Here is a 57,671-nt window from a genome sequence, read left to right on the forward strand (position 1 = left end):
CCAACTAGAAATCAACTAGTTGGGATTATCGCCTAACTGCAGGATCGTTCAAGTTAGCTTAAACGATCGGCATTACTTCATCAAAGCGGCTTTTTCGTTTTAATTAGCGGCGGTGATCATTCCCTGCCGCTTAGGCATTTTCGTGCTCGAATTTTTTCATAAAATCGACCAGTGCTTGCACGCCTTCAAGCGGCATCGCATTATAAATAGATGCACGCATACCACCAACAGCGCGGTGACCTTTGAGCGCTTTCAAGCCTGCTGCATCAGCTTGCTCTAGGAACAACCCATCTAGCTCAGGTTTTTTAAGCTGGAAAGGGACATTCATCAAAGAGCGGTTGTCGGCATGAACCTCATTGCGGTAGAAGTCGGATTGGTCAATGTAGTCATACAGCACATTGGCTTTGGCGACATTACGTTGCTCCATCACCTTCACACCACCAAGCTCCTTCAGCCATTTGAAGACTTCGCCAGCAAGATACCAAGCGAACGTTGGCGGGGTATTGAACATCGACTCTTTGTCTACCTGCACGCTGTAATCAAGAATACTCGGTAGAATAGACTGGGCCTTGCCCAGCAAGTCGTCACGAACAATGACAATAGTCAGGCCGGCAGGGCCGATATTTTTCTGGGCACCGGCGTAAATCACACCGTACTTCGATACGTCAATCGGGCGCGAGAGGATAGTTGATGACAGATCCGCCACAATCGGCTTATCCGTCACTGGCAAATCACGGATTTCCAGCCCATCAATGGTTTCATTCGGGCAGAAATGGACAAATGCCGCATCATCAGACAAAGGCCACTCTGCCGCAGGCAGAATCGCTTTTTTACCATCGCGATCACAAGTGATATCCACCACATTCGGTTGACAGTACTTCGCGGCTTCCTGGGCGGCGCTGTGAGCCCAATAGCCCCCATCCATATAATCGGCACTGTCAGCAACTCCCAACAAATTCATCGGTACTGCGGCAAATTGGGCACGCGCACCACCGTGGCAGAACAGAACATGGTAGTTATCAGGAATGGAAAGCAGGTCACGTAAGTCTTGTTCGGACTGTTTGGCCACAGCAATGAATTCTTTGCCTCGGTGGCTGACTTCCATCACCGACGTACCTAATCCATTCCAATTGATCAGTTCTTGTTGGGCCTTTTTCAATACGTCTGCCGGGACCATCGCTGGACCGGCACAAAAGTTATAAACGTTGTCCATGGTGAAAGACTTGCTCCTGCTGGAAAAACATAGGGTTGTGGTCATGTATGTGACCCATGTCTTTTTTTACACCTTTATGACGATGCTGAAAAGGGGCTATCGGAAAATACTGATACTTTGTCTTCGCTATTATGTTTAGACATAAAAAAACGCAGCCTAAAGGCTGCGCTTTTATCAGATTAACTAACTAGCTAGTTATTCTTGTTCAGAAGAGTCGTCTGCAGGAGTGTCCGCAGCTGGCGTTTCACCCTCTGCCGGAGCTTCTCCTTCGACCAGTTCCGCGTCTTCGATAAACTCGTCTTCTTCCGGCTCATCGATACGCTGCAGGCCAACAACCAGCTCGCCTTCAGCGGTACGGATCAAGGTAACACCCTGGGTATTACGACCGACACGGCTCACTTCTGCCACACGAGTACGAACCAGCGTACCACCGTTGGTGATCATCATGAACTCATCGCCGTCTTCAACCTGAACAGCACCGACTACGCTACCATTACGGTCTGAAACCTTGATCGACACAACACCTTGAGTCGCACGGCTCTTCGCTGGGTATTCCTCAAGCTCTGTACGCTTACCGTAACCATTTTCGGTTACTGTTAGCACATCGCCATCGTTATGAGGAACGATCAAAGAGACAACCTTATCGCTATCAGCCAACTTGATACCACGAACACCGGCAGCCGTTCGGCCCATGCCACGTACCTGCTCTTCCGAGAAGCGAACCACTTTACCCGCTTTCGAGAACAACATGATGTCATCGCTACCTTTGGTGATATCAACACCAATCAGCGAGTCACCGTCACGTAGGTTCACCGCAATGATACCCGCGCTACGAGGACGGCTGAAGTCAGTCAGCGGCGTCTTCTTAACGGTACCGTCTGCGGTAGCCATAAAGACAAACTTGTCTTGCTCGTATTCTTTCACCGGAAGGATCGCAGTAATACGCTCACCTTCTTCCAGCGGAAGGATGTTCACAATTGGCTTACCACGGGCGGTACGGCTAGCCAGTGGCAACTGGTACACTTTCAGCCAGTACATACGGCCACGGCTTGAGAAACACAGGATAGTATCGTGGGTATTGGCCACCAGCAGACGCTCGATGAAGTCTTCATCCTTCATGCGCGTTGCAGCCTTACCTTTACCACCACGACGCTGTGCTTCGTAATCGCTCAGAACCTGGTATTTCACGTAACCTTCGTGAGAAAGAGTCACAACAACATCTTCTTGGTTGATCAGATCTTCCAAGTCGATATCGTGGCTAGCTGCTGTGATTTCAGTACGACGGACATCGTTGAACTGCTCTTTCACCGCTTCTAGCTCTTCGCGGATCACTTCCATCAGGCGTTCAGAGCTACCAAGGATATGCAGCAGCTCTGCAATTTCTTCAAGAAGTGTCTTGTATTCGCCAAGGATCTTCTCGTGCTCTAGACCGGTCAACTTGTGTAGACGAAGGTCAAGAATTGCTTGTGCTTGCTGATCAGTCAGGTAGTACAGACCATCACGGATACCGTACTGCTCTTCCAACCATTCTGGACGAGCTGCATCGGTTCCTGCGCGCTCAAGCATTGCAGCAACATTACCAAGTTCCCAACCACGCGCAACCAGGCCGGCTTTCGCTTCGGCTGGTGTTGTCGCGTTTTTGATCAGTTCGATAATCTCATCGATGTTGGCCAGTGCCAGTGCCAAACCTTCAAGAAGGTGAGCACGTTCACGGGCTTTGCGTAGCTCATAGATAGTACGGCGAGTCACCACTTCACGGCGGTGGTTAACGAAGCACTTCAACATGTCTTTGAGGTTGAATGTCTTCGGCTGGCCGTTGTCCAGTGCCACCATGTTGATACCGAATGTGGTTTGCAGCTGAGTTTGCGCGTAGAGGTTATTTAGAACCACTTCGCCCACAGCATCACGCCGACATTCGATAACAATGCGCATACCGTCTTTGTCAGACTCGTCACGCAGGGCACTGATACCTTCAATCTTTTTGTCTTTAACCAACTCGGCGATTTTTTCGATCAGACGAGCTTTGTTAACCTGGTAAGGGATCTCGGTGACAATAATGGTTTCTTTACCATTCTTCTCAACTTCGATATTCGCTTTTGAGCGCAGGTAAATTTTACCACGACCTGTCTTATAGGCGTCGATAATACCTTTACGGCCACTGATCATCGCTGCAGTCGGGAAATCCGGACCTGGGATATACTCCATCAGCTGATCAATGGTGAGACTCTCATCATTGATATAAGCCAAACAGCCATCAATGACCTCACCAAGGTTATGAGGCGGAATATTCGTCGCCATACCAACCGCGATACCCGATGAGCCGTTAACCAGCAAATTCGGGACCCTAGTTGGCAGTACCGCAGGGATCTGCTCGGTACCATCATAGTTAGGAACGTAATCTACCGTCTCTTTGTCAAGATCCGCCAACAATTCATGGGCGATCTTGGACATACGCACTTCGGTATAACGCATTGCAGCGGCAGAGTCACCGTCAATCGAACCGAAGTTACCCTGACCATCTACCAGCATGTAGCGTAGAGAGAAAGGTTGCGCCATACGTACAATCGTGTCGTAAACCGCGCTATCACCGTGCGGGTGATATTTACCGATTACGTCACCGACCACACGGGCAGATTTTTTATATGCTTTATTCCAGTCATTGCCCAGCACGTTCATCGCGAATAAAACGCGACGGTGTACCGGCTTAAGGCCATCACGCACATCAGGAAGAGCACGACCCACGATAACTGACATCGCGTAGTCGAGATACGAGCCTTTCAGCTCCTCTTCAATGTTTACGGGCGTGATCTCTTTTGCAAGATCGCTCATGGAGCCAATATCCCTCAGGTAATTTCTGTCGTATACGTATACCAAACGGCATAGTTAGCGCTAAAACGGGCTGAGAGCCAATTTAAGGCGATATCTATAACGTCTGGTACCATACGTGCAAGGTGCGAGAATATAGCATATTTCAGCCCAGATAGGCACACCTTTCACTATTATGTTGTGAGTAATTTAGCTGATTGAAAAAAAATCGAAAGCACTAATCTAACTATTACCTTTCCGATAGCCTGTTTTTTACTCAAAGCTTGTTTTTTATTACTTTTCTTGGTTTTGATTCTGGCACGCTTATTTTGCAACCAATTGTAAATTATTGACCAAGATCGTAATTACACCAGTTCTTCAAAAACCTGACCAAAAGCTGAACGGAAAACTGATCATTATCAATTTTGTGTCCAAGCAATTAGGTACAATTGAACCCGCAAGAACAAAAACTAAGATTTCAAAAATAACCAGTTAAGCGAGGTCAATTATGTTAGGCAGAGTAATCACAACACTAGGTATGTGTATCATTGGTGGCAAATATCTTCTCATGCTCATTATCGCAGGTATTGCAATGACATCAGGTGGCGTACAGCCTGATATGATGCAGTTAGCCATGCTAGAACCAGCTGAGTAAAACCTATGCAAACACGGATTGTTTATCAGGCTTAGAAGTCGTAATGCAACACAATGCATCATTGCTTTTGAGCCTGAATTGTTTATAAGGGCAGCGAAACACATTTTACTCCTCCTTTTTCAAAACTGTTCGCCTCTCTTATTACTGCATATGGCTAATTCTGTCGCTCTACCTCCTTTCAGAGCGACAGCCACTCCCCTAGACATCATTTTCTTTACATGCCAATAATTTCCCTCTAACACCTGCATCTTCAATAAGCTTGGGTATATAATGCCGCTATCAAAAAGGAATATGGCAAAGATTCATGACCAAGCAGTTGAATGTAGACCCAGCAGAAATTAGCAAATTCGAGGAAATGGCGTCCCGTTGGTGGGATTTGGAAGGTGAATTCAAGCCCTTGCATCAAATCAACCCTCTACGCCTCAACTACGTGATTGATCGTGCCGAAGGGATCTTTGGCAAAAAGATACTCGACGTCGGGTGCGGCGGTGGTATTTTGGCCGAGAGTATGGCCGTTGAAGGCGCTGAAGTGACGGGGTTGGATATGGGTAAGGAGCCGTTGACCGTGGCTCGCCTCCACGCACTGGAAACGGGCACCAAACTTGAGTATGTCCAGCGTACGGCGGAAGAGCATGCCGAGCTTTATCCAGAAACCTACGATGTGGTGACCTGCATGGAAATGCTGGAACACGTACCGGATCCGGCATCAGTCATCGCCTCTTGTGCCAAAATGGTAAAACCTGGCGGCCACGTGTTTTTCTCGACACTCAACCGTAACTTCAAATCATACCTGTTTGCCATTGTCGGCGCCGAACAGCTACTGAAGCTGGTTCCCAAAGGGACCCATGACCACGAGAAATTTATCCGCCCGTCAGAATTATTAGACATGATTGACGCCACACCGTTGCAAGACCGCCATATTACCGGCCTGCACTACAACCCGCTGACCGACCGCTACTGGCTAGGCAACAATGTCGATGTAAACTACATCGTTCATACCACGATGTTGTAGCTTCTTTTCGCTAGGGTGGTTCCACCCTAGCGACTGCGATTTCCCGCACTCTTTATTCATTACGCACTAACCTCAGTGCCCGCCTTACGCCGCTTGGCTATCGACAGAACAGAAATTTATTGCAATAGATCGCACTGATCGCTTTTTCCTCTATCGCCACGTATATACTTATTGAAGCCCCTTTTTCGATACAAGGACATGTACATGGCGATGACAAAAAAAGCGATATTGTTCGATCTGGATGGCACCTTACTCGATACGGCTCCGGACATGGCGGATGCGGCTAACCGAGTACTTGCCGATCACAACCAACCACCGCTGACCCATAAACAAATCCAGGCCAACACCAGCATGGGCGCCAAGGGGTTGCTGACAGCCGGGTTTGGAACCATTCCTGCACACCTTGATATCATGGCGTTAAGAGAAGATTTTTTGCGCTATTACCAAGACAACATTTGTGTCAATACATCCCTCTACCAAGGCGTGGTCGCCCTGTTAGATCAACTGGATGAGAAAGAGATAAATTGGGGGATCATGACCAACAAACCCGGCTTTTTGACCGACATGCTGCTCCCCTTTTTTCCCGAACTGCTCCGCGCCAAAACGGTTGTCTGTGGTGATACTCTTGCTGTCGCCAAACCTCACCCCGAACCATTACTCCATGCCAGCAAGCAAATGGGCGTGGATCATCGCGACTGCATTTACATTGGTGATATTGAAAAAGACATGATTGCCGCCAAAGCAGCCAACATGGCAGGCTATGTTGCGGGTTGGGGATATATTGGCGATGAGCACACGCCCTCAGACTGGCACGCGCTTGGTGTACTGACCCACCCAAGTGAGATATTAACGGTCGTCAGCAGCTAGAACGACGAGGTCAAACCACTAACAACGTGCCACTAACTAACCAATAAATAACCAAAAGATATGAACCTTGTCAGTACGTATAATGCCTGCAAGAAATCAAGAATTTTTTTTTTGCAGGCGCTTTTTTTGACCTCAAAAAATTTTGATTTTTCTTATGATATTGTCACAACTGCGCAAATCAGTTAGTAGGTACTAACTTAAATTTATGAATCCCCATGTTATCCACAGCCGGTTAAAAATTACCGCCTTGCATTAGCCCGCTCCCACCACTATCTTGTAACACCATAAGCTCAACACCCCAATATATAGTGTTTTAACAGGCAATCAGAAATCCAACAAAGATCACAATCTTTGCTAGCCTTATTGCTAAAAGATACAAAAAAACACTGCTATTGATGGAAATCCGGGAAAACGACCAAAAATGAATCAACAGCTCACTGTTACCAAGCGTGATGGACGCACAGAAAATATCGACCTCGACAAAATCCACCGAGTCATTACTTGGGCCGCCGAAGGCTTAGAGAATGTCTCGGTTTCGCAGGTCGAACTCAAATCTCATATTCAGTTTTATGAAGGGATCAAGACTGAAGACATTCACGAGACCATCATTAAAGCTGCAGCTGATCTGATCTCTGAAGAAACACCAGATTACCAATATCTGTCTGCTCGCCTAGCTATCTTCCACCTACGTAAGAAAGCCTATGGCCAATTCGAGCCACCAAAGCTGTTTGACCATGTAACGAACCTTGTCAGTAAAGGTAAGTACGACAAGCATTTGCTTGAAGACTACAGCCGCGAAGAATTTGATTTGATGGAAGACTACATCGATCACTGGCGTGATATGAACTTCTCTTACGCTGCCGTGAAGCAGCTGGAAGGTAAGTATCTGGTTCAGAACCGTGTTAGCGGTGAAATTTTCGAAAGCGCCCAGTTCCTATACATGATGATCGCCGCTTGCCTGTTCGGCAAATACCCGCGCGAAACCCGTATGGGCTATATCAAGCGCTTCTACGATGCTGTGTCTCAATTCAAGATTTCACTGCCGACACCAATTATGTCAGGTGTGCGTACACCAACTCGCCAGTTCAGCTCATGTGTACTGATTGAGTGTGATGACAGCCTAGATTCAATCAATGCCACAGCAAGTGCGATTGTCCGTTACGTATCCCAGCGTGCCGGTATCGGTATCAACGCTGGCCGTATCCGTGCGCTAGGTTCAGAAATCCGTGGCGGTGAAGCTTTCCACACAGGCTGTATCCCATTCTACAAATACTTCCAAACAGCCGTTAAGTGTTGCTCGCAAGGTGGTGTTCGTGGTGGTGCTGCCACCTTGTTCTACCCAATGTGGCATGGTGAAGTAGAGTCACTGCTGGTACTTAAGAACAACCGCGGCGTTGAAGAAAACCGTGTTCGCCACATGGACTACGGCGTACAGCTCAACAAATTAATGTACACCCGCCTGATCAAAGGCGAAAACATCAGCTTGTTCTCACCGTCTGATGTACCAGGGCTGTACGACGCATTCTTTGCCGATCAAGTCGAATTCGAGCGCCTGTACGTGAAATACGAACAGGACAAAAGCATCAAACGTAAGACAATTAAAGCCATCGAGCTATTCTCGCTACTGATGCAAGAACGTGCATCAACTGGCCGTATCTACATTCAAAACGTCGACCACTGTAATACCCACAGCCCGTTCGACCCAAGTGTAGCGCCAATCCGCCAGTCTAACCTGTGTCTGGAAATCGCACTGCCAACCAAACCACTGAACAACGTGGAAGACGAAAACGGTGAGATCGCCCTGTGTACGCTATCAGCGTTCAACCTTGGCGCCATTGATACACTGGACGATCTGGAAGAACTGGCTGACCTAACGGTACGTGCTCTCGATGCGCTTCTGGATTACCAAGACTATCCATTACCAGCGGCTTATCGTTCAACCATGAACCGCCGTACTCTGGGTGTGGGTGTGATTAACTTCGCTTACTACTTAGCGAAGCACGGCGTACGCTACTCTGACGGCAGCGCAAACAACCTGACACACGAAGCGTTCGAAGCGATTCAGTACTACTTGCTCAAAGCCTCTGTTGGTTTGGCAAAAGAGCAAGGTGCTTGCCCGCTATTCAACGAAACCACTTACGCACAGGGCATTCTACCTATCGATACTTACAAGAAAGACATCGATAAAGTGTGCACCACCGAGCTACGTTACGACTGGGAAGCGCTGCGTGAAGAAATCAAGACCCACGGTCTGCGCAACTCAACCTTGTCAGCCCTGATGCCATCAGAAACCTCATCGCAGATTTCAAACGCGACCAACGGTATTGAGCCACCTCGTGGTTTTGTCTCTGTTAAAGCGTCGAAAGACGGTATTTTGAAGCAGGTTGTACCGGAGTACAGCAAATACAAAGACAACTACGAGCTGCTTTGGAACATTGGCAACAACGACGGTTACCTACAACTCGTTGGTATTATGCAGAAATTCATCGATCAGGCGATTTCAGCAAACACCAATTACGACCCGAGCCGACAGCAAGGCGGGAAAGTGCCGATGAAACTGTTGCTAAAAGATCTGCTAACAGCGTATAAACTCGGTGTGAAAACCTTGTACTACCACAACACCCGTGACGGCGCATCTGATAGCCAGGGCGATGTAGGCGCAGACGACTGCACAAGCTGCAAGATTTAATGACTTTAAACGGTGGGAGCTTCGGCTCCTATCGATGTTGAGGATAAGATGGCATATAGCACTTTCTGTCAAACAAATAACGACCAACTTAAAGAGCCAATGTTCTTTGGCCAGCCTGTCAACGTTGCGCGTTATGACCAACAAAAATTTGAGATTTTCGAAAAGCTGATTGAAAAACAACTTTCTTTCTTCTGGCGACCAGAAGAAGTGGATGTCTCTGGCGACCGTATTGATTACAACAACCTGCCAGATCACGAACGCCACATTTTCATCAGCAACCTTAAGTACCAGACGCTGCTTGATTCAATCCAAGGCCGTAGCCCTAACGTTGCCCTGCTTCCGATCGTATCGATCCCTGAGCTGGAAACTTGGATTGAGACGTGGTCGTTTTCCGAAACGATCCACTCCCGCTCGTACACCCACATTATCCGTAATATCACCAATGATCCTGCTGTTGTGTTTGATGATATCGTCGGTAACGAACAGATCATCAAACGTGCTGGTGACATCTCCAAGTACTACGATGATCTGATCGCTGCGACCAACGATTACCACCGACTAGGTGAAGGCGCTCACACTATCAACGGCAGCACTATTACGGTGAACCTGCGTAACATCAAGAAAAAGCTCTATCTGTGCATGATGTCAGTGAACGCACTGGAAGCGATCCGTTTCTACGTCAGCTTCGCTTGTTCATTTGCCTTTGCAGAGCGTGAATTGATGGAAGGCAACGCCAAAATCATCAAGCTGATCGCCCGTGATGAAGCCTTGCACTTAACCGGAACCCAGCACATCCTGAACCTGCTGCGCACCGGACAGGACGATCCTGAAATGGCTGAAATTGCTGAAGAGTGCAAAGAAGAATGCTTTGCGATTTTCCGTGATGCCGCCGAGCAAGAGAAAGAGTGGGCAGAGTACTTGTTCAAGGACGGTTCAATGATCGGCCTGAACAAAGATATCCTGTGCCAATACGTCGAGTACATTACCAACCTACGCATGGCTGCTGTGGGTCTTGAGCATGCCTACCCGGGCGCGACTCAGAATCCAATCCCATGGATCAACTCTTGGTTGTCATCTGACAATGTTCAGGTTGCTCCTCAGGAGGCTGAGATTAGCTCCTACTTAGTCGGCCAAATCGATAACGATGTCAGTGCCGATGACCTGGGTGACTTCGAGCTATGAGTCGAGTCGCCATTTGCGTCAATGGTATCGAGGTTCACGGCAATAGCCGTGAGCCTCTGCTCGACCAACTAGAAAAAGCAGGCTTTCAACCCGAGTACCAATGCCGCAACGGTATGTGTGGCGCTTGTCGCTGCAAGCTAAAATCGGGTGCAGTCGACCAACAAGACGCCATGGCATTTATCGCCCCAAGCGAAATCTTGGCGTGTTGCTCAACCCCTAAAAGTAATGTTGATATCGAGTTTGAATACCAACTCCAGCTGCAAGATCAGCACGTTAGCATCTAATACCAATCTGGATAGATAGTTGATCAAGTATTTATGTAGGTTGGTATTACTCCATATCCATGTCGGAATACCTAATATTAATTCCCCACCTGGGCGATACGCTGAAGCGACTCCGAATGACCAAAGATCGGTTTGTCTTCCAACCAGCGGCGAAGCATATCTAGTCCTAACGTTGCCAGTACATAACGATAATCACGTGAGCTATAACGGCGTTTAGTCGCCACTTGCTGCGCCCATTCCCCTTCGGGTGTCACCAGCGCCACGACCACGTACCCGTCTTGTTCAGCCCCTATTGCCAGCCCAATATCCGCCCGGTTTTTATCCCGCGCGACCTGAGCCATCGACAACGAGGCCTCAATGGGTGCCTTTGCATCACCTTCGATAACACTGTCACTCCCCAGTATCCAAGATTGGGAAATAAACCCAGCTAAGCGTTCGTCATCATAGAGCCAACTGGTCAGGAAGCCACCGGTATACTGCTCAGCAATGGCGATTTTATGCCCTTTTCCTTCAACAAGTTCACCAACAGCCGCGAGCAAAGGCTGATTGTGACCGACCAGGTTGTCCCCAAGTTCACTGGCAATTGCTTCGACCAAAACAGGTGTTTGCTGATGGCCTTGCGGACAAAAGACTTTCACTTCTATAAAAGGGATCTCCGAACGATAGCCGAGCTCGAAGCCGTCCGGCAGACAAATGGATTGCAGTGACTGCCCAATCCCTGACTCCGATAGACCAAACGTATAAAGGCGGATACATTCTTGAGCACTGTCATTGGCATAGCTACTTTCCAAGCGCGGCAATATTTGCTCATGGGTCATTTTCTTGAATTCACTTGGCACACCCGGCGTGAAGAAAATCCAAGCCCGATTAATCTGCATCGCAAACCCACAGGCTGTCCCTACCGGGTTATCCAACACTTCTGCGCCTTCCGGCAGCATCGCTTGTTTAAGATTGGTTTCAGGCATCACACGGCCGAGCTGAGCATATTTTTCTTCCATTGCCACGACCCACTCATCAACCAACTCCAACCCTACGTCGGCAGCTACGGCTGCCGCCTGCGCAGTCAGATCATCGGTTGTCGGCCCTAGACCGCCGTTAACGATCACCACATCGGCAGTTAGGCTACAGTGCTCAATTTCTTTGGCTAACATATCGAGCTGATCGCCGACTGTCGTCCGCCGAGACAGGGGAAACCCCCGCTGAAAGAACAGTGCCGACATCCACGCTGCATTAGTGTCGGTAATGTCTCCGTGAAGGACTTCTTCACCCGTACTTATCATTGCTACTTTCAGCATATCTTTTCCCCATTATGCCGACCTGCGACACCCTTTTTCTATACCAAGTCTCTATCTGCACATTCAAGCATATCTCTATCTATTTCAGCACGTTATTTTTTACTTAATCAATCATCATCAACCAGATATCACTCTATGACATATCAACCCGCAACGAGTGTAAGATTAAGTTTACACCAAAAAACACAAAAGTTGACAGTCAAATGCAATACCTATATTGTTCACAACCAGAAGCAAGCGTTAGCAAACACGTAAAAGCCACCATTTATCACTAAAAAAAATGGATCAAACCATGAATAATCACCAAGCAAGCACTTTCTATCGATAGCCACAGTGGCTACATAAAGTGTAAACAATTACTGACACTTCATTGCCATTGTGGCCCTCTTTAAAAAAGAAAGGGAGTAACCACAGGTGCAAACACCACCTCCCGAGCACCAACACATTGAATACTCGGAGCAATTGACCCCATGTCTATGAACAAGACTTTCGGCAGTATGCTGATCATCGCCGGTACAACCATTGGCGCTGGCATGCTCGCCCTTCCACTGGCCTCTGCCGGACTCGGCTTTACCACGGCGACTTTAATTATGATTGCGAGCTGGTCATTGATGACCTACACCGCATTCTTGATGCTTGAAGTTCACCAGCATGCCGATCACCAAGCGACGCTTAACTCATTGGCCCGTGATTTGCTGGGCAAAAAAGGTCAGTACTTAGCCAATTTTGCAGTGTGTTTTCTGATGTACTCGCTGTGTGCAGCCTACATTGCAGGCGGGGGCGGCCAACTCAATGATAAGTTGACTAACTGGATCGGTTTGGACATCTCAGCACAAACCAGCACGGTACTGTTTACGCTCTGCATTGCCAGTGTCGTCGCCATTGGTACCCACTCGGTAGACATGGTTAACCGGGTGCTGTTTACCCTAAAAACCATTGCCCTGATCGTCATGCTCGGCTTGCTGGCACCAAACGTTGAAGGAGGCTACCTGGTCAACATGCCGGTAGAAAAAGGTCTGATCATTTCAGCCTTGCCAGTCATCTTCACGTCATTTGGCTTCCACGGCAGTATCCCATCCATCGTTCGCTATATCGGGTTGGATATCAAAGCGCTGAAGAAAGTCATGATCATTGGCTCTTCCCTGCCACTCGTGATCTACATTTTCTGGCAATTGACAAGCCAGGGCGTACTCAGTCAGCACGATCTGATGGCAAGCAACAGCCTTGGCTCATTTATTGGCTCGCTGAGTGAATTGCTACATAACCCAATGGTTAGCCAGTCCGTTTCTATTTTTGCTGACTTGGCATTGGCAACCTCATTCTTGGGTGTCAGCCTCGGCCTGTTCGACTTTGTTGCCGATAGCTTCAAACAGCATGATAAGAAGTATGGTCGACTGCAGACAGCGGCGATAACATTCGTTCCACCGCTGGCCTTTGCTTTGTTCTACCCGCAGGGCTTTATCATGGCATTGGGTTTTGCTGCTATTGCTCTGGTTATCCTCGCTATTTTCCTGCCAGTCGCCATGGTAAGTGCACAGCGCAAGCAGTTTGAAAAAAACAGCAGTCAGCAAAACATTGGCTATCAAGTCGCAGGTGGCAAACCCGCGATGCTCGCCGCAACGGGTGCCGGTGTGCTGATCATCACCGCCCAATTTCTGCAAATGGCGGGGGTGATCCCTGCTGTAGGCTAACGAAAACCTGAGCGGCAAGCACGCGAGTCTTGCCGCTCGTCCTACAACCGAATGCACCACTAACACTACAAAAGTTTGAACAATGTTGTTAATACCAACAATCATTCATAAAAATTGCTAATCTTTACAAAAATTTTGCACAAAACTGCCTAGTAATGGTGAATGAATACTAGGAATTTTTTTTCATTTCAGTGATACTTCCCGCACTTTTTTATCCTATCCACCTTGATCTATTGCGGAGCGTATCTTGCGCACTTCACTTCTGTCACCACTTGTTCTGGGGATTGCCGTCAGCACCCCTGCATTCGCATGGAATGAGAATGCCAATGTTGGTTCATACCAACAGTCAACGTTTCTGAACAACTATGCTTCTCAGCCTAGCCAACAGCTTGCTTTCACCAGCGAAGATCAGTATACAGCCATGGATCAAGGCTTTTCGCTGCAACCGGTTAGCACCGAGCCAACCAACAATACGCTACCCAAGCACTTGTCCGTCGCACCGGAAAAAGACTGGGAGTACCTGCTTGAGCAGTCATATACCATTTTGGGGCTAAGTGTGGCAACGGTTGGTCTCATGACATTGCTACCGGAAAGTGTTACCAACTGGGACCCAGAGGATACAAACCTAAAAGGTCTGGGACAAAAATGGTGGGACAATGTTAAAGAAGGCCCTGTTTGGGACAAGGACGATCACTACCTTAACTATATAATGCACCCATACTTCGGTGGTGTTTACTACACCGCAGCCCGACATTCAGGGTTTAACGAATGGGAGTCATTTCTGTACTCTGCGACGATGTCGACATTCTTCTGGGAATACGGTGTAGAAGCCTTCGCTGAAGTGCCGTCGATTCAAGATATTATCGTTACCCCACTGTTTGGTGCCGCTGTCGGGGAATGGATGTTCCAGACAGAAATGGAAATCACCGCCAACCGCGGTAAGGTCATGGGATCGCAAACAATGGGGGATGTCAGCCTGTTCCTGCTCAACCCTGTTGGGCATATCCACTACTGGATAACGGACTGGTGGCATGACGATGCCGATGTTAGCTTCACTTACACACCATGGTTCGGTAATGCCGACGCGGCTAGCTTTGCACTCGATGCAGGTGCCGCCTATGATCCCGTTTTCGTTGGCTTAGAAGTCAAACTAGCTCTGCAATAAAGCCAGTAATAGTAGCAATAAAAGCGCGATTCACCGATCGCGTTTTTTCATAATTTCAAGATATTATACGTTTTATTTCAGTTTTCATGAATAAAGCTCACGATTTTATCCTATATGCGTATTTAAAACGCCGTTTTTGTTATAGCATCTGACAACTATCACAATAGATAACAAAGCCTTGGTGATGAACCAAAATTTTTCTCTCTTTGAGTTCCTGCAGACCCCTGTTTGGATTTTCGATATTCACCAAAAACGTATTCTTTGGGCCAACGCTGCCTCCCTTTCCCTATGGGAAGCGGAAACGACCAGTGAGCTTACCGCTCGTGATCTCAGCCTTGACATGTCAGAGGCTGTCGATGCCATTCTGGACGGCTATCTCAGCCGATTCCATCAAGGTGAAAAAATCAAAACTTGGTGGTACTTCTCCCCCAATGACATGATCAAAAAAGCATTATGTTACTTTTCGGGCATGCCAGGTCCTGACGGCTCGACCGTCATGCTCGTTGAAGTGATCGCTGAAGAAGCAAGCCTGCGCCGTGAGCTGGCTTTCTCTGGCAGCTCTAACCTCGCGTTGCTGTTTGAAGAAGACGGTCACCTGATCAGCGCCAACAACTCTTTTACCCACTCTTTTGGAGAAGATCTTAACGATCTTGCTAGCTTTCTCGGTGATGCCCAATTAGCTGAAAAATGGCTAGCCACCGCCAGATCTGAAGGGGTATTGAAATCCAAGCGGCTATGTTGGACCGGAAAAAGCCACAACTGGCTCAACATCGACGGTAAGTGGCTGTCTGATAAACATCAGCTGTTACTGAGCCTCATCAATATCAGCCAAGAAAAAGAGCAGCTTCACAAAGCCAAATACAATGCCGAGCATGATTTCCTCACCGGGTTGCTAAACCGACGCGGCATCACCAATGCCATTATCGAAAACCAGCACAGCCAGCATCCTTATAGCTTGTTGTTCCTCGATATCGACGGCTTCAAGCTAGTCAATGACACCTATGGCCATGCAATTGGTGATAAGTTGCTGCGCGCTATCGCTATTCGTCTGCAAGAAGAAGTTAAGTTCAAAGGACTTTTAGCACGCTTTGGCGGCGATGAATTCATTGTCCAAGCCGAACACCGAAACATTGATAATTCGGCTCTGTTTGCCAAGCAACTTATCAAAGCCCTAAACCGCCCCTTCCACCTAAAGGAAGTGGGGGAACTGTCGATTGGTTGCAGTATCGGTACATCGGATTACCCAACCGATGCAAAAGATATCGAAACCTTAGTGACCCAAGCTGATATGGCGATGCACCGCGCCAAATTACGCGGCCGCAATCGCAGCCATCACTTTTCACCAGATATGGCCGATGCGCTATATCGAAAAATGACGCTGCGTCATCACCTGACGCTGGCCTTGGAAGCAGAAGCATTCGAGCTTTACTACCAACCGATTGTTGACATGAACTCGAAGTCTCTCAAAGGCTTTGAAGCGCTGATCCGCTGGCATGATGAAGAGCTGGGACAAGTTTCCCCGGGCGAGTTCATCCCACTGGCTGAAGAAACCGGTCAGATCGTACCGCTAGGTAAATGGATCCTAAAAACGGCCTGTAAGCAGCTTGCACTGTGGGAGAAAAAGTACGGCAAGTCGTTCATCATGAGTGTCAACCTGTCGCGTGCCCAGCTGCAGTCAAGCTTGGCACCGACCATCGAGGGGCTTCTGAACCAATATCAGATCCCATCATCACAACTTGCGCTTGAGCTCACCGAGTCCACTATGCTGCAAGAGTACGATGAAGCAAAACAGTGTCTCGATGATCTTGCCTCGTTAGGCCTTGAACTTTACCTAGACGATTTTGGTACCGGTTACTCATCCTTATCACAGCTACAGGACCTGCCTATCAGTACCGTCAAGCTTGATCAAAGCTTTGTTCAGGGTGAACACAAAGGGAGCCAGGCTATTATCGAAGCAACTCAGGCTATCTGTGAGAAACTGGCGCTTAAAGTCGTGGCTGAAGGCGTCGAAACCAAGGCGCAACTGCGGTATTTACAGCAATGCGGTTTCGACTTCTGCCAAGGGTATTATCTCGGCCGGCCGCTGCCCGCCCACGAGCATGAGGAACGTAATTTCTCCCTGCTCAACGAGATCCCGGAACTCAGCCCCGAAATCGTCTAACCGCTCTCTCAGGGATAACTCGCGCTAGAAAACAAAAAAGGCCAGTCACGGCAAATGACTGGCCTTTATATTAAGCCTGAGATGTAACACCAACCTGGATAATACCAATCTGGATAAGTCGTTGATCAAGTATTTGCACTGGAAAAATCGTTGTTATCAAGGCAGAGATTGCAGTAACTAGTGGCTCTAATTACAAAGTCTCTAACGCAGAGAACAGCGATTTTAACCTGCAAGACTGATCAAATATTTATGTAGGTTGGTATAAGTCGTTGATCAAATATTTATCTAGGTTGGTATAAATACACGCTTCTAGATTAACTTCGGTGCTGATTTCACTTTAATCCTTTAACTGCGCATGAATCATAATATTGCGAGGAGTGATCGGCTTATCGCAAAATGTCCCAACGGTGACATCATAGCCGGACTCTTCCATAAAACAGGCCCGGTCATAAACCAGCCACATCTCCAACGGTCGACGGAATAACTGACGCAACAATTCTAGCCGCTCCACCCAATCAAACCGCTGCTCACCGACATGCTGCCAATGGAAAAAATCGATATTGTCCGGTAATGCCAATCCCTTTTGCTTCGCCGCCCATCGGCTGAAAGCCGCAAAACCCTCGTTGAGCAAAGCCTTTTGAACATTAGGCACTGGCAAGTACACATTCTCTCCGGTCACACTGCGCTGCAGGCTGTCAAAACCCAGCCGGAAGCTCACCTCCACAAAACGCAGGTTGCGTACCCGATTACCTGCCGTTACCGTCTCCTGCAAAGGCAAACGGAGATCGTGCTTGCTGAGCCTTAACCCGCTGTGCTTCGCGAGGGTAGACATCGGCTGATACACCTTGTCCCTGATCAGGTGATAGCAGCACGGTGAAACACTCACCGCTTGTCCCTTCCGTTCGGCAACCCGTTGCAACAGCGAGACATGAAGATCACCACATGCATGCAAAGCAACTGCATGCTGCTGCGATAGAATAAATTTACCGCTATCTGGTGAAAACGCATCACCATGGACAAATGTCATCGGTAAAGCCGACTTACGGGCGGCAGTTTCGCCACTTTCACACAACGCCTGCTGCCATTCCAAACTCGTTACCGGCGTCTTGTGGGTTGCCGCTAGCACTCGGCCAAGGAAACCTTTCCCGGCACACCACTCCAGCCATGGTAACGACAATGCCGGCAGCACACCGTTAAAAGCTTGCAGCTGCTGCCACTTACGACCGGGAATACCGGTATCTAAACCACGAGGCGTAATGCGCTTTACCTGCGGCAAAGCGTCTAAGGCTGACAATGCCTGCATCGCTCCGGCCTGCGGAATCCAATGACTCAATGCAGTGGCCAGCTGATCGGGGTTTTCCCGGAGGCTAGCCAATTGCGGTTCATCCAACCCAAGCAACCAATGTGTCAGTGCCGGGTGACGCTGCTCCCATTCCGCCTGTGAAGTGGAGAAGGGCATGAACTGCCACAATTCACGGGTATCCGTCAGTAAGCGATCGAGTTGGGAAAAGCGCGGGGCGTGCATGGTGTACTCTTGAGTTAATCAGAAAAAAATCATCGGTATTGTAAACGCAAATAAAGCAAATGGGCTAATACTTGATTTTGATTGATGTGACAAGAAACAAACAGGCTGCCAAGGGGCAGCCTGAGAAGGGTCATTTAACCGGTAGCGGTATTTTGTCAAACATCGCTTCGATTTCCGCATTGGTTTTGAGCGTTACCGCCTGATCAACCACCTCGCGTGTAAGGTGGGGGGCAAAGCGTTTGATAAAGTCATACATGTAAGTGCGCAAGAACGTTCCCTTCTTGAAACCGATCTTAGTCGTGCTCGCTTCAAAAATATGGCTGGCGTCAATCGCGACCAAATCACTGTCAGTGGCCGGATCCATCGCCATGCTGGCGATCACCCCAACGCCAATGCCCAAGCGCACATAAGTCTTGATCACATCAGCATCGGTTGCCGTAAACACGATTCTTGGGGTGAGACCTGAGCGATTAAAGGCACTATCAAGCTCGGAGCGGCCCGTAAAACCAAACACATAGGTGACTAATGGATAAGCCGCCAAGTCGTGGATAGTGATTTCTGATTTTTGCGCCAAAGGATGATCAGCTTTAACGACTATCGAACGATTCCAATGGTAACAAGGTAGCATGATCATATCTTGATAGAGGTGCAATGCTTCAGTGGCAATGGCAAAGTCAGTCGTCCCCTTGGACACTGCATCAGCAAGCTGATTAGGTGTACCTTGGTGCATATGCAATGTCACTTTAGGATAGCGGGCAGTAAAGCCCTGGATCACTGGAGGGAGTGCATATCTTGCTTGGGTATGGGTCGTTGCAATATTCAGGGTGCCCATTTCAGGATGAGTATGCTCGCCCGCCACCGACTTGATACTTTCAGCTCGTGACAATATATCCCGTGCAATCTTAACGATAGACTCACCGGCTGGTGTTACCTGGGTCAAGTGTTTACCACTTCGCTCGAAAATCTGCACACCAAGCTCATCTTCAAGCAGCCTGACTTGCTTACTGATCCCGGGCTGAGACGTATACAAGCTCTCTGCCGTTGCAGAGACATTCAGGTTGTGATTGACGACCTCGACGATATACCTTAATTGCTGTAGTTTCATGGTTCCGCCTAGTGATAGTCCATTATCATCTTTATCCTGCCTCAGGGTGTTTCCCTAAGCTGTTTTCTGCAGGGCTTTATAACATAATGTTATATAACTTATAGACCTAGTTTCCCAGTCTTAGGTGTCTAATTTCCGACAGTTAAGCGACTTTTACCACAAAATGCCACTTAAGCAGCTCATTGGTAGCATTTTCATACTCCGACACGGCAGGGATGTGATAGAAACCGCTCTCGCGGCTATGACCCATTATCGATATGGTGTATCTTATAGGGCTTCATGTAAGCACGGATGGTCCACTACCCCATGAGCATGCCTCTAATTATTGGCCTGGTAAGCCTGTTGCTGATCTTGATTGTTGGTTACAACATCATTATTCAGTACCGACAAAAACTGGAAAGCGCGAAGCAGCAGGAATTAGCCAAATTCATCGCGATTATTGATGCAACTGAAGAATTGATCAGTAACGCCCATCACCTTCCTTACAGCAAAGAACTGTTGGTTTGTCTCAACAAACGAGTACTGTTCTCATTGGAAACAATGAAGGCAACGGATCCAACAGATAAGTCACTGCCTCAACGTATTAGTAATGTCGCCGAGCAGATCAACCAGCTTCAAGCCAATTATTCGCAAGCTGATGTAGCAAGCTTCAAAGTCCCAAGCACCGACAAGCAAGCGCTCGGCATGCTGCAGCTTGTTAAACGCCTAAAAAACGTTGTCAAAAGCGAGCACAGCAAAGGGCGTATGCCCACTCAGGCCTTTGTAACCGAGAATGCCCGCCTGGAAGGTATCCAGCTCAGAATCAACATTGAGAACGTGATCAAGCGAGCTAATGAGGCCTGTGTCAAAAGGCAATTGGGTACGGCAAAGCAGTTGCTGAAAAAAGGGATTGATGTCTTGGCCAGCAAAAATGATGACTATGCAAACCAGGCCCGTGAAAAACTTCAGAAAATGCTCAAAGACATTGATAGCAGCCAGAATACGACCAATGAACAACAGCGCCAGCAGATGCTAGAAAAAGATCAAGACGAGCTCGATGTGCTGTTCCAGCCGAAGCGGAAATGGTAAGCGCTTATCAGGCCCCTGTATATAGTTCTGTCTCTTCTTCCAAGGTCACCATACGGTGGCCTTTGTTTTTTCTGCCATTACCACTCACTTTACCCACGAGCATTGGTATACTGGGCGAAAATAAACAATAAGACTCAACAAACCTAGCCCATGAATACAACCCAGTACATGATCGATACCTTGCTTGAGCCGATCAAACAGTTCCTGCAATGCGATACGCCTGACGCCTGGATCACCGAAGCCAAAAAACCAGAAAACCTGACTGCGCTGTTGATTGACCATTGTAACTGCGAGCTAAAAGCCAGCCAAACCGCCATGTTTCTGATCCGCAAATATGCCATTGACGCAGAAAGCGGCAAGGCGTTGCTTGCCTGGGCCAAGCCTTATGAAGAGTTCGTCTATGGCATCGAACGGGATGCCCGTAGCTTCCACGGCAAAAAAAACGGCCTTGCTGCCGAACTGACACCCAAAGCCGGTTTTGCCCACGGCGAAGAGCTGATCGACAAGATGGTTCGCCTGATCAAAGAAGAGTTCCATCACTTCGAGCAGGTACTGGAGATCATGGAAAGCCGGGGTATCCCCTACTCCAACCTGCATGCGGGACGTTATGCCAAAGGGCTGATGAAGATTGTTCGTACCCATGAGCCGAGTACCTTAATTGACAAGCTGATCATCGGTGCCTATATCGAAGCACGATCGTGCGAGCGATTTGCCAAGCTTGCCCCTTTCCTCGATGATGAATTGAAGAAGTTCTATATTTCCCTGCTACGCTCCGAAGCCCGCCATTACCAAGATTACCTTAAACTGGCCGAGCAAATCGCCGGTGAAGATATCAGCGAGCGCATCCGTACCATTGGCGCCCGAGAAGCTCTGCTCATCAACACCCCTGATGATACCTTCCGCTTCCACAGTGGTGTGCCGGCTTTCGCTACCGCTTAAGGCGATTGGTATAAGGCGATGGCCTCTAGCCAGAAAAACAAAAAACCGCCTTTCGGCGGTTTTTTTATCTGTTATTCATCAGCCTTTTCTTTCTTCGGCTTTTTACGCTTGTCGGTAATTTCCCACTTACCGTCAATGAACAGCCCCGTCCAGCCTGATGGTTTACCATCAACTTCCGAGCGAATGTAGTTTTCCTTAGTCTTACGGCTAAAGCGAACCACTGTCGGGCGACCATCCGGATCTTCTGTCGGTGCATCAGCCAAATACGTGAACTTCGGCGACAAACGGTCTTTGAAGCGAACCAACTCTTCTACCAACGGCGCACGTGTCTCGCGCGATTTAGGGAAAGTACTTGCCGCCATAAACAGACCGGAAGCACCATCACGCAATACAAAGTAAGCGTCTGGATCCTGTGAACAAGGTAGCTCTGGTAGATGTACCGGATCTTCCTTCGGTGGCGCAATCTCGCCGTTCTTCAGAATCTTGCGGGTGTTTTTACAGGTTTCACTGGTACAGCCCATGTACTTACCAAAGCGACCGTTCTTTAGCTCCATATCAGAGCCACACTTGTCACATTCGATAACCGGACCGTCGTAGCCTTTTAGCTGGAACTCACCTTTCTCAACCACATAGCCATCACAGCTTGGGTTGTTACCGCACACATGCAACTTGCGCTCGGCATCAATCAGGTAGGCATCCATCGCCGTGCTACATTTCGGACAACGCTTCTTGGCACGCAGGGCGGCCGTTTCAACGTCCTCTTCCAACACGTTGATGATACCGTCTTCATCACCCAGGTTGATCGTTGTCTTACAACGTTCCTTAGGCGGTAGTGCATACCCTGAACAGCCAAGGAATACACCAGTCGACGCGGTACGGATCCCCATCGGGCGTTCACAGGTCGGACACTTGATATCGGTCAGTACGATATTGTTCGGCTTCATGCCGCCTTCAGTTTCATCCAGCTCAGCTTTCTCAAGCTCACCAGTGAAGTCGCTGAAAAATTTATCGAGTACTGATTTCCAACTCGCATCACCTTCGGCGATTTTGTCGAGATTACCTTCCATACGGGCAGTAAAGTCGTAATCCATCAAATCGGCAAAACTTTGATCAAGGCGATCGGAAACAATCTCACCCATTTTCTCGGCATAGAAACGGCGTTGGTCAACACGCACATAACCACGATCTTGGATCGTCGAGATGATCGATGCGTAAGTTGAAGGACGGCCAATGCCTCGCTTTTCTAGCTCTTTAACCAATGCCGCTTCAGTAAAGCGTGCCGGTGGCTTGGTGAAGTGCTGTTTCGGCTCCAACGACTCAACCTTGAGCGTATCGCCCACATGAACCATTGGCAGAGTCGTATCTTCATTTTTACCAGACGGACGCTGAACTTGTGTCCAACCCGCAAAGCGCAGGGTACGGCCCTTGGCTTTCAGGGTAAAGTCACCCGCTTCCACTGTAATCGTGGTGGAGTCGTACTTAGCCGGAACCATCTGACAGGACACGAACTGGCGCCAGATCAAATCGTACAACTTGATGGCATCTTGCTCCATACCTTCAAGGTTTTCCGCTTTCACGTCAACACTAGAAGGACGGATCGCTTCGTGCGCTTCCTGAGCATTACCCTTGCTACCGTAGACATTCGGTGATGACGGTAAATAGTTATCGCCGTACTCGCCAGCAATAAACTCACGTGCCGCTTCAACCGCTTCCTTAGACAGGTTGGTCGAGTCGGTACGCATATAGGTAATGTAACCGGCTTCATACAAGCGCTGGGCCAAGCCCATGGTACGTTTAACACCGTAGCCTAGACGGGTACTGGCCGCCTGCTGCAACGTTGAAGTGATGTACGGCGCTGACGGCTTGCTGCTGGTTGGTCGGTCTTCGCGGTCTTTAACCGTAAAGGCAGCCTTCTCCAGCAGCGATTTTGCCGCCATGGTGTCAGCTTCGTTTTCCGGACGGAATGCCTTGCCTGCCTGTTGTGCCACCATCAAACGCAGTGCATCGTTGCCTGCTGTTTGGGTGTTGGCATGCATATCCCAGTATTCTTCAGGGTCGAAGGCTTTGATTTCGCGTTCACGTTCAACAATCAGCTTAACCGCAACCGACTGTACGCGGCCCGCAGAAAGACCACGTGCGACTTTCTTCCACAACAGAGGGGAAACCATAAAGCCGACCACACGATCGAGGAATCGGCGTGCCTGCTGGGCATTCACACCATCCATGTTCAGCTCACCCGGCTGCTCAAAAGCCTGCTGGATAGCATTTTTGGTGATTTCGTTAAAAACCACTCGCTTGTAACGTGCATCATCGCCGCCGATGATCTCACGAAGGTGCCACGCAATAGCTTCTCCTTCGCGGTCCAAATCGGTTGCGAGATAAACAAAGTCAGCATCTTCCGCTAGCTTCTGTAGTTCGTTGACCACTTTTTCCTTACCAGGAAGCACTTCATATTGAGCCTCCCAGTCATTGTATGGGTCCACGCCCATTTTATTGATCAGCGATTTGCGGTCTTTTTCTTTTTTGATGCGCGCTTTTTCTTCGGCGCTCAAGCCCTTGGTTGAAGTAGCCGCCGCTTTCTTACCGGTGCTACGAGCACCAGTCGGCAAATCACGAACGTGACCGACGCTTGACTTAACCACAAAGTCCTTACCCAAGTACTTATTGATCGTCTTCGCCTTGGCTGGGGACTCCACAATAACGAGTGATTTACCCATAATAATTCTATTACGTCCTCGTGCTCACAAAACTTAAAATTAAAACAACTAGTTGCACGCTAAAAAAACTAGAGCTAGCACGGCAACGCTGGTACACCAAACTGATTAAGTAACTATTTAAATCGCGAAATCCAACCGGTTGAGGACAGCTCCGGATAACTAGTTACGTAATGTGATTGGTATTTACATATTGGGCTACAATCGGAGAAGGTCAACTGCTTTTTAACAAAACGAGACCGTTTGGTTGTCCCTTCCCCACTTGTTAACAGATAGTTACACCACTAAATGAATAGGAAAAAAACGTGCCGACAAGTTCGGTTGCCACGCGATATTCCTCTCATTTATGCCGTAAGACTGAAAAACATCTACCACAATGGGCGCTAATCATTACCACCTCAGCACCGGTTTGACTATAAAAAACCACTATTTTTTGCCATCGCTCACAATTTTTCGGCAATTCATAAGGTTAATGCCTAATCTTTATACCCTACAAATTTACCCTTTAAGCGCACAAAAACCATCACGGCCTTTCTTTCAAGATATAGCCAGTCACCGCGAAAAATCAATAACACCACGAAAATGGCATCCGATATAGCCTGCAAAATTTGTCATCCCGAATCAACTCAAATACACTTAGCCACCTTGGCCGGAGACTCAAACCGGCGAACTGCTATGAGATGAGAGAGACACAATGAGCACCAAAGAATCCATTGCAAATGATGAGCTGCTGATGATTGCCAACCAGCTAATCCAAGATCATGAAGCCTACATTGACGGTATGCGCGCCGACTCCGTTGAAGAGCGTGCCGGAGTATTGATTTTCAAAGGCGAGTATTTCCTCGATGACAACGGTCTGCCGACAGAAAAGACCACGGCAGTATTCAATATGTTCAAATACCTTGCCCACCAGCTTTCGCCGAAATTCACCCTCGGCAAGTAATGGTCCAAAACAAAAAATCAGCCCCGTCAAACGGGGCTGATTTATTCTAGCAATACAACATTTCTAGTGATGTAAAACGATTACATATCAATGGTCATCGTATCTTTGTCATCCTTGGACTCGTTGTCCGGCCCCGGCGGCGGAGCACCGCGGCCCTTAGGGTCGGCACCAAACTGATTATCACCTATAGTGCCATCTAAGATACCCAGTTCAACAATCACAAAGATCGGCCCTATCAACGGCAAGAAGGTCAGAATGATCCACCACGCGCTTTTATTGCGATCATGTAGACGCTTTACATTCAACGCCGCTGAGGCCCAGAACACAAATACCAAGACAATAATCGACAGAATATTAAGCAGCGGATTATCCGCGTTCTCCGGTGTGGTATAGAGAAACACCGGCAGCGATACCAACAGCACGGGAATGCTATACAACCAATAATCCCGACGACGCATCCGTCCCTGAAATGAAAACAAGGCCCACTTTTGACCCATCGTAACCTCTTTATACAATTGGACGTTTAAACAATTGGACGCTGACCACGGCTGATCCATTTCAGCAATACATTATCAGCGGCGTCGCCTGTTGCACCAGCCAGTTTTTCAGCCAGTTTCTTGCGCTGAACATAACGAACCTGCAGCACTTCGCGATCTTTACACGATAGGCTGATGTAGTCATCGCTAGTGCCAATCTCGTCCACCAAGCCCAGCTCAAATGCCTGCTTACCGAACCAGTGTTCCCCGGTGGCCACTTTGGCCAAATCTAGCGCAGGGCGGTGCTCAGACACGAATGCTTTGAACAGCCCATGGGTCTCTTCAATCTCGCTCTGGAACTTTTCGCGCGCTTTATCCGTGTTTTCTCCAAACATTGTCAAGGTACGCTTGAACTCGCCTGCGGTGATCTGCTCAAATTCAATATCGTTCTTCTTCAATATTTTATTGAAGTTTGGTAGCTGGGCTATCACCCCGATAGAACCAACAATCGCAAACGGTGCCGAGATAATTTTGTCGGCAATACACGCCATCATATAGCCACCGCTGGCAGCGACTTTATCGACAGAAATAGTAAGTTTAATCCCGGCAGCTTTTAGACGGTCAAGCTGAGAAGAAGCAAGGCCGTAACCATGTACCATACCGCCGCCGGTCTCCAGGCGCAGCAAGACTTCATCGCCTTCCATTGCCACAGCCAGAATAGCGGTAACCTCTTCGCGTAGTGAGGTCACTTCGCGGGCATCAATGCTGCCATGGAAATCCAAAACGAACAGGCGAGGTTCACGTGAGTGCGACAAGTCGCCTTCTTTGGCCGCTTTCTTCACTTCATTCTGCCTTGCCTTGTGCTTTTCTTTGTCTGCTTTCTTTTCAGCCTTGTCGCGAGCTTTGAGCAACGGCTTATCAAATAAGTGAGACTCCAGTTGATGCACCGTGTGCTTGTACTGCTCAGTCAGATCAGTGACCTCTAGCTCACCTTTCTGGCTACTATGATGGCCTTTCACACTTTTAGCCACCACCAGAATCGCGATGAATGCGACAACCACTGTGGCAATCTTGGCTAGAAACAATCCATAATCAAACAAAAAATCCAATGTCGAGTCCTCATTTATTGGCATTCAACCATTGTAACCAAGTTGTCACCTATACCGCTATCGCAATATAGCCAAACAGCTGCAATATAGACGCTTTTTGAAAGGGAGCATCATTACTGTAAACCTTCGTCTTGGATTGAATGCACTGACAACCCTCTGAATCCTGCACCTTGAGGTAACTTGGGTATATGTGCGTTTAAGCGAGAATAATTTGGGTATACAATGAGCTGACGAAAAAACCAATAAGGAAGTACACAGTGGATTATCAAGTCGCTGAAAACTCACTGAAAGATAGAGTTATTCTGGTAACCGGAGCGGGTGATGGAATAGGCCGCCAAGCTGCCATCAGCTATGCCGCCCACGGTGCAACCGTTATCTTGCTCGGACGCACCGTAGCCAAATTAGAAGCCGTTTACGATGAAATCGAATCGCAAGGCTATCCGCAACCCGCGATCATCCCAATGGACATGATGGGGGCCACCAAGCAGAACTATCTCGATATGGCCGAAACGATCGAGGGCCAGTTTGGCCGCTTGGACGGTGTGTTGCACAATGCCTCCCTGCTGGGCGTGCTCAGCCCATTCGATCAGCTTGGTGAAGATTCTTTTGATGATGTCATGCAGGTCAACGTCAAAGCCCAGTTCCTGTTGACCCAAGCCATTATGCCACTGGTCAAGAAAGCCGAAGACGGCCGCATTGTATTCACCTCATCGACCGTTGGCCATCAGGGCCGCTCCTTCTGGGGTGCCTATTCGATGTCTAAGTTCGCCACTGAAGGAATGATGCAGATTTTGGCCGACGAAATGGCCAATACCGCTGTGCGCGTCAATGCTATTAACCCGGGCGGTACTCGTACCGGTATGCGTGCCAAAGCCTTCCCGGCAGAAGACCCGTCATTGTTGAAAACGCCAGAGCAAATCATGCCGCTGTACCTCTACCTAATGGGCCCTGAAAGCAAAGACGTCAACGGCCAGTGTATTGATGCTCAGCCCAAGCGCAAACCGGGCGCCGCAAGTTAATTATCCATTGCGACTAATAACAGCAAGCTCCTACCTGGAGCTTGCTAACCCCACACCATATTCATGCCGTTACCTCAGGTGATAGACACGAACCCAATAGGAAACTTAGCTGGCGTGAAGCATTGCTAGTAAGCCATTAATCAAAGCCGTGTAAGCACTCATACTTTAGCCTACATTTGAGAGCTGCCATCTAAGCTGAGGCCATCCTCGTGTTATCGCTTCGGACTGTAACTTAGGACAACCATTAACAACTACAGGGTAATCCACTTCGAGCAACAGTGGCAGATCGTTTATTGAATCGGAATAGAAATGGATCGGAGTATAACTACCGTCATTCGCTTCTAGCCAGCGTTGCAGGCGAATGACCTTACCGTGTTGATAACTCGGAATGCCATCAATTTTTCCAGTGTAATAACCATTATCAACAACAAGATCGACACCTTCTGCATATGGAATACCTAGATAACGCCCCATCGCCTTGACTAAAAACGACGCACTCGCTGAAATAATCATGCAGGTAACATTTCGCGTTCGTAGATCCGCCAACAAGGTTTTGGCTTGCGGAAAAATGTACTGCGCAGCCTGTTCACTCACATAACGGTCAGCCAACGCATCAACCTGCTCAGCCGTCAGTGACATCAGCGGTGACAGACTAAATGCCATGTAAGCATCGAGATCCATTTTCCCTTGATAATAAAGATCCATCATCTGCTTGTCCTGAGCCAAAAAGCGGTCATCAGCCAATCCCAGCTCACTAACCACAAAGGCATGCCACAATACAGTGAGATCGTTGCCGATTAAGGTTTCGTCCATATCAAAGACAACAAGCTCCGTCGCCGCTTCAGGGGTTTTCATATTCATAAGGGTATACCTAACCGGAGGCAGCTATTTTACCTGCCTCGGTATCTAAAATTAGAGGGTTATTAGCGCATTGGTACAATACGCTAACGGGGGGAGTGTTTAGCGTGTACGCCAGCGCTGGGTGCGCTTAAGTAGCAGATGGCTAAAGGCGCCATGGATCAATCGAGCGATAGCTGAAGTCAGCATGATCATCACCGCCATGGCTGCTGCGGCCGCGGTATACCCCATCTCATCGAGGTGCATCACAGCAATCGACGCCAGTACATTATCTGTGGTGTACAGGAATATCACTCCAGAAGTGGTAGTCATCGCATTAACAAACAGGTAGCTACCTATATCTAGCAGAGCAGGTAGACCAACCGGAATAGAGATCTTCAAGAATGCCTTGTACTGCGGGATTTTTAGTGAAGCCGCCACCGCTTCGATTTCTGCTGGGATCTGTCGCAACGCTGTTAGTGCGGTCATATGACCGACTGTATAAAGGTGAACGACGGTACACACCACCAAAATAGTCATGGTGCCGTATAAATTGTTCATTGGATTAGTCGGCGAGTTGAAGAAGAAAATATACCCCAACCCCAGTACCATACCTGGTACCGCCATCGGCATCATTGCCATAAGGTGTAGAGCACTACGCACCGACCGCATTTCACGTCCTTTTTCGACACAGTATGCGACCAAAAAAGTAAACAAGGTACCAATCAAAGCCACCAGCAGAGCCATTTTCACTGAGTTGTAGAACGGCGCCCAACCATAGCTAATAAACCGGCCGAAATCATAGTTACCCAAAGTCAACGCCTTGTTGTAAGGCCAAAAACTAATCAGAGAGCCATAAAACGCCATCCCGATCACTACCATAATGGCGGTAGCAACAATCAGGCAGAACACAAATGCACCTCTATCTCGGACTTTATTTGGTGTTGGCTGGTAGATCACTGAGTTGGCACTCATCATGCTCTGCTGCTTTTTACGAATACGCGTTTCAAGAGCAAAAGATAACAGTGCAGGTAACAGCAGAACCACCGAGGTTACCGCCCCCATAGCAAAGTTATGCTGGCCAATCACCTGCTTGTAAATATCGGTCGCTAAGACGTTGTATTGTCCACCAATCACTTTAGCTACACCAAAATCACATACCACCAAAGTGAAAATCACCACCATGGCACTCATCAAACCGTATTTCGCGCCCGGTAAAGTAATGGTAAAGAAGGTGCGGATCGGTGAGGTGCGCATCACTCTTGCCGCTTCATACAGGCGGGCATCAGCAGTAGACAACCCAGTACTCATGATCAACAACGCATGCGGAAAACACCAGAAAACCAAGCCAAGTACTATCCCGATAGGACCATATATGCTGCTGCCCATCAGCCACGACTTCCAGATCCCCTGATTACCGAACAGGTAAACCAGGGAGATGGCCGGCAACAGTGACGGAGCCAATATCGGCAAGCTACCGACTAACTTGAACAAACGTTTCGCCGGCATACAGGTCCGAGTCAACGCATAGGCGTAGCAAAACGCCAGCAGTCCAACAACCGCCGAAACCACGATGCCGATAAATAAGGTGTTATAAATAGACTGGGTCAGCGCCGGATTATTCAAATAGTTTACGTAGTTCGCAAAACCAATGTACTCACCACTGCGATCCTGCACACTTTTGACAAACATCGCACCTAACGGGGCGATAAGACCAATGATCATCAGTAAGGCTGCCAATATCAACACGCCCCCCATCACCCATTGGTCAGTACTCATGCGGTTAAAAATCCCTTTAACCCGCTCAAACAGAGGCGTGGATGTCGGTGTAATTAGGTCGGACTCAACACTTATGACACTTTCGACACTCATGCTACTTCCCCCTCAAATACCTGACTATTTACGACATCCCAACTCAACGTGCACATTTCGCCTCGCGCAGGCAAGCCTTGCTTGGCCCGTTCTGCCGATATATCAACCTGTAATAACGATGAGTTATCACGCAGTTGACACTCTAGACGCACGAAAGAGCCCATAAATTCTATCGTCTTTACTGTCGCACCTAATCCTGGCTCAGACGGCTTACCTATACGAATTTGCTCTGGGCGCAATGCCAGTGTTGCATGACGGCCTTTAACATCCTGTGGAGAAGGTACAGTAATCCCCTCGATCTTAAGTTGGTCGCCATCGACCACATCTGCTGGCAGGAAGTTCATGGTTCCGACAAACTGAGCAACAAACTCAGACGCCGGGTTGTTGTATATCTCTTCCGGGGTGCCAACTTGCTCAACCACGCCGTGGTTCATCACCACAATACGGTCAGCCATCGTCAAGGCTTCTTCCTGATCATGGGTCACCATTATGGTGGTGATCCCTAGCTTACGCTGCAACTGGCAAATTTCGTGGCGCAGGTGGATACGTACTTTGGCATCCAGTGCTGATAGCGGCTCATCAAGCAACAGTAGACCGGGAGAAAGCGCCAAGGCACGCGCCAGAGCAACACGCTGTTGTTGACCGCCTGACAACTGGGCCGGGAATTTGTCTTCATAGCCGTCAAGGTCGACAAGGCAAAGCCATTCGCGCACTTTTTCCATTGCATGGTTTTTTTTCATGCCACGGTTAATTAAGCCAAAGGCTATATTGTCGGCCACGGTCAGGTTTGGAAATAAGGCATAAGACTGGAATACAATACCGAAATCACGCTGCTCAGGAGGCAGCACTGTCACGTCCCGACCGTTTTGCACGATTTGGCCTTCACTTGGTAATTCCAAACCAGCAATTGCGCGCAATAAGGTGGTTTTGCCACACCCTGATGGGCCGAGGAAACAAACAAACTCACCCTCTTTGATATCTAGAGAGATCCCTTTAAGGGCGGTGAAGTCGTCAAAGCGTTTTATTAGACGGTCAATATGCAGGTAACTACTAGTCATTTCGGTATTAAACTCTCTTTAAATACTGCATCCGACCCTACAGTCGGACACAGAGTAGACCGCCATCAAAAACAACGGCCTTGAAATTGTTTCATGGAATTTAAGGTTTATTTGGCGTCAGACTTCCCATCGAAGCGCTTAACCCACTCGCCGATAATTCGCTCGTAGTTGTCAGACGCCCAAGCAAAGTCATTCTCAATCATGAGCTCAGTGGCGTTATCAGGGTAAAACGCAACCGCTTCTGCTAGATGCGGCTTAGCAATAACTGGGTAGAACTTGTTGTACTGACGGTTAGCTTCTGCAGAAGCAGCAAAATCAATCAACTTCTGTGCGGCCGCCACTTTTGACGTACCATCAACAATCGCTGCTGCTTCCATATCCCAGCCCACGCCTTCGGTTGGGAAAATCATCTCAATTGGCGCGCCTTGTTGTTTCAACGTCGCACCGCGGAATGCAAACGAGATCCCCATTGTTGCTTCGCCAGTTGCTGCCAAATTACATGGCGCAGATCCTGAGTGCGTGTAGCGAGCGATATTGTCATGAAGGCCTTCCATGAATTCCCAGCCCTTTTCTTCACCGAACTGCTGCAGCCAACCTGAAACATCAAGGAACCCCGTACCAGAAGAAGCCGGGTTAGGCATTACAATGTGACCTTTGTACTCTGGCTTAGTCAGATCAGCCCAAGTTTGTGGCATCTCTAGACCATGTTTTTCTGCTTCTATCGTGTTAAAACAAACACCAGCAATCCATGCGTCCATACCAATCCAGTGCGGTACTTCACGGCTATCACGGAATTTCTCGTCCAGCTTTTCCAGACCTTGTGGCGCATAAGGAGCCAGCAATTCGTCTTTATCAAGCACCATCATGGACGTTGCTGCCAACCCCCAAATAACATCTGCCTGAGGGTTGTTTTTTTCTGCCAACAAACGGGCAGTCACAACGCTGGTCGAATCACGCATGAAGTTCAACTTGATATCTGGGTACTCAGCATTGAATGCCGTTTCCAACGCACGGATCTGCTCAATTTCAAAAGCGGTATAAACAGTCAGTTCTTCTTGAGCAAATGCAGCGGCACTAAATGTCGCGGCAACCATTGAAGCTAGCAAAATCTTTTTCATGACAATCTCCAGAAATAAATATTTCATTGCCACCATCAACCTAGGAAGCAATTAAGTTGATGCATAAGTTAACCATCAATAATTAAGGCAAAGTGACAGTAAAATGATTATTTAGACCTTTTTAGTTAAGCTAGGCTTAAATATCGAGTCATCGACATGTCACACACTTAAGTAAAACTATCTTCATCATTCGGTCATATTTATGACACTTACTCTTCTTACTGTGCTGACAGTTTATTCTCTGGAGTGTTGTTACTATGTTGCCCCCGCTAAAATCTCTGGTTGCATTCGAAGCTTGTGCTCGCCACCATTCAATTACCAAGGCTGCGCAAGAATTGCACGTCACTCAAGCTGCGATCAGTCAACATATTAAGGCTCTTGAGCAATATTTGGGGTTTGCATTGTTTAACCGTGAAAACCGTCGGCTAAAACTCTCTGTTCGTGGTCAGCAGTACTACCCTACTGTTCACCAGTCGCTACGCGCGATCAGTCACCAGACCAAAGCGCTAACCCACCGTAATGAACCTCAACAGCTTACGGTGAAGGTTAATACTTCATTCTGCTACTACTGGCTGTTACCACAACTGCAAGACTTCTGCCAACGCTATCCATTTATCCAGGTGAAGTTACACACTGAAGATTGGCCACAATTACAAGCCAACCAAACCAAAGTCGATATCGAAATCGTTAACGGGCAACCCAGCAAAGAGCTTCATTCTGAGCTACTTTGCAAAGAGTATTGGATAGCGGTATGCAGCCCTGAATTTAAAGCGCAACACAACGAAGAACTGGCGCAATGCGCTTTAGAGCAATTACCAGGGATTTATGTACGTGGCTACACCGAAGGCTGGCATGAATGGCTAAGCAGCAACACACTTTCTAGCTCCCCGCCATTACAACAATACGAAGTAGATAGTACTATGATGGGTTTGGAACTCGCGGCACAAGGAGCGGGTATAATGCTTTGTCGCTCACTCAATGCCTTGCCGCTGCTGCAGAGCAAACGCATCGTTGTATTTAATGACAGCACTATTTCATCCACTGATTGTCACTATCTGCAATATGAACGCAACCATGCACCACCGAAAGTCACCCTGTTTACTGGTTGGCTACAACAACGCTTTTTGGCGCTACAACCTGAAAAAGCACTAATCGATGCGCTGCAGCGCTAAATCTTTATTCAATGTGCAGGAGAAAATGATATGCACTACTTATTTTTGGCTGTTGCTATTATCGCCGAAGTTGCAGCGACCAGTGCCCTGGCAAAAACCGCTGGTTTTACCAAGCCTCTGCCCACGCTGCTTTGTCTTGGCTTCTACGCACTGGCATTTTCTTGCCTGGCCCAAGTCGTCAAGTTTATGCCTATCGGCATTGCCTATGCCATCTGGTGCGGGGCTGGAATCGTCCTGATCGCCGGTATCGCTTGGCGCGTCTACGACCAACGGCTCGACATACCAGCAATAATCGGTATTAGCTTTATTTTAGTGGGGACGGTAATTATTAATGCCTTTTCTAGCAGTGTGAGCCATTAAAAACTTTCAAGCCTGATGTTTTAATAATAATGTCAGGCTCACTGATAAAAGCCGTGATAAATATTCCACACTTAAACTTGACGGTTAAAAAATTGACATCCTTGTACGCTAGCAATTAATTATTTAAATTGCTTTTTAATCACCGTTTTCGTCTACGTTGACCTCCTTTCCTTAATCACGTATCTCGGTACCTATATCACAGCCCATACTTCTCACTCGCGTGATTACGGAGACTAAAAATACAATAACAACAACCAGTGACAGCCAAGTATTAACACACAAGCTAAGAAAACCATCTGATTATAAAATAGTAATACGTACTCTTTTTCTTATACATAAAAGAGTTATGACAGCCTGAGCATTAGTTTTTCTTAACCAAATGTATACAAACACTGAGAGGCAAAAACTCTAAATTGTAAACAATAGTGATTAATATAATCGCAAGCGACAAACGTTTATTTGATGCGCTTGTTATTTATTCTGCTTATTTAATCAGGCTTTTCGATGAAAAATAAAAACTTCAATAATTCCCGACGTAATTTCTTTCGCACAGCAAGTGGCGCGATCATATTGGGAGCCAGTGCTACAACATTAGTTGGTTGCGGAAGTAGCTCAAGCGACAATGGTGACGGTGACAACGGCGACAACACTCCGTTACTTACCCCTAAAGTAAAACAGCTAAGCGGTCGCTACATTGGTGCGCAAACAATTTACTTTGAAGATGTACCTGAGAATGTCGAGATTCGTTACACCCTAGATCGTTTTGAGCCAAGTCGTAGCGACAAGCTTTATAATCCAGCAGAAGGGATTACCCTTACCGAATCAAAAACTATCTGTGCTCGCGCATTCCGTGATGAAGAAGAGAGCGAGATGGTTATTCATAATTACCTCGTCAAAACAGAGGAAGAGCCGCTTTTTCGCATGATAGCGATGTCGGATACTGAGTTTCGTAACCTTTATGAGCCAGGCGTCGTTACTGGCTGGAACTCCCATTTTGACGTACTGCAACACTATATGCCTAACCCAGACTTAATCATCAATGCGGGTGATTTAATTGCCGATAATGACAAGACAACCGGTTGGACCCACTCACTGCTTCGCAACGTATTTGAGCAAAACATGAATCGTGTTGGCATGCTCGATACACAAGTGCTCTTGGCTCGAGGAAATCATGATGCTTACACAATGGATATGGTTAATAACTACCCTAAATCATGGTTCCCTATTGAGGATGAAAGTGAAAATGGTGGCTTCTATCATACTATGGTTAAGAATATTCATGTGATTGGCTATGACTCAAACCTCAGCAATACGCATGAGGCTCAGAACAGCTTTGTCGAACAAGCGTTACAGGACATTAAAAACTCGGCAGATTATAACGGCGAGCCAATTATCGTCCAAGCACACCACCCATTGCCAGGTGGCGTCTGCGGTGGCGCTTGGAATGGCGGAAACAGCATAATCAGAGACATTTTGAGTAAGCACCCTGAAGTCATTCACTTCTCTGGTCACTCACACTACCCACTGACCGATGATCGCTCCATCTTCCAAGATACATTTACCCATGTAAATTGTGCATCCCCATCCACTTATAACTGGCTTGACGGCTCAGGGGGTATCCACAAAGATGATCATCTTCGTGGTTACAACTATCATCCAATCTGGTCTTTACTCTTGGTTGAGATATACGAAGACCGCGTTGAGTTCGACCGTATTGCAATGGCTGCAGACCCTTATTTTATGGTTGATGTTGGTCGTCCTGATGCAGACTATAGTGACAACGAGTTGTCTCCATTATCGTTCCGCTCCGCTGGCGCACTATTAGGTGAGGCGTGGACATTTCAGTATCGTAACGAGGGGCTACAACAAACCGTTGAACTAGATAAATATAATCAGGCACGCCTGGATGTTTTCAAAAACACCAAGTTCCCATTCGAGCACAATATCAATCTTACAGCGAGCGACGGTGTGGCAAGGCTGTGGTTTAATAATGTACGCGGCCATATTACAGCCCCTCAGATGTATTATATTCGAGTATCTAAAGTAAATAGTGAAGGTAACGAAGGCGACCGCGTATTCGCACAAAGCATACTTTCTGACACCCAATTTGTGGGTACCCGTCAGCGCTTTGAAGGCGTCCCTTTGCACACGAACAACACCAACTTAGAGTATGGCGTTGAGTACTACTTAGTGCTGAATCCACAAGATTCTGCATCTAACTGGCATGATGATAGTGGTGTTCATGCTAAGTTTACCCTTGAGGGACTCGAGCAAGGTGAGTTTGAAGTGGTTCTCGGTGGGATTGCAGCAGCAACCGAAGCTTAGGTTAAATACCAAATTTCATCCTTTTCCCTATAAAATAAACGTATCACGCCTTTAATAATGGCCCTATATGGGCCATTTACCTCCAGCTATGAGTGATTAGCTCATAGACGACCCTTAATTCTGGTAAGCGACGAACAAAAAAGCAGCCATAGGCTGCTTTTTTAATTTATCGACTGTTTTTGCTGGGCTTACTTGCCTGAACGCGACTATTTACTTACGTGAACGAGGCTTGGCCGGCTTATTTTTCAGTGGATTACGACGATTCGCTGCATTACCTGACGGTTTGCGGCGAGAACCGTTGCTGTTCTCTTCACCCTGGTTACGGCGGTTCGCTGTATTGCCTGACGGCTTACGGCGTGACTCGCTGTTATCTTCACCACGGCGGTTAGATACATTGCCTGACGGCTTACGGCGCGATTCGTTGCCGCTCTCTTCACCTTGGTTACGGTTCGTTGAGCGACGCTGGTCTTGACGTCCACCTCGGCGACCGCGGCCGCTATCATCGTTCAAACGTTCTTCATGGCGACGCACTGCACGACGGATTTGGCGAACGCCACGCTTGCGCTTCTGGCCTTCAACCGTCAGCATGGTTTCTGTTTCAGGTGGTAGCTCTACTTTCTCGCGAAGGTAGTTCACCTCGTTAAGCTCAAGCTCCATCCAGCCACCGCGCGGAAGATCTTTGGTCAGGAAGATGTCACCGTAGCGAACACGCTTCAAGCGACTTACTGTCACGCCTTGCGAGTCCCACAAACGACGAACCTCACGGTTACGACCTTCAGTGATCACCACGTAGAAAGTATGGTTCATACCTTCACCGCCAGCGTAAACCACGTCTTCAAAACGTGCCATACCATCTTCAAGTTTCACACCCTTAACCAGGTTGCGAACCATATCTTCTGTTACTTCGCCAAATACACGTACCATGTATTCACGCTCAACACTACGGCTTGGGTGCATTAGGCGGTTAGCCAATTCACCGTCAGTTGTGAACAGCAACAAACCTGCCGTATTGGCATCAAGACGACCTACTGATACCCAGCGACCACCGTCAAGACGCGGCAAACGATCAAATACCGTACGGCGACCTTCTGGGTCATGACGAGTACACAACTCACCTTCCGGCTTGTTGTAAGCCATCACACGGCACACTTCTTCTGAAGATGACACCAGTTGGATGTTGTGGCCATCAATGCGAACACTGACTGACAGATCATCCAGTCGGTCGCCGAGTTTGGCTACCTTACCGTCGATACTAACTCGACCGTTCTGGATCATTAATTCGATTTCTCGGCGAGAACCCTGGCCAGAACGCGCCAGTACCTTCTGTAATTTTTCACTCATTAGACAAACCTTTGTCGCCTTCACAGGCGTCGAAATATCATCATGCTTTAAGCCATCTTAAAGCGATGGCGGATTATGCCAAAAGCTTAGCTGAGATACCACAGAAAACACCGTAAACATGCGGTATTTCCTATCATACCTCACCCACTAAACAATCAGATGCATACCAACAGATGAACAGGAAGATCACTCAAATGGCGATGGATCACCGGCGCCAACCCGTGCTACTTCCATGCCATCATTACTGAAGTCAATCACCGTAGTCGGTTGCTCACCGAGGTATCCGCCATTGATAATCAAATCCACCGCATGCTCTAGCTTGTCGCGGATATCTTCTGGATCAGCTTCGGTGGTTTCGTTACCCGGTAAGATCAATGATGTCGACATCATCGGTTCACCCAGCGCATCAAGCAAGGCCAATGCAATTGCATTATCGGGCACACGAATACCAATGGTTTTTCGCTTCGGATTCATTAAACGGCGCGGTACTTCCTTGGTGCCCTTGAAAATGAAGGTGTAGGCGCCCGGCGTGTTGTTACGTAACAAGCGAAATGCTGCATTATCAACGCGGGCATACAAAGATAACTCAGAAAGATCACGGCATAGCAGGGTAAAATTGTGCTTATCGTTCAAACGGCGGATCTGACAGATCCGCTCCAATGCCGATTTATTCTCCAACTGGCAACCAAGGGCATAACCAGAATCGGTAGGGTAAACGATCACCCCACCATTGCGGATGATTGCCACGGCCTGGTTGATCAGGCGTACTTGCGGCGTTTCAGGGTGAACATAAAAAAACTGACTCATTCTTCCTCCATAGGAAATGCAGCCTAATCGCGCACTTCCTCATCTATGCGTTTCTTCTCAACGCTCCAGTCCTGCCAGACTTCCGTTACCCCCTTGGGCAACCACAGGTTGCGACCAAGTTCGGTCCATGGCGAGGCATAATGAAAATCAGAGCCTTGTGAAGCGAGTAACTTATAATCCATCGAGTAATCCCCGAGCAGGCGTCGCTCCTGAGGTGACTGTTGAGGCTGAGATACTTCCATGGCATCCCCTTTAGCTTCAACAAACGCGCTTAGCATGCGTTTTTGCCATTTCGCAGTCATGTTGTAACGGCCCGGATGGGCCAGCACCGCCTGTCCGCCAGCTTGATGGATAGCCTCTACGGCCTCAGCCATCGAGCACCAATTCGGCGGCACATAACCAGGGTTATTGCGGGTTAGGAATTTTTTAAACACAGCCTGCATCGTTTTGGCGTAACCTTGCTCGACAATCCACTGGGCAAAATGGGACCGGGTTAAGGTTGCACCATTGGCAATCGCCTTGGCCCCTTCCAGTGCCCCCGGCATCCGGTTTTTCTCTAGGCGCTCCCCCATCATGACAGCACGCTCTGCCCGGCGCTGAAACTGCTCTTCTATCAAGCGAACCATGACAGGGTGTTCAGGGTCAATATTCAAACCGACAATGTGAATATCAAAATTTTGCCAAAGTGTCGATATTTCAATGCCTTTGATGAGAGTTAGAGGCAGTTTTTTAGCCTCTATTGCCTGCTCGGCAGCGGCGAGACCTGCCACTGTATCATGGTCGGTAATGGCCAAGACATCGACGCGGCGCTCTACCGCACGCGAAACAAGTTCTTCCGGTGACAGCCGTCCGTCTGATGCGGTGGTATGGCTGTGTAAATCAAACAACATAAATTATCTTCTTGACTTTACATTAACGAACTAGTCTACTAGTACGCAGTTACCCAGTATTACACTGAAAGGATATTTACATGGTACAGCAAATTCATCATCAGCTCCGCGCTTTCTCAATTTGGTGGTGGCACTTCCCAACGCGGGTGGTGTGATTAGCTGTGCCTTAAACAGATAACACAAACCCGCCTTGACGCGGGTTTTTTTGTAGCCAAATTCAGCCAAAAAAGAATTTTACCAGAGCGCCACCATCAACCAGCGCCCTGAAAAGGAAAAGAATATGATCATCGTACTCAAGCCAAATGCAACTGAACAACAAGCCAAAGAAATCCTTGCCCGCATCGAAGAAGCCGGTCTAAAGCCACTCTACATGCCGGGTGTTGAGCGTATTGTCCTCGGTGCGCTAGGCGATGAGCGTGTTCTCCAGCAACTTCACCTTGACGCTTACCCGTGTGTAGAAAACGTCAAACCTATCCTGACCAAATACAAAATGGTGAGCCGTGAAGTGCAAGCCCACGACACCGTGGTACGCTTTGGCAATGCCGCTGTTGGCGGTGACAAGTTTGCCGTTATCGCCGGTCCTTGCTCTGTGGAATCGGAAGAGCAGCTTCTGAGTGTAGCCGAAATGGTGAAGAAACACGGTGCCGTAGCCCTTCGCGGTGGCGCCTACAAACCACGTACCAGCCCATATGATTTTCAGGGCATGGGCGTTGAGGGTTTGAAACTGCTGAAACAGGCCAATGAACAGCTGGGTATCCCGACCGTATCGGAAGTGATGGAAGTCAGCCAGATGGATTCGATGTGTGAATATATTGACTGTCTTCAGATTGGCGCACGCAATATGCAGAACTACGCCCTGCTAAAAGCAGTCGGTGAAAGCAACAAACCGGTCTTGCTCAAACGCGGACTTTCAGCCACTATCGAGGAGCTGTTACTCGCGGCGGAATATATCTACGATGCAGGCAACCCGAATATTATCCTGTGTGAGCGTGGAATCCGTACCTACGAGACAGCAACACGTAACACATTGGATTTGAACGCAGTGGCTTACCTTAAGCAACGTACCCACCTACCGGTCGTTGTTGACCCTAGCCACGGTACCGGCGTCCGTGAACTGGTGATCCCACTATCACGTGCCGCTGCAGCTGTTGGTGCTGATGGTATTATCGTCGAATCACACCTTAACCCGTGTGAAGCCTTGTCGGACGGCCACCAGGCACTGACCGGTCCAATGTTTGAACAGTTGATGCAAGAGTTAAAACCGTTTGTAGAAGCGGCAGGGAGAACGCTGTGAATACTACCCCACTAGGTGTCGGCGAGCTGGAACTACTCAGCCTCGATGTACCCTATGTTGCGGATCCGACGGAGCTATATTACTCCGTCTGTGGCGACCGCCCACATAACCTATTGCTAGAGTCGGCTGAGATCGACTCCAAACAAGACCTGAAGAGTTTAATGCTCATTGATGCGGCAGTGCGGATTGTCTGCCGCGGCAAGGTGGTCACCCTTGAGGCCCTGACCGATAACGGCCTGAATGTACTGCAAACATTGGAAGGCAAGATGCCGACCGATATCAATGCAGCACGCCAAGGCCGCGAACTAACACTGACCTTCCCGTCGGCAGAGCGCACCTTGGATGAAGACAGTCGCTTGCGCCAAACGTCATCGTTTGACGCGCTGCGAATGATCCAGCATGCCTTTAACATTACCGGTCATCCTCGCGAAGCCTTATTCCTAGGTGGCCTGTTTGCCTATGACGTGGTTGACGGCTTTGAGCCGTTACCTAGCGTCAAGCAAGATAACCGCTGCCCGGATTACCTGTTCTACATTGCAGAAACCCTGCTGGTCATCGACCACCAGCGTCGCAAAGGCAAGCTTCAGGCAACCCTGTTCGGGGGAGATGAGTACACCTCGAGCTATTTCGAGCTGAGCCGTCGCCTACAGCACATCAAAGAAGCCTGTCTGGAGCCAATGCCGCTCCCTGCTGCCGTGCTACTGGATGAATGCGAGCCGGTCGCCAGTGTAAGCGATGAAGATTTTTGCCAGCAGGTCGTTGATCTGAAAGAACATGTTATTAAAGGTGATGTGTTCCAGGTGGTACCTTCTCGTCAGTTTACTCTGCCATGTCCGTCACCGCTCAATGCCTACAAAGAACTGAAGGTCGGCAACCCAAGCCCATACATGTTCTACCTGCAAGACGCTGATTTCACTGTTTTTGGCGCCTCTCCGGAAAGTGCACTCAAATACTGTACCGAGAGTAACCAAATTGAGATCTACCCGATTGCCGGTACACGGCACCGCGGTAAGAATGCTGATGGCTCTATCAACCTCGACCTTGATGGCCGTATTGAGCTTGAACTGCGCTGCGACATGAAAGAGAACGCCGAGCACATGATGCTGGTTGACTTGGCCCGTAACGATGTTGCCCGTATCAGCGAGCCGGGTAGCCGCTATGTCGCCGATTTACTCGCGGTAGACCGCTACAGCCATGTAATGCATTTGGTCTCACGCGTTGTCGGCCAGCTACGCGGCGATCTGGACGCCCTGCACGCTTACCAAGCCTGTATGAACATGGGTACCCTGACTGGCGCACCGAAAATCCGTGCCATGCAGCTTATTCGTGAAGTCGAACAACGCCGCCGAGGTACTTATGGTGGTGCTGTCGGTTACCTGACCGGCCATGGTGATATGGATACCTGTATTGTGATCCGCTCGGCCTATGTCGAAGATGGCGAAGCCAGTGTTCAGGCGGGTGCTGGCGTGGTTTATGACTCCATACCACAAGCTGAAGCTGATGAGACCCGTGGGAAAGCGCAGGCGGTGATCGCCGCGATTCGCAAGGCACACCGTGCACCGATTGCCAATGAGCACAATGCCAGTACCACCAATGCAAGCAAATCGCGCTAAGGAGCCACTGATGTCCCAACCCCATATTGTACTGCTTGATAACTTTGACTCCTTTACCTACAACCTGGTTGATCAATTCCGCTCGCTAGGTTGTGAAGTAACCATTTACCGCAACAGCCTGACGGTCGAACAAATGGAGCAGGCGTTGGCAGAAAAGAGCAATCCGGTACTGGTGCTGTCACCGGGCCCGGGCGCACCCGCTGATGCAGGCTGTATGCCAGAGCTGATCAAGCAGGTTCGCGGCAAAGTGCCGATGATCGGCATTTGTCTTGGCCATCAGGCCATTGTTGAAGCTTATGGCGGTAAGGTTTCGGGTGCAGGCGAAATCGTCCATGGCAAGTCAGCCATGATGAGCCACACCGGCCACGACGTCTTCGGCGAACTGCCAAGCCCATTGTCAATTGCCCGCTATCACTCACTGGTTGCCGAAACGGTACCAGAGAGCCTGAATATCATTGCCGATGTCAACGGCTTGGTCATGGCGGTGACCAACGATGAGGATCGGGTGTGTGGCTACCAGTTCCACCCTGAGTCAATCCTCACCACCCAAGGAGCCCAGCTACTGACCAATACGCTGGAGTGGGTCACATCGTCACCGACCGACAATAATGAGCCGAACCAATAATCAGCCGGTATAGACAACAAGGATTTTATTTATGGATGCGACCATCTACACCATTGCCAACAAGCTTTATGACCAGCAAGCATTGACCCAAGAAGAAAGCCAAACCCTGTTTGATGCCATCATCAAGGGTGAAGTCGAGCCTGTACTGTTGTCTGCAGTATTGACGGCACTGAAAATCAAAGGCGAAACGCCGGCAGAAATCGCCGGAGCAGCCAAGGCATTACTGGCCAACGCCAATCCGTTCCCAAGCCCTCAATACGACTTTGCCGATATCGTCGGGACTGGCGGTGACGGAGCCAACACCATCAATATCTCAACCACGGCGGCTTTTGTTGCAGCAGCGTGTGGCGTAAAGGTAGCCAAGCACGGCAACCGCGGCGTATCGAGCAAGTCGGGATCTTCAGATCTACTTGATAAGTTCGGCATTAATCTCGCTATGAAACCAGAAACAGCCCGTGAAGCCCTTGACGAACTGGGCGTGTGTTTCTTGTTTGCCCCTGAGTACCATGGTGGTGTTCGCCATGCGATGCCAGTTCGCCAGACCCTGAAAACCCGCACAATTTTCAACGTACTAGGTCCATTAATTAACCCTGCTCGCCCTAACATCGAGCTGATGGGTGTATACGATGCTTCACTGGTGCGTCCGATTGCCGAAACCATGGCCGCCATGGGCATGAAACGCGCCGCCGTTGTTCACGGCAGCGGCTTGGATGAAGTCGCTATCCATGGCGAGACCACGGTCGCTGAAATCATCAATGGTGAGATCACCGAATATACCTTAACGCCGGCTGATTTCGGCCTGGAAAGCCACCCGCTTGAGGCAATCAAGGGTGGAGAGCCTGACGAAAACCGTGCCATTATTACCCATATCCTGACTGGTAAAGGGACTGATGCCCAAATGGGAGCAGTTGCGGTCAACGTCGCTCTTCTGCTTCGCCTATTCGGCCATGAAGATCTCAAAGCCAATACCGAGAAAGCAATCAATGTCATGAAGTCTGGCAAAGCCTTTGAGCTTGTCGGCCAACTAGCAGCACGAGGTTAAACATGGAAACGGTTCTAGCAAAAATTGTCGCTGACAAACGTATCTGGGTTGATGCACGCAAAGCCGAGCAACCGCTCGAGACGTTCAAAGATAGCCTGAAGCCAAGCGATCGCAGCTTCTACGACGCGCTCTCGGGTGATCAGGCGGCATTTATTCTGGAATGTAAAAAAGCGTCACCGTCCAAAGGTTTGATCCGCCAAGATTTCGACCTCGGCATGATTGCCAAGGTGTACAACGGCCATGCCAGTGCTATCTCTGTACTGACCGACGAAAAATATTTTCAGGGTAACTTTGATTTCCTACCAGTGGTACGAAACCAAGTTCGCCAACCTGTGCTGTGCAAAGACTTCATGATTGATACTTATCAGGTCTACTTGGCGCGCCACTACAATGCCGATGCCATTTTGCTGATGCTGTCGGTATTGAACGACGATGAGTACCGTGAGTTGGCCGCGGTTGCCAAGCAGCTTAGCCTAGGGATCCTAACCGAAGTCAGCAACGAAGAAGAGCTGGAACGTGCCATTGCCCTCAAGGCCAAGGTCGTGGGGATCAACAACCGCAACCTGCGTGACCTCAGCATCGACCTGAACCGCACCAAAGAGCTGGCCCCTCGCCTACCGGAAGAAACCATTGTGATTTCCGAATCGGGGATCTACAACCACCAGCAGGTACGTGAGCTGTCAGCTTACGCCAACGGCTTTTTGATCGGCAGTTCGCTGATGGCAGAAGACAACATCGAGATGGCAGTTCGTCGCGTCCTGCTTGGCGAGAACAAGGTCTGCGGCCTGACCCAAGCTGACGATGCGGCAGCCGCTTACCAAAGCGGAGCCGTCTACGGTGGCCTGATTTTTGTCTCCGGTTCACCACGCCAGGTTGATATCGAGCAAGCCCGTATGGTAATGAGTGGCGCACCACTGAAATATGTTGGTGTTTTCCGTAACGCCGATCCACAAGCGGTGACCAAGGCAGCAAAAGCGCTCTCGCTATCAGCTGTTCAGCTCCATGGCGATGAAGATCATGATTATGTTACGGCTTTGAAGGGCCAACTGCCCGCTGAGTGTGAAATCTGGAAAGCACACGGTGTAACCGATAATGCACCGGTATTGACGGAATGGCAGGTCGACCGCCACTTGCTCGACAGCAAGGTTGGAAGCCAGTCTGGCGGAACAGGCATTGCCTTTGACTGGAGCCTGATCCCCGATGAGCAAAAACAAATCACCATGCTCGCCGGAGGGCTTAATCCAGACAATGTCTGTGAAGCGGCAAACCTTGGTTGCCAAGGACTCGATTTGAACTCCGGGGTAGAAAGCGAGCCCGGCAAAAAAGACCCAACGAAATTGAAAGCGGCTTTCGCGGCTATCAGAAAGTATTAAGGAAAATAAACCATGAGTAAGATAAGTGCCTACTTCGGCGAGTTCGGTGGTCAATACGTACCACAGATCCTCGTCCCTGCATTGGACCAACTAGAAGCCGCTTTTACCGAAGCCCAGCAAGATCCTGAGTTCCAAAAAGAGTTTATCGACCTACTAAAAGATTACGCAGGTCGCCCTACTGCTCTGACGTTATGCCAGAACCTCACCAAGGGCACTAAGACGAAGCTGTACCTAAAGCGTGAAGATTTGCTGCACGGCGGTGCGCACAAAACTAACCAGGTACTTGGTCAAGCACTGCTGGCTAAGCGCATGGGCAAAGACGAGATCATTGCCGAAACCGGTGCTGGTCAGCACGGTGTAGCAACCGCCCTAGCCTGTGCACTACTAGGTCTAAAGTGTCGCGTCTATATGGGCGCCAAAGACGTTGAACGCCAAAGCCCAAACGTGTTCCGTATGAAGTTAATGGGCGCAAAAGTGATCCCTGTACACTCTGGTTCGGCGACCTTAAAAGATGCATGTAACGAAGCGATGCGTGACTGGACCGCGACGTATGACAAGGCGCACTACCTGCTGGGGACCGCTGCCGGCCCTCACCCATTCCCGACTATCGTACGTGAATTCCAGCACATCATCGGCGAAGAAACTAAAGCACAGATCCTTGAGAAAGAAGGCCGACTGCCTGATGCGGTTATCGCCTGTGTCGGCGGTGGCTCTAACGCTATCGGTATGTTCTCTGATTTCATCCAAGAGGAAAATGTAGGCCTGATCGGCGTCGAACCGGCTGGTAAAGGGCTAGATACCGACATGCACGGCGCACCACTGAAGCACGGTAAACTGGGTATTTTCTTTGGTATGAAAGCCCCTTTGATGCAGGACGAACATGGCCAGGTTGAAGAGTCTTACTCGGTATCAGCAGGTCTGGACTTCCCATCGGTTGGCCCACAGCACGCCCACCTCAATGCCATTGGCCGCGCGACTTACGAAGCGGTTACCGATGACGAGGCACTTGATGCTTTCCAAGAGCTGGCTCGCAGCGAAGGGATCATCCCAGCACTTGAGTCCGCTCACGCACTGGCCCATGCCTTGAAGATGATTAAAGAAGATCCAGAGAAAGAACAGCTACTGGTCGTTAACCTGTCAGGCCGTGGCGATAAAGATATTTTCACTGTACACGATATTTTAGACGCAAAAGGAGTGCTGTAATGGATCGTTACCAAGCCCAATTTGAACGCCTGGCGGCGAAACGCGAAGGCGCATTTGTTCCTTTTGTCACTATCGGTGATCCGAATCCGGAACAATCATTGAAAGTTATCGAGACCTTAGTAGAAGCAGGCGCTGATGCCCTTGAACTGGGGATCCCATTCTCCGATCCTCTGGCTGATGGCCCAACGATTCAAGGCGCAACTATCCGTGCCCTTGAATCTGGCACCACTCCAACGGTCTGCTTTGATCTGCTGAGCCAAATCCGAGCCAAATACCCAGAAATGCCAATCGGCCTGCTGATGTACGCTAACTTGGTGTTTGCCAACGGCATCGAAAACTTCTACCAAAAATGTGCCGAAGCCGGCGTTGACTCGGTATTGGTTGCCGATGTACCGGTGAAAGAATCGGAAGAGTTCCGCCTTGCGGCAGCCAAGTATGGTATCCACCCTATCTTCATCGCGCCACCGAATGCCGATGAAGCTACGCTTAAAACCGTGTCTGAGTTCGGTGGGGGTTACACCTACCTATTATCACGTGCGGGCGTAACGGGGACAGAAACCAAAGCGGGCGCGCCAATCAACCATCTGCTTGATAGCCTCAAGGCACACAATGCACCACCAGCCCTGCTTGGTTTTGGGATTTCCGAACCACAGCAAGTTGCCGACGCAATTGAGTCTGGCGCAGCAGGTGCAATTTCTGGCTCAGCCGTTGTTAAAGTGATTGAGAACAATCTTGATGATCATGATGCGATGCTAAGCGCAATGCACAGCTTTATCAGCAACATGAAAGCAGCTACACGTAAACACTAACAACCTTTAGCTCGCCATTCCCACGACAAGCCGTCCCAAAGTCACTTTGTGGACGGCTTTTTCTATGACACTGAGACCTAATACCAAGCTGATTATGAATCTGTTTGGTAATATTAATCGAGATCAAAGATCTCTTTCCCCTCTCCCAATACAGTAACCAACTTGTTAACACTTGGTGTCGACAGATTACAAGATTGAAAGCTAAAAATATCAATCGAGTAAAAGATCAATTGATCAAGATGATATTTCCGTGTAAAAAAACACGCGCAAAATATCAAACCAATAATTCATACAATTATAAAACAAATTCCTAATATATTTGTGAGCAATATCGAACACAACTGAGGTATCTAACCGTGTTAAAAGAAAAAGGACTGTTTGGCAACATCGGCGTACAAGTCGTGATTGCCATGTGTGTGGGGACCCTCGTCGGTGCGATGATGGGCCAGTCTGCAAGTATGTTTGCCCCGCTGGGGAGCATCTTCATCCACTTGATCAAAATGCTGGTGATCCCACTGGTTGCCGTAGCCATTATCTCAGGAGCTGCCGGACTTGGTAGTAGCCATTCAGCAGGGAAGGTCGGCCTGTCAACGTTGGGCTTTTTCGGCCTAACTTCCGCTGTCGCAGTGGCGCTAGCTCTGTTCATGGGAGCCGTATTCCAGCCAGGTGTCGGCGTCGACATGACTGGCGTGGAAGGCATGTTCTCCAATGTCTATGCCGATAAGGGTGAAATGCCGACGTTCTGGGCTACCGTACTAGGCATGATCCCAACCAACGTTTTCCAGTCTCTGAACGAAGCAAATATCCTTCAAATTTTAGTATTCTGCCTTTTCTTCGGTATTGCCCTTTCTAACCTGGAAAAAGAACGCCGCGACCCGCTGCTCAACGGGGTGAATGCCATTGTCGATGCCATGGTATGGATGATCAACGTAGTGATGAAAATCGCTCCTCTGGGTGTCTTTGGCCTGATGGCTGATGCCGTCGGTACCTTTGGCTTTGGTGCCTTAATGGTGGTATTCAAGCTCTTTGTGGTCTACGTCATTGCGATTCTGATCTACGGCTTTATCTTCTATCCCGCCATGATCAAGGTATTCAGCAAAACCTCTCCGCTTAAGTTCCTATCAGCAATGAAAAAGCCACAAGCCGTCGCGTTATCTACGGCTTCTTCAATGGCGACCCTGCCGGTCACTATGGAAGTGTGTGAAGAAGAACTTGGCGTGAAAAACTCTACCGCCTCGTTTGTGCTCCCGCTAGGCGCTACCATCAACATGAGTGGCAATGCTATTTACTACGGCTTGGTGGCGGTCTTCTTTGCCCAGATGTTCAATATCGAACTGGGTATGGGTGCTTACATGGCCATCATCATTACCTCAACCCTAGGTGCTATCGGCCAGGCGGGTGTACCGGGACCGTCGTTCTTGGTGGTTGCCGTATTGCTCGCCGCAGGGATCCCAATCGAAGGCCTACCGCTGCTGTTTGCCCTTGATCGCATCTTTGACATGATCCGTACCGCCCTGAACATTACTGGTGATGCAGCGTGTGCCGTTATTGTCGATAATATGATTAATGATGCACCTCAGGACACACCAGAGCCGGAATCAAGCCACCGCAGCTAACGAGCAAGCATGCCCGGAGCTAAGCGCAGAACTTAGCTCGGCTCCACCTGAAGTAAACACGAAGCGCTGTAGGGTAAAACCTGCAGCTTTTTGCTTATTAATATATGATAGCCAAATAATTCCATGGTTATGGCTCCCAATATGAAGCAACTGATTGATTTTATTCCTCTCATCATATTTTTTATTCTCTATAAAACCCATGATATCTATGTCGGGACCGGGGCGTTGATTATCGCTACAGCCATTCAACTCGTTGTAACTTGGATGCTGTATAAAAAGGTAGAAAAGATGCAGCTGGTGACATTTGTCATCGTTGCTGTGTTTGGCGGACTAACAATTTTCATGCACGATGAAAACTTCATCAAATGGAAAGTCACCATTGTGTACGGTATTTTTGCCGTAGGACTCGCAATCAGCCAATTGTTGGGTAAGCCGCTGATAAAAGGCATGTTAGGCAAAGAGCTCAGCCTACCGGATAGAGTCTGGAACCGAATCAATGGCGCTTGGGCACTATTTTTCGTTGTATGTGCCGTCGTGAATGTCTATATTGCTTTTCGTTTACCGCTGGATGTGTGGGTTAATTTCAAAGTATTCGGTCTATTAATCCTGACTTTGATCTTCACCATTGCCACTGGCGGCTATATTTACCACCATATGCCAAAAGAACCCGATTCAGAGTAATACAGAGTCGCATCATGACATCAGAAAATAATATTCCTCGCGGGCAATTGTTGCTTCGCACTCTTGCTATGCCAGCCGACACAAATGCCAACGGTGATATCTTCGGCGGCTGGATCATGTCACAACTCGATCTTGCCGGTGGTATCCTCGCCAAAGAAATATCAAGTGGCCGTATCGTCACCGTTTCGGTATCTAGCATTACCTTCAAAAAGCCTGTTAGCGTGGGCGATGTAGTATGTGTCTATGGCGAGTGCACCAAAATCGGCCGTACTTCAATGAACATTAACCTTGAGGTATGGATTAAGCCGGTACGTGAAGATAATATCGAAGACCGCTTCATGGTATGCGACGCGACATTCAATTATGTCGCCATCGATGCCGAGGGTAGACCACGTCCAGTGCAAAAAAAATAATACCTACTCGGGTAAGCCACTACAGTCAGTATTACGCCTGATCAATGACTTAAGCAGGTAGGTATGATGTCAAATTTGGCAAAGATCCGCAAAAAAGCCCTAACATAATGCTAGGGCTTTTTTTTTCCTTTATGATAGGAAAAATTTATCACACATTACCGTATCCCTAAGTTACACCAACGTATATTGAGATCGGTAAATACAAGGAGATAGTTACATGTGGTACGTTATTTTTTCCCAGGATGTCGAAAACAGCCTTGCAAGCCGTATGAGCGTACGTGAAAAACATTTAGCACGCCTGAAAGATCTCCAAGAGCAAGGTCGCTTGCTGGTTGCCGGACCGATGCCTGCTATCGACAGTGAAAACCCTGGTGAAGCCGGTTTTACAGGCTCAACTGTAATTGCCGAATTCAGCTCCTTGGACGATGCCCAAACTTGGGCCGATGCCGATCCGTACATCGAAGCCGGTGTCTACGAGAAGGTTATCGTCAAACCGTTCAAGAAAGTTCTTCCATAACCCGTAATTTGAGATCCCCACGTTATGCTAAAACGCACCCTCGTTTTATTAGCCGCTGTCTTGTTAGCAGGCTGTGCTTCAAATAAAGAAGAACAAGCAATCATGGATTTGGCGAAAGCCCGAGCCATGGCTATCAATAACAAAGCCCCATACAAGAAAATTGATCAATACCAGATCATGAAAGCCCAAGCGCGGGAAAAGACAGTAGAAATAACCATCTTGTACGGTGGTGGCGGTAACACCCCACCGACTAAGGCCGCGAAAAGTGCAGCCGTCAACTACTGTAATAACGAAGATCTTAGCCCACTGGTGAGCGAGGGGGTAAGTTACAACATCGTGATTATTGACATGCGTGGCCGCCCTATGGTGACCCAACCGATCACCGCTGAAGTTTGTAGCCAAATCGCAAACTAGCATTAGGGCTGTGAAGACGACATCTAAACAGCCGAATTGAAGCTTCAATCAACGGGTTCCGATGATTTGAAGTCATATACAAAAAACGCCAGCATTGCTGGCGTTTTTGCTATTACATCAACGAGATTACGACCGCTCAAACAACAACACTTTCAAACCACCTTCAGGGTCAATATCCTTGAACTCCGGTGGGTTTTCCAAGCGGTGTTGATAAACAAGCTCAGGCGCTTCCGCAGCCATTCCCTCAATCAAGAAAGACGATGACACACCCGGGTCATTCACACAGGCCAGTACCTGACCATTCTCGGTCAGCAACTCCGGCAAACGGCGTAAGATTTTCTGATAGTCTTTGGTCAAGGCAAAGCTGCCTTTCTGGAACGATGGCGGATCGATAATAATCAGATCATAAGGGCCAAGCTTGCGAACCTTGCCCCACGACTTGAACAACTCATGGCCGAGGAAGCTAACCTTGGACAGGTCGTGCTGATTCAAGTGGTGGTTATCTCGGCCTCGGCTCAAAGCTGCTCTGGCCATATCAAGATTGACCACGTGCTCTGCCCCACCGGCAATAGCCGCGACAGAAAAACCACAGGTATAAGCGAACAGGTTCAACACCCGTTTGCCTTCTGCGTGGCGCATTACCCAGTCACGGCCGCAGCGCATATCCAAGAACAAACCATTATTCTGCTTGCGACCAAGATCCAACTTAAACTTGAGACCATTCTCCATCACGTCCTGATATTCGCTGCTCTCCCCCCACAGTACATCCATCGGTGAACCCTGACGGTCACGGTGGTGGAGCAGTAACGATGTTGCTCCGGACTGTTGCCACACAGGGGTTTCAACCAGCATCTCAAGCATACGATGCAGTTGGACTAAGAATTCGTCAGACGGCTCTTTAAACAGCGAAACAAGGACTTGTCCGCTTAACCAGTCAATAGTCAACTGCTCAAGGCCAGGCCAGCAACGTCCGCGGCCATGGAATAACCGGCGCACTTCATTTGGCGGTGTCGCCAGTTCAGCCATTAGGTGTTGCTCAAGGTTTATTAATGCACTCGGTTCCATAGTTCTACTACGTTGGTCAATTCAGGGGCGGTATTATAGCAGAGCTGAATCAATCCATTCAGCTCAAAACGACATAGTATCAAGCAACCAGCTTGAGATTTTCTTGTTCTGGTTGGCGGCAGCTAGCGAGATGGATATATTCAGCCTGAAGGCGGACTTGGCGTTGGTGGCGGGTGCGATTTTTGACGATTTTACGTTGTCGACGAAATGACGCCAGCCCCCAAAAACGTGATTGGTTCTTTTTTTTCTTCAATCGCATGCGAAGCGATACGGAGCGGGTAAGGCGCATATTAAATCTCGGTCTAGGTAAGTCCTAGACCAGTATTATAAGTGAAACCTTACGGTAATGTCATTGATGATAGGTCAAAATAGCAGCAGTTGGTCGTAGGTTAACAAGGAAAAATACTGGATATAAACAAATTAATATCATTAAGCCCTGTTTTACCACATCAATCTGTCAATTTGTGGTTAAACGGTAACCACCTTCACCATTCTCTCTTCCCGGGCGCTTCTTACTTCTTTCCTGGCAAACGCGGCCAAGCCAGCTCCCAAGGTGTAACCCATTCAGCCAACACTTGCTGAGTGTCGGTTAACTTCCATAACTCGCCCTGCGCTGGCTGGCAGATAAATTGCCATTGCTGCTCGGCATAAGGAAAGCGCAGCGCATAAGCGTGAAGATAGCCACGGTCTGCTGGTTCATTGCCATAAATGGTATCACCAGTGATCCCAGAACCAACACTGCGCAGTGCGACACGGATCTGGTGGGTTTTCCCGGTATGTGGCTTACACAAAAACAATCGTCGACCTTGGCCAGCGGCGGCAGAGAAAAACTGGGTAATAGCAGGGTTCTCACGGCTGCTTTCCAGTTTCCAGCTGCTGCGTCGAGAGCGGGTCATATCACCGATTACCACACCTTGTTTTTTCTTTGGCTTCTTGGTGCCAATAGCCAAGTAGAACTTCTCAACATCGCGATTGGCAAAACACGCAGATAACGCAGCGGCAGCTTCACGGTTGCGACCGAGCAATAGCAAACCTGATGTCATCTTATCCAAGCGATGGATGAGGTACAGCTGCTTGTCCCCACTCTGTTTTGCCACTTCCTGCATTAGCATCACATCGCCATCATCTTTGTGTACTGACACCCCAGGGTGCTTATTGATCACAAGAAAGTCTGGGTGGGTATGAAGGATATCGAACATAACAAGCTCATAGCAGATTGGGAGTGCGAAGTATACCGCTTATCGGCCGCATTTCCACAGCCTCCAAGCAATAAAAAACGGGAGCCAATGGCTCCCGCTTTGCTAGTGGTAACTGGGGTTATCGCTTCACTATTTACAACTTCTTAGAAACCAGAGCACCAATACCAATAATGGCGAGGCCCAGTACCATGATTTCACCTTTACCGCTGTCAAAGCCAGCTTTCACACCAGCAATCGCAACAATCGCGATAGCGAATGGGATCACGTACTTCACTAGGTTGTACCATAGGCCAAACAATGGGAACTTGAACTCACCGTCGTTGGTGATTTCTTTCTCAAGCTCGCTACGGTTCAGACGCCAGCCCGCGAAAATACACACCAACATACCGCCAACGGCCAAGAAAATCTTATCGGTTAGCAGGTCGAAGATATCAAACGCACCGGTTTCAAACAGTGTTGGTCCGACACCGCCAAGAGAAAGCGAAGCGAATACACACAAGAAAGCCATGACAGCACTTGCCGAGAATACCGCTGTTGAGCGCTTCATGCCTTTTTCGTCAATCAGGTAAGACACCACAACTTCTAGCAATGATACCGAAGACGTCAGTGCCGCAACACTCAGACCAATAAAGAACAACAGTGCCAGCAATAGACCCACAATGCCGCCCATTTCAGCAAATAGCTGAGGAACAACAACGAAGATCAAACCCGGACCTGCTGCAGGTTCCATGTTGAAGGCAAACATTGCAGGGAACATAGCCACACCAGCAAGGATTGCAACAGAGGTATCCATTGCCGTTACCATTGCTGTGGTTTGCACCAAGTTCTCTTTCTTCTTCAGGTAGCTACCGTATGTGATCATACAACCCATACCTAAGCTCAAAGAGAAGAAAGCCTGACCCAATGCGGCTAGTACAACAGTACTATCGACTTTAGAAAAATCAGGTTTGAACAAGAACTCAAGACCCGCTGACGCACCAGGAAGGCTCATGCCTTTGACCGCTACCAAGATAAGGATAGCGAATAGTAGAGGCATCAACACCTTACCGGCTTTCTCGATACCACCTGAAATCCCTTTGATAACAACCAAGATGTTGAAGATCAGGTAGAGACCCATCCATAACAGAGGTTGAATGGGGTTCGAGATAAAGCCGCCAAAGCTATCACCAATGGCTTCTGGTGTGCTTAGCAAGCCTGTCGCGATTTTATAGATATACGCAATAGCCCAGCCACCGACGACCGGGTAGAAGCCCATAATAAGTAGGCCACTGACCACACCGATCACGCCAACGAATGACCAACGGCGATCAGTTGATTTAAATGCACCTACTGCGGATAGACCTGTTTTACGGCCCACGGCAAATTCAGTCAGCATGACGCTGAAACCGATAAAGATAACGAACAATAGGTAAATAGCTACGAAAGCACCGCCACCACTCTCACCAGCTGTGTATGGGAACTTCCAAATGTTACCAAGACCTACTGCGGATCCTGCCGCGGCCATAACGAAGCCTAATTTTGACCCCCAATTATCACGGGGTTGTGTGGTTGTATTACTAGTAGCCACGTTCTCTCCAAGGTTTTGTTGTGTTTGCTAGAGTTTGCTAGTAATAGGCGTCGAAAATATGTTGTGTAAACTTGTGTGTAAACTTATCTACACACTTATAGGATTGTTATTGACGCTCTATATATGGCAAGTAAAACAGGTTGCGATTAGAATGTGAAGCCCGCGCTTCTAAATTTTGATCATTTACTGTTTTTTTACATCATTTCTTTGTAAATCGCTTATATTTCGCACAAAACACGCGTGCTAATTTCACATTCCTCCTACAATTCAGTGATTTCCTCTTATCAAACTTAGCACATATTTAGCGTGAAATTTCGCTGGTATTCCTCTAGTTTCAATGCAAAATAGAGTAAAACTACAAACTTATAAAAATACGAATGGAACAGTTCTATCAAGTTCTCGCTTGGGCAGGTGTCTTCTTCTATTGGTTGATAATCGCAGCCGTGACTATGCGCATTGTTTTCAAGCGCAGAGTGGTCGGTGTCTCTCTCGCTTGGCTCATGATCATTTATATCATCCCGGTAGGCGGGGTGATCGCTTACCTGTTGTTCGGTGAACTCAATTTAGGTAAGAAACGCGCCCAGCGAGCCAAAATCATGTTTGAGCCTTTCGCTGACTGGTTCCAACGCCTCAATGACTGTCCTGGCCACCAGCCAGAACTGATGAGCGAGCATGCCCGCCCTATTAGCGATTTGTGCGAAAATCGGTTAGGGATCCCAGCGTTGAGTGGCAATAGCCTTTCACTACAAGACTCTCCACAAACAATAATGCGTTCTCTTATCGATGATATCCACCAAGCCAATACCTCTATTCATCTGGAGTTTTACATTTGGCATCCAGGTGGGCTGGCCGATGAAGTAGCTACCGCTTTGATTATGGCGGCCAAGCGGGGGGTTGAGGTCAAGGTGTTGCTAGATGCGGCTGGTAGCATGCGTTTCTTCCGCTCCCATTGGCCAAAACTTATGCGCCATTCCGGCATTGAAATTGTCGAGGCGTTAGCCGTTACGCCATTTAGGATGTTCCTACGCCGGATGGACTTACGCCAGCACCGCAAGATTGTGGTCATTGATGAAAGAGTCGGCTATACCGGATCGATGAATATGGTTGATCCCGCCTATTTCAAAACAGATGCCGGCGTCGGCCAGTGGATCGATGTCATGGTCAGAGTAACCGGGCCGTCTGTTGCGGTACTTAACGGTATCCAAGCGTGGGACTGGGAAGTGGAAACGGGTGACCGATTCTTACCCCAACTTCCCGAATGTTCGCTCCCCAGTCAGGCAGAAGCATCAGATATGATCCAGGTGATCCCATCTGGGCCGGGCATGCCTGATGAGATCATCCACCAAGCGCTGTTACTAAGTATTTACCAAGCCAAAGAAAGTGTAGTGATCACCACGCCGTATTTTGTTCCGAGCGAAAACTTACTGCACGCAATGAAAGGTGCCTCATACCGCGGAGTCACTGTCGATATCATCATCCCCGATAAGAATGACTCAATCATGGTGGAATGGGCCAGCCGCTCCTTATTCTCAGAGCTACTTGCTGCGGGAGTCCGCATTCACCGCTTCCATGGCGGCTTGCTGCACACCAAATCAGTGGTGATCGACAAGACCCATTGCTTAATTGGTACGGTTAACTTGGATATGCGCAGCTTGTGGCTGAACTTCGAAGTGACATTGGCAGTGGATAACGCCGAGTTCACCCAGCAGCTCAACTGGCTGCAGAAAGAATATATGAACGATTCAAGTTTGGTCGATAAAGCCAAGTGGGAGGAGCGGCATATTAGCAACAAGCTGATTGAACAGTTCTTCTATATGTTCAGCCCGCTACTATAGATTGATTGTTCTAGGCTCAAACTACACGCAATAAAAAAGGCCATAACGGCCTTTTTTAATTTCGTCATTTACCAATTCGCTTCACCAGTAAATCCAGTACCAAACGGCTGTCCGCATCACGGATTGTTGGTAACTGGAATCGCGCCTCGCGGGTATCTTTGATTGATACCTTGGCACTGATCAACGTTTCCTCACCTCCCGCTTCAGCCAGGCAGTTACCAAATGCATCAAGAATACGCGAACCACCCCAGAAACGGCTATTACCTTCCAAAGCACAGCTGTTTGCCATCAGCAAAGGGACACCGTAGGTCATCGAGATAAAATCGGTATTGGTTTTCCAGCCCTGTGGGTTAGAGAACTCGTCAGAGACAATATCTGCCGCTGAGTTTACCGGGGCCAACATCAACGCTGGCTTATCCAGCATCGCGAGGTGCGGCAACGCCGGATTCCATAGATCGGCACAAATCAGGGTATGCATCGGCCAGCCTACAATTGGCTCACAAAGTTCAAGTGCTTGACCTTTGCTGTACCACTTAGCTTCTTCCAACCCACCATAATTCGGCAGGTTCAGTTTACGATGTACATGCAGCAATTGGCCGTTTTTCACCATTACCTGAGCATTGTAGAACTCACCGGCCTGATCTTCTTCGATAAAGCCAGCGCTGACCACCATATCACCTGCAGCCTCGCCGAGCTTTTTAAGCAACC

49 protein-coding genes and 1 other annotated feature (1 of these 50 running past the window's edge) are annotated in these 57,671 nt (G+C 48.6%); of the genes, 29 read left to right on the forward strand and 20 right to left on the reverse strand.

All coding sequences use genetic code 11. The features are described from left to right. Positions 1-130: 130 nt before the first annotated feature. Both serC and gyrA read right to left on the reverse strand, forming a co-directional pair. Positions 131-1,213, reverse strand: coding sequence for a 3-phosphoserine/phosphohydroxythreonine transaminase (serC, locus tag ACVA53_RS14905; protein ID WP_446505492.1), 1,083 nt, complete (start codon positions 1,211-1,213; stop codon positions 131-133). Between the two features lie 195 nt (positions 1,214-1,408). Beyond that, entirely contained in the window at positions 1,409-4,042 is a 2,634-nt protein-coding gene (gyrA, locus tag ACVA53_RS14910; RefSeq protein ID WP_446505493.1) for a DNA topoisomerase (ATP-hydrolyzing) subunit A, read from the reverse strand. A gap of 484 nt (positions 4,043-4,526) precedes the next feature. Between gyrA and ACVA53_RS14915 the strand changes: the two genes are divergently transcribed. The 6 genes from ACVA53_RS14915 (at position 4,527) to yfaE (ending at position 10,707) form a co-directional block, all read left to right on the forward strand. Further along, a complete protein-coding gene (locus tag ACVA53_RS14915) occupies positions 4,527-4,673 on the forward strand; it encodes a hypothetical protein (RefSeq protein WP_446505494.1) in 147 nt (48 codons plus the stop codon). Positions 4,674-4,977: 304 nt separating this feature from the next. Next, entirely contained in the window at positions 4,978-5,685 is a 708-nt protein-coding gene (gene ubiG / locus ACVA53_RS14920) for a bifunctional 2-polyprenyl-6-hydroxyphenol methylase/3-demethylubiquinol 3-O-methyltransferase UbiG (protein ID WP_255041344.1), read from the forward strand. A gap of 204 nt (positions 5,686-5,889) precedes the next feature. Further along, on the forward strand, positions 5,890-6,552 hold the full coding sequence (locus tag ACVA53_RS14925) for an HAD family hydrolase (RefSeq protein WP_446505495.1): 663 nt from the start codon (positions 5,890-5,892) through the stop codon (positions 6,550-6,552). A 421-nt stretch (positions 6,553-6,973) separates the two neighbouring features. Beyond that, the gene (nrdA, locus tag ACVA53_RS14930) at positions 6,974-9,241 is read left to right on the forward strand and encodes a class 1a ribonucleoside-diphosphate reductase subunit alpha (protein ID WP_446505496.1); all 2,268 of its coding nucleotides are present in this window, start codon (positions 6,974-6,976) and stop codon (positions 9,239-9,241) included. 48 nt (positions 9,242-9,289) lie between these two features. After that, on the forward strand, positions 9,290-10,423 hold the full coding sequence (nrdB, locus tag ACVA53_RS14935; RefSeq protein ID WP_446505497.1) for a class Ia ribonucleoside-diphosphate reductase subunit beta: 1,134 nt from the start codon (positions 9,290-9,292) through the stop codon (positions 10,421-10,423). Next, positions 10,420-10,707, forward strand: a complete 288-nt coding sequence (gene yfaE / locus ACVA53_RS14940; protein WP_255041339.1) for a class I ribonucleotide reductase maintenance protein YfaE — start codon at positions 10,420-10,422, stop codon at positions 10,705-10,707. Before nrdB ends, yfaE begins: the two co-directional genes overlap by 4 nt. Before the next feature lie 77 nt (positions 10,708-10,784). On the opposite strand, the gene ACVA53_RS14945 is transcribed toward yfaE, so the two are convergent. Beyond that, positions 10,785-12,002 carry a CinA family nicotinamide mononucleotide deamidase-related protein gene (locus tag ACVA53_RS14945; RefSeq protein ID WP_255041337.1) on the reverse strand — a complete coding sequence of 406 codons (1,218 nt, stop codon included), beginning with the start codon at positions 12,000-12,002 and terminating at the stop codon, positions 10,785-10,787. A 470-nt stretch (positions 12,003-12,472) separates the two neighbouring features. On the opposite strand from ACVA53_RS14945, the gene ACVA53_RS14950 reads away from it, so the two are divergent. The 3 genes from ACVA53_RS14950 (at position 12,473) to ACVA53_RS14960 (ending at position 17,019) form a co-directional block, all read left to right on the forward strand. Then, positions 12,473-13,693: an aromatic amino acid transport family protein gene (locus ACVA53_RS14950; protein WP_446505498.1), complete on the forward strand. Its 1,221-nt coding sequence runs from the start codon at positions 12,473-12,475 to the stop codon at positions 13,691-13,693. Positions 13,694-13,940: 247 nt separating this feature from the next. Then, positions 13,941-14,858 (forward strand): DUF3943 domain-containing protein, encoded by a 918-nt coding sequence (locus ACVA53_RS14955; protein WP_446505499.1) that lies wholly within the window; start codon positions 13,941-13,943, stop codon positions 14,856-14,858. 184 nt (positions 14,859-15,042) lie between these two features. After that, positions 15,043-17,019, forward strand: a complete 1,977-nt coding sequence (locus ACVA53_RS14960; RefSeq protein WP_255041333.1) for a putative bifunctional diguanylate cyclase/phosphodiesterase — start codon at positions 15,043-15,045, stop codon at positions 17,017-17,019. A gap of 337 nt (positions 17,020-17,356) precedes the next feature. Here ACVA53_RS14960 and ACVA53_RS14965 read toward each other — a convergent pair whose 3' ends face one another. Further along, positions 17,357-18,544: a methyltransferase gene (locus ACVA53_RS14965; RefSeq protein WP_446505500.1), complete on the reverse strand. Its 1,188-nt coding sequence runs from the start codon at positions 18,542-18,544 to the stop codon at positions 17,357-17,359. A gap of 130 nt (positions 18,545-18,674) precedes the next feature. Further along, positions 18,675-19,649 (reverse strand): HTH-type transcriptional regulator CysB, encoded by a 975-nt coding sequence (gene cysB / locus ACVA53_RS14970; RefSeq protein WP_446505501.1) that lies wholly within the window; start codon positions 19,647-19,649, stop codon positions 18,675-18,677. A gap of 306 nt (positions 19,650-19,955) precedes the next feature. Between cysB and ACVA53_RS14975 the strand changes: the two genes are divergently transcribed. Both ACVA53_RS14975 and miaE read left to right on the forward strand, forming a co-directional pair. Next, a complete protein-coding gene (locus ACVA53_RS14975) occupies positions 19,956-20,717 on the forward strand; it encodes a DNA repair protein (protein ID WP_446505502.1) in 762 nt (253 codons plus the stop codon). A 150-nt stretch (positions 20,718-20,867) separates the two neighbouring features. Further along, positions 20,868-21,656: a tRNA isopentenyl-2-thiomethyl-A-37 hydroxylase MiaE gene (miaE, locus tag ACVA53_RS14980; protein ID WP_446505503.1), complete on the forward strand. Its 789-nt coding sequence runs from the start codon at positions 20,868-20,870 to the stop codon at positions 21,654-21,656. Between the two features lie 71 nt (positions 21,657-21,727). Here the strand turns inward: miaE and topA are convergent, their stop codons facing one another. Further along, positions 21,728-24,373, reverse strand: coding sequence for a type I DNA topoisomerase (gene topA, locus ACVA53_RS14985; RefSeq protein WP_255041323.1), 2,646 nt, complete (start codon positions 24,371-24,373; stop codon positions 21,728-21,730). Positions 24,374-25,064: 691 nt separating this feature from the next. Between topA and ACVA53_RS14990 the strand changes: the two genes are divergently transcribed. Further along, complete coding sequence (locus tag ACVA53_RS14990; protein ID WP_255041321.1) at positions 25,065-25,313, forward strand: YciN family protein; 249 nt, start codon at positions 25,065-25,067, stop codon at positions 25,311-25,313. An 80-nt stretch (positions 25,314-25,393) separates the two neighbouring features. Here ACVA53_RS14990 and ACVA53_RS14995 read toward each other — a convergent pair whose 3' ends face one another. After that, complete coding sequence (locus ACVA53_RS14995) at positions 25,394-25,810, reverse strand: DUF805 domain-containing protein (protein ID WP_446505504.1); 417 nt, start codon at positions 25,808-25,810, stop codon at positions 25,394-25,396. Positions 25,811-25,836: 26 nt separating this feature from the next. Then, positions 25,837-26,898 carry a protease SohB gene (gene sohB, locus ACVA53_RS15000; protein ID WP_255041318.1) on the reverse strand — a complete coding sequence of 354 codons (1,062 nt, stop codon included), beginning with the start codon at positions 26,896-26,898 and terminating at the stop codon, positions 25,837-25,839. Positions 26,899-27,155: 257 nt separating this feature from the next. Here sohB and ACVA53_RS15005 point away from each other — a divergent pair, with 257 nt between their 5' ends. Then, complete coding sequence (locus tag ACVA53_RS15005; protein ID WP_255041316.1) at positions 27,156-27,917, forward strand: YciK family oxidoreductase; 762 nt, start codon at positions 27,156-27,158, stop codon at positions 27,915-27,917. A 165-nt stretch (positions 27,918-28,082) separates the two neighbouring features. On the opposite strand, the gene ACVA53_RS15010 is transcribed toward ACVA53_RS15005, so the two are convergent. The 4 genes from ACVA53_RS15010 to ACVA53_RS15025 form a co-directional block, all read right to left on the reverse strand. Then, positions 28,083-28,778, reverse strand: coding sequence for an HAD family hydrolase (locus ACVA53_RS15010; RefSeq protein WP_446505505.1), 696 nt, complete (start codon positions 28,776-28,778; stop codon positions 28,083-28,085). 99 nt (positions 28,779-28,877) lie between these two features. Further along, the gene (locus ACVA53_RS15015; protein ID WP_255041312.1) at positions 28,878-30,626 is read right to left on the reverse strand and encodes a putative 2-aminoethylphosphonate ABC transporter permease subunit; all 1,749 of its coding nucleotides are present in this window, start codon (positions 30,624-30,626) and stop codon (positions 28,878-28,880) included. After that, the gene (locus ACVA53_RS15020) at positions 30,623-31,684 is read right to left on the reverse strand and encodes a putative 2-aminoethylphosphonate ABC transporter ATP-binding protein (RefSeq protein WP_446505506.1); all 1,062 of its coding nucleotides are present in this window, start codon (positions 31,682-31,684) and stop codon (positions 30,623-30,625) included. Before ACVA53_RS15020 ends, ACVA53_RS15015 begins: the two co-directional genes overlap by 4 nt. A gap of 107 nt (positions 31,685-31,791) precedes the next feature. After that, complete coding sequence (locus tag ACVA53_RS15025; protein WP_446505507.1) at positions 31,792-32,802, reverse strand: putative 2-aminoethylphosphonate ABC transporter substrate-binding protein; 1,011 nt, start codon at positions 32,800-32,802, stop codon at positions 31,792-31,794. A 257-nt stretch (positions 32,803-33,059) separates the two neighbouring features. On the opposite strand from ACVA53_RS15025, the gene ACVA53_RS15030 reads away from it, so the two are divergent. From ACVA53_RS15030 to ACVA53_RS15040, 3 genes are all read left to right on the forward strand, one after another. After that, positions 33,060-33,974, forward strand: a complete 915-nt coding sequence (locus ACVA53_RS15030) for a LysR substrate-binding domain-containing protein (protein ID WP_446505508.1) — start codon at positions 33,060-33,062, stop codon at positions 33,972-33,974. Between the two features lie 30 nt (positions 33,975-34,004). After that, positions 34,005-34,334: a DMT family transporter gene (locus tag ACVA53_RS15035; protein ID WP_255041307.1), complete on the forward strand. Its 330-nt coding sequence runs from the start codon at positions 34,005-34,007 to the stop codon at positions 34,332-34,334. Positions 34,335-34,838: 504 nt separating this feature from the next. Further along, positions 34,839-36,659 carry a metallophosphoesterase gene (locus tag ACVA53_RS15040; protein WP_446505509.1) on the forward strand — a complete coding sequence of 607 codons (1,821 nt, stop codon included), beginning with the start codon at positions 34,839-34,841 and terminating at the stop codon, positions 36,657-36,659. A gap of 210 nt (positions 36,660-36,869) precedes the next feature. Here the strand turns inward: ACVA53_RS15040 and rluB are convergent, their stop codons facing one another. From rluB to rnm, 3 genes are all read right to left on the reverse strand, one after another. After that, positions 36,870-38,000: a 23S rRNA pseudouridine(2605) synthase RluB gene (gene rluB / locus ACVA53_RS15045; RefSeq protein WP_255044319.1), complete on the reverse strand. Its 1,131-nt coding sequence runs from the start codon at positions 37,998-38,000 to the stop codon at positions 36,870-36,872. 186 nt (positions 38,001-38,186) lie between these two features. Beyond that, positions 38,187-38,807: an L-threonylcarbamoyladenylate synthase gene (locus ACVA53_RS15050; RefSeq protein WP_255044320.1), complete on the reverse strand. Its 621-nt coding sequence runs from the start codon at positions 38,805-38,807 to the stop codon at positions 38,187-38,189. A 23-nt stretch (positions 38,808-38,830) separates the two neighbouring features. Then, positions 38,831-39,697, reverse strand: coding sequence for an RNase RNM (gene rnm, locus ACVA53_RS15055; RefSeq protein ID WP_255044321.1), 867 nt, complete (start codon positions 39,695-39,697; stop codon positions 38,831-38,833). Positions 39,698-39,813: 116 nt separating this feature from the next. After that, positions 39,814-39,906 (forward strand) — a sequence feature (Trp leader region). Between the two features lie 71 nt (positions 39,907-39,977). On the opposite strand from rnm, the gene ACVA53_RS15060 reads away from it, so the two are divergent. The 12 genes from ACVA53_RS15060 to gspS2 all read left to right on the forward strand — a co-directional run bounded on the left by ACVA53_RS15060 (position 39,978) and on the right by gspS2 (position 51,297). Further along, positions 39,978-40,991 carry a bifunctional 3-deoxy-7-phosphoheptulonate synthase/chorismate mutase gene (locus ACVA53_RS15060; RefSeq protein WP_255044322.1) on the forward strand — a complete coding sequence of 338 codons (1,014 nt, stop codon included), beginning with the start codon at positions 39,978-39,980 and terminating at the stop codon, positions 40,989-40,991. Further along, positions 40,988-42,604 (forward strand): anthranilate synthase component 1, encoded by a 1,617-nt coding sequence (locus ACVA53_RS15065; protein WP_255044323.1) that lies wholly within the window; start codon positions 40,988-40,990, stop codon positions 42,602-42,604. The genes ACVA53_RS15060 and ACVA53_RS15065 overlap by 4 nt, the downstream gene beginning before the upstream one ends. A 10-nt stretch (positions 42,605-42,614) precedes the next feature. Continuing rightward, positions 42,615-43,229: an aminodeoxychorismate/anthranilate synthase component II gene (locus ACVA53_RS15070; protein WP_255044324.1), complete on the forward strand. Its 615-nt coding sequence runs from the start codon at positions 42,615-42,617 to the stop codon at positions 43,227-43,229. A gap of 31 nt (positions 43,230-43,260) precedes the next feature. Continuing rightward, positions 43,261-44,271 (forward strand): anthranilate phosphoribosyltransferase, encoded by a 1,011-nt coding sequence (gene trpD / locus ACVA53_RS15075; RefSeq protein ID WP_446505510.1) that lies wholly within the window; start codon positions 43,261-43,263, stop codon positions 44,269-44,271. 2 nt (positions 44,272-44,273) lie between these two features. Further along, entirely contained in the window at positions 44,274-45,644 is a 1,371-nt protein-coding gene (gene trpCF, locus ACVA53_RS15080) for a bifunctional indole-3-glycerol-phosphate synthase TrpC/phosphoribosylanthranilate isomerase TrpF (RefSeq protein ID WP_446505511.1), read from the forward strand. Between the two features lie 12 nt (positions 45,645-45,656). Continuing rightward, positions 45,657-46,847 (forward strand): tryptophan synthase subunit beta, encoded by a 1,191-nt coding sequence (gene trpB / locus ACVA53_RS15085; protein WP_255044327.1) that lies wholly within the window; start codon positions 45,657-45,659, stop codon positions 46,845-46,847. Further along, a complete protein-coding gene (gene trpA, locus ACVA53_RS15090) occupies positions 46,847-47,656 on the forward strand; it encodes a tryptophan synthase subunit alpha (RefSeq protein WP_446505512.1) in 810 nt (269 codons plus the stop codon). The genes trpB and trpA overlap by 1 nt, the downstream gene beginning before the upstream one ends. Positions 47,657-47,997: 341 nt before the next feature. Continuing rightward, positions 47,998-49,272 (forward strand): dicarboxylate/amino acid:cation symporter, encoded by a 1,275-nt coding sequence (locus tag ACVA53_RS15095; RefSeq protein WP_255044345.1) that lies wholly within the window; start codon positions 47,998-48,000, stop codon positions 49,270-49,272. A gap of 141 nt (positions 49,273-49,413) precedes the next feature. Next, positions 49,414-49,953 carry a septation protein A gene (locus ACVA53_RS15100; RefSeq protein WP_255044329.1) on the forward strand — a complete coding sequence of 180 codons (540 nt, stop codon included), beginning with the start codon at positions 49,414-49,416 and terminating at the stop codon, positions 49,951-49,953. Between the two features lie 14 nt (positions 49,954-49,967). Further along, positions 49,968-50,366 carry an acyl-CoA thioester hydrolase YciA gene (gene yciA, locus ACVA53_RS15105; protein WP_255044330.1) on the forward strand — a complete coding sequence of 133 codons (399 nt, stop codon included), beginning with the start codon at positions 49,968-49,970 and terminating at the stop codon, positions 50,364-50,366. A 217-nt stretch (positions 50,367-50,583) separates the two neighbouring features. Then, positions 50,584-50,883, forward strand: a complete 300-nt coding sequence (locus ACVA53_RS15110) for a YciI family protein (protein WP_446505513.1) — start codon at positions 50,584-50,586, stop codon at positions 50,881-50,883. A gap of 24 nt (positions 50,884-50,907) precedes the next feature. Then, the gene (gene gspS2 / locus ACVA53_RS15115) at positions 50,908-51,297 is read left to right on the forward strand and encodes a type II secretion system pilot lipoprotein GspS-beta (protein WP_255044332.1); all 390 of its coding nucleotides are present in this window, start codon (positions 50,908-50,910) and stop codon (positions 51,295-51,297) included. A gap of 126 nt (positions 51,298-51,423) precedes the next feature. On the opposite strand, the gene ACVA53_RS15120 is transcribed toward gspS2, so the two are convergent. The 4 genes from ACVA53_RS15120 to ACVA53_RS15135 form a co-directional block, all read right to left on the reverse strand. Then, complete coding sequence (locus tag ACVA53_RS15120; protein WP_446505514.1) at positions 51,424-52,362, reverse strand: class I SAM-dependent methyltransferase; 939 nt, start codon at positions 52,360-52,362, stop codon at positions 51,424-51,426. Between the two features lie 79 nt (positions 52,363-52,441). Beyond that, positions 52,442-52,651 (reverse strand): hypothetical protein, encoded by a 210-nt coding sequence (locus ACVA53_RS15125; protein WP_255044334.1) that lies wholly within the window; start codon positions 52,649-52,651, stop codon positions 52,442-52,444. Between the two features lie 223 nt (positions 52,652-52,874). Further along, on the reverse strand, positions 52,875-53,561 hold the full coding sequence (locus ACVA53_RS15130; protein ID WP_446505515.1) for a TIGR01621 family pseudouridine synthase: 687 nt from the start codon (positions 53,559-53,561) through the stop codon (positions 52,875-52,877). Positions 53,562-53,694: 133 nt separating this feature from the next. Then, positions 53,695-55,128, reverse strand: coding sequence for a sodium-dependent transporter (locus ACVA53_RS15135; RefSeq protein WP_255044336.1), 1,434 nt, complete (start codon positions 55,126-55,128; stop codon positions 53,695-53,697). A 377-nt stretch (positions 55,129-55,505) separates the two neighbouring features. Between ACVA53_RS15135 and cls the strand changes: the two genes are divergently transcribed. Beyond that, positions 55,506-56,963, forward strand: coding sequence for a cardiolipin synthase (gene cls / locus ACVA53_RS15140; RefSeq protein WP_446505516.1), 1,458 nt, complete (start codon positions 55,506-55,508; stop codon positions 56,961-56,963). 64 nt (positions 56,964-57,027) lie between these two features. Here cls and ACVA53_RS15145 read toward each other — a convergent pair whose 3' ends face one another. Then, on the reverse strand, positions 57,028-57,671 hold the 3' portion of the coding sequence (locus ACVA53_RS15145) for a nitrilase-related carbon-nitrogen hydrolase (RefSeq protein WP_446505517.1). Its footprint extends 202 nt past the window's final position; only the last 644 of its 846 coding nucleotides appear in the window; its start codon lies off the right edge, out of view; its stop codon occupies positions 57,028-57,030.

Source organism: Photobacterium sp. DNB23_23_1 (genome assembly GCF_052873815.1).

Coding starts and splice junctions, on each gene's coding strand:
- serC (WP_446505492.1), bottom strand. CDS start 1,213: ATGGACAACGTTTATAACTTTTGTGCCGGTCCAGCGATGGTCCCGGCA.
- gyrA (WP_446505493.1), bottom strand. CDS start 4,042: ATGAGCGATCTTGCAAAAGAGATCACGCCCGTAAACATTGAAGAGGAG.
- ACVA53_RS14915 (WP_446505494.1), top strand. CDS start 4,527: ATGTTAGGCAGAGTAATCACAACACTAGGTATGTGTATCATTGGTGGC.
- ubiG (WP_255041344.1), top strand. CDS start 4,978: ATGACCAAGCAGTTGAATGTAGACCCAGCAGAAATTAGCAAATTCGAG.
- ACVA53_RS14925 (WP_446505495.1), top strand. CDS start 5,890: ATGGCGATGACAAAAAAAGCGATATTGTTCGATCTGGATGGCACCTTA.
- nrdA (WP_446505496.1), top strand. CDS start 6,974: ATGAATCAACAGCTCACTGTTACCAAGCGTGATGGACGCACAGAAAAT.
- nrdB (WP_446505497.1), top strand. CDS start 9,290: ATGGCATATAGCACTTTCTGTCAAACAAATAACGACCAACTTAAAGAG.
- yfaE (WP_255041339.1), top strand. CDS start 10,420: ATGAGTCGAGTCGCCATTTGCGTCAATGGTATCGAGGTTCACGGCAAT.
- ACVA53_RS14945 (WP_255041337.1), bottom strand. CDS start 12,002: ATGCTGAAAGTAGCAATGATAAGTACGGGTGAAGAAGTCCTTCACGGA.
- ACVA53_RS14950 (WP_446505498.1), top strand. CDS start 12,473: ATGTCTATGAACAAGACTTTCGGCAGTATGCTGATCATCGCCGGTACA.
- ACVA53_RS14960 (WP_255041333.1), top strand. CDS start 15,043: ATGAACCAAAATTTTTCTCTCTTTGAGTTCCTGCAGACCCCTGTTTGG.
- ACVA53_RS14965 (WP_446505500.1), bottom strand. CDS start 18,544: ATGCACGCCCCGCGCTTTTCCCAACTCGATCGCTTACTGACGGATACC.
- cysB (WP_446505501.1), bottom strand. CDS start 19,649: ATGAAACTACAGCAATTAAGGTATATCGTCGAGGTCGTCAATCACAAC.
- ACVA53_RS14975 (WP_446505502.1), top strand. CDS start 19,956: ATGAGCATGCCTCTAATTATTGGCCTGGTAAGCCTGTTGCTGATCTTG.
- miaE (WP_446505503.1), top strand. CDS start 20,868: ATGAATACAACCCAGTACATGATCGATACCTTGCTTGAGCCGATCAAA.
- topA (WP_255041323.1), bottom strand. CDS start 24,373: ATGGGTAAATCACTCGTTATTGTGGAGTCCCCAGCCAAGGCGAAGACG.
- ACVA53_RS14990 (WP_255041321.1), top strand. CDS start 25,065: ATGAGCACCAAAGAATCCATTGCAAATGATGAGCTGCTGATGATTGCC.
- ACVA53_RS14995 (WP_446505504.1), bottom strand. CDS start 25,810: ATGGGTCAAAAGTGGGCCTTGTTTTCATTTCAGGGACGGATGCGTCGT.
- ACVA53_RS15010 (WP_446505505.1), bottom strand. CDS start 28,778: ATGAATATGAAAACCCCTGAAGCGGCGACGGAGCTTGTTGTCTTTGAT.
- ACVA53_RS15015 (WP_255041312.1), bottom strand. CDS start 30,626: ATGAGTGTCGAAAGTGTCATAAGTGTTGAGTCCGACCTAATTACACCG.
- ACVA53_RS15020 (WP_446505506.1), bottom strand. CDS start 31,684: ATGACTAGTAGTTACCTGCATATTGACCGTCTAATAAAACGCTTTGAC.
- ACVA53_RS15025 (WP_446505507.1), bottom strand. CDS start 32,802: ATGAAAAAGATTTTGCTAGCTTCAATGGTTGCCGCGACATTTAGTGCC.
- ACVA53_RS15030 (WP_446505508.1), top strand. CDS start 33,060: ATGTTGCCCCCGCTAAAATCTCTGGTTGCATTCGAAGCTTGTGCTCGC.
- ACVA53_RS15035 (WP_255041307.1), top strand. CDS start 34,005: ATGCACTACTTATTTTTGGCTGTTGCTATTATCGCCGAAGTTGCAGCG.
- ACVA53_RS15040 (WP_446505509.1), top strand. CDS start 34,839: ATGAAAAATAAAAACTTCAATAATTCCCGACGTAATTTCTTTCGCACA.
- rluB (WP_255044319.1), bottom strand. CDS start 38,000: ATGAGTGAAAAATTACAGAAGGTACTGGCGCGTTCTGGCCAGGGTTCT.
- ACVA53_RS15050 (WP_255044320.1), bottom strand. CDS start 38,807: ATGAGTCAGTTTTTTTATGTTCACCCTGAAACGCCGCAAGTACGCCTG.
- rnm (WP_255044321.1), bottom strand. CDS start 39,697: ATGTTGTTTGATTTACACAGCCATACCACCGCATCAGACGGACGGCTG.
- ACVA53_RS15060 (WP_255044322.1), top strand. CDS start 39,978: ATGATCATCGTACTCAAGCCAAATGCAACTGAACAACAAGCCAAAGAA.
- ACVA53_RS15070 (WP_255044324.1), top strand. CDS start 42,615: ATGTCCCAACCCCATATTGTACTGCTTGATAACTTTGACTCCTTTACC.
- trpD (WP_446505510.1), top strand. CDS start 43,261: ATGGATGCGACCATCTACACCATTGCCAACAAGCTTTATGACCAGCAA.
- trpCF (WP_446505511.1), top strand. CDS start 44,274: ATGGAAACGGTTCTAGCAAAAATTGTCGCTGACAAACGTATCTGGGTT.
- trpB (WP_255044327.1), top strand. CDS start 45,657: ATGAGTAAGATAAGTGCCTACTTCGGCGAGTTCGGTGGTCAATACGTA.
- trpA (WP_446505512.1), top strand. CDS start 46,847: ATGGATCGTTACCAAGCCCAATTTGAACGCCTGGCGGCGAAACGCGAA.
- ACVA53_RS15100 (WP_255044329.1), top strand. CDS start 49,414: ATGAAGCAACTGATTGATTTTATTCCTCTCATCATATTTTTTATTCTC.
- yciA (WP_255044330.1), top strand. CDS start 49,968: ATGACATCAGAAAATAATATTCCTCGCGGGCAATTGTTGCTTCGCACT.
- ACVA53_RS15110 (WP_446505513.1), top strand. CDS start 50,584: ATGTGGTACGTTATTTTTTCCCAGGATGTCGAAAACAGCCTTGCAAGC.
- gspS2 (WP_255044332.1), top strand. CDS start 50,908: ATGCTAAAACGCACCCTCGTTTTATTAGCCGCTGTCTTGTTAGCAGGC.
- ACVA53_RS15120 (WP_446505514.1), bottom strand. CDS start 52,362: ATGGAACCGAGTGCATTAATAAACCTTGAGCAACACCTAATGGCTGAA.
- ACVA53_RS15125 (WP_255044334.1), bottom strand. CDS start 52,651: ATGCGCCTTACCCGCTCCGTATCGCTTCGCATGCGATTGAAGAAAAAA.
- ACVA53_RS15130 (WP_446505515.1), bottom strand. CDS start 53,561: ATGTTCGATATCCTTCATACCCACCCAGACTTTCTTGTGATCAATAAG.
- cls (WP_446505516.1), top strand. CDS start 55,506: ATGGAACAGTTCTATCAAGTTCTCGCTTGGGCAGGTGTCTTCTTCTAT.